Genomic DNA, 55,869 nt, shown 5'->3' with positions numbered 1-55,869 from the left:
CTCCTCCAGCTCCGGGGGGATCGTGTCGATGAAGCCGCGCAGGACGATGAGGGTGAAGGGCAGCGTCATCATGAAGTAGACGAGGGTCAGGGTCGGCAGCCGGTCGAGCATGTCGGTGTCCCGGGAGATGATGTAGACCGGGATGATCAGCGACTCCCAGGGCGCCATCTGGGCGATGAAGACCATGAGCACGAACTGCCGGCGCCCCTTCCACCTCATCCGGGCGACCGCGTAGGCGGCGCCGAGCGCGATGACGAGGGCGAGCACGACGGCGCTCAGCGTGACGAGGACGCTGTTGCGCCAGAACAGACCGAAGCCGTCGGCGCCGACGGCCGTGCGGAAGTGGTCGAGCGTCCAGCTCTCCGGCAGGATCCGGGGGTTGTCGGACTGGATGTCGCGGCTCGGCGTGAACGCGGTGGCGACCATCCAGTAGACCGGGAACAGACACACCACGACCGTGATCACGGCGGCGGCGTTCAGGGGCAGTCGGCGGACGCGGAGCCGGGTGGTGGTGCTCATGAGAGCTCGTCCTCCTGGCGGAACATCTGGCGGAAGTAGAGGACGCGGACGCCCGACATCAGCACGACGGTGACCATGGAGGCCGCCGAACCGAGGTCGTAGCGCTGGCTCGACAGGGCGGTCTGCACCGCGTACACGGGCAGGATCGTGGTCGCGTCGCCGGGCCCGCCGTTGGTCATCACCCAGATCTGGACGAACGCCTTGAAGGTCCAGATCACTTCGAGCGAGAGCACGAGCATGAAGATCGGCCGGACGATCGGAAAGGTGATGGAGCGGAATATCCGCGGCCCCGACGCCCCGTCCAGCCGCGCCGACTCGTACAGCTCGGTGGGCACGGTGGTGAGGGCCGAGTAGAGCGTGATCGCCGCGAACGGCACGGACTGCCACACGATGAGGGCGACCAGGATGGCGAAGGCGGCCGGTCCGTGCGCGAACCAGGGGTAGCGGTCGAAGGACTCGAACCCCAGGTCCGTCAGGACCGCGTTGACGATGCCGAACTCCGAGTGGAACAGCCACTGGAAGACGGTGGTCGCCGCGATGACGGGCATCGCCCAGGTCAGCACCAGCGCGCTGAGGACCGCGATCCGGCCGAACCGGCCCAGCCGCTCGATCATCAGCGCCACCAGCGTGGAGAGCACCATGATCAGTACGACGTTGACCGCCATGAAGAGGAACGTGCGGCGCACGACCTCCCAGAAGCGGCTGTCGCCGAGCAGCGTCTCGTAGTTCTTCAGTCCGATGAAACGCGCGTCGCCCAGGATGAGTTGACGCAGTCCGAAGTCCTGCAGCGAGATCACCACCGCGCGGACCAGGGGATAGACGAGCAGGTAGAGCGTGCCGAGGACGGCGGGTGCGATCAGGACGTACGGCCAGATCCCGCGGCCGCCGTCCCGCGACGGGCGGCGCTGCCCTGAGCCGGTGGTGCGCCGGGGTCGGGAGGTGCTCGGTGGGGGGTGGGGCGCGGTCTGCTCTCGGACGGCCGACACGGCACTCTTCCTCCGGTGCGTTGGCGGTTCCGGTGCGGTTCCGGTGCGTTGGCGGTCAGGAGCCGGAGTTCATCGCCGTGGTGATGGCGTCGGACGCGGTGGCGGCTTCCTTCTTGGCGTCACCTCCGGTGAGAACGGCCGTCATGTAGTCCTTGATCGGGTTCTTGGCCTCGACGGCGGCCCAGCCCGGTGTGTTGGGCGTGGCATGGCCTTCGGCGGCGCCGACCGCCATGGCCGAAGCGCCCGGGTCGGAGGCGACCGCGTCGGCCAGGGTGGTCTTGTTCGGGACGTAGCTCATGGCGACGGCGAGCTTCTTCTGCCAGGCGTCGCCGGTGAGTTCCTTGATGAACGTGTAGGCCGCGTCCTGCTTGGCGGAAGCGGTCGGGATGACGAGGTCGGAGCCGCCGGTGAACACGGCACCCGGTGTCCCGGCGGTCTTGCCCGGGATCGGCAAGAAGCCGAGCTTGCCCTTCAGCGCGGGGTTGTTCTCGACGACGACGTTGGCGCCGCCGGGAGTCGAGATGACCTGGGCGACCTTCCCCTTGGCCATGACGTCCGCCTGCGGAGGGCTGTCCTCGTCGGAGTCCTTGGGGCCCTTGCCGAGTGCCTGGAGCTTCTCGTAGAACTCCATGCCGCGGATCGCCTCGGGGGTGTCGAGGTTGCCCTGCCACTTGCCGCCCGACTCGGTGGCGAGGTCGCCGCCCTCGTCCCAGACGAAGCCCGCGAGGGCGTACCACATCTGACCGGGCAGATAGATGCCCTGCGTGTCACCGGAGTTGAGCTTCTTGGTGGCCGCGATCCACTGGTCGCGGGTCTTGATCGCGGCCGGGTCGACGCCCGCCTCCTTGAAGAGGTCGGTGCGGTAGATGACGACGCGGTTGGCGGCGTAGTACGGGATGCCGTACTGCTTGCCCTCGTAGGCGCCCGGCTCGGCGAGGCCCTTGAGCCAGTCCCTGCCCCCGAGTTCGTCGGTCTTGTCGCTGAGGTCGAGCAGGCCACCGCTCTGCGCGAACTGGGCGACCTGGGTGTTGCCCGTCTCGATCACGTCCGGTGCGTCACTGCTGGCGAGGGCCGCCGTGACCTTCTCGCCGATGCCGTCCCACTCCTGGATCTGCACCTTGACCTCGATGTCCGGGTGAGCGGTCTCGAAGCCCTTGACGAAGTCCTTCTGGAACTCGGCCGAGACGCTGTCGCGCATCAGCCAGACATCGATGGTGGTGCTCCCGCCGGAACTGCCGTCGGAGTCGTCGGAGGAACTGCTGCAGGCACTCAGCCCGGCGGTCATCACAAGCACGGACACACCGGCAAACAAGCGGAGCTTCACGGTTCACCTCTGGAGGACATGACCCAACCACCTGACCAGTGAAGCCCACTGGACAGCTCACCTCTTGATGCGGGGATGAAACTGGCATAGACCAATGAGTGACGTCAACCCCCTGCGCTCACTGGGTTTTTGACGTCTTGGCCGGTCGAGGGCTCGGTGATCACCGTTCGGAAGCGGTTACACTTCCCCCCACCAGGAGGGCGGTTGCGTGCGACCACTGGTCAACTGGTAAACCGGCTGGCGCGCATGAGAGGACACGGCATGAAGGAAGACGCACCTGGTGCGGTGCTCAAGCGGGAGCGGGTTCGCGACTTCATCCTCGATCTCGTCGAGTCGCACAGCCCGGGTGACGCGATCCCCTCCGAGCGTGCCCTCTGTGCCCGCCTGGGCGTGTCCCGCCCGACCCTGCGCGCGGCGGTCGACGAACTCGTCGCCGCGGGTCTCCTCGTACGGGAACACGGCCGCGGCATGTTCGTCGCACCCGAGAAGATCACCCAGGAACTCGTCTCCGGCCAGCAGACCATGACGGCGCCTCTGGCCTCCGGGACCTGGTCGAGCCGCCTGCTGGAGTTCACCACCTTCGCGGCCGGCGCACGCGTGGGCCGCAAGCTGCGTATCTCACCCGCCGCCGAGATCGTGTACGTGGCACGGCTGCGCCTGGTCGACGGCGCCCCGATGGCCATCGAGCACCTGCACATCAGGGCCGATCTGGTCCCCACCCTGTCCGCCGAGGAGCTGGAGGCCGGCGACCTGTACGAGCACCTGCGCGAACAGCACGGCGTACACGTCCAGGAGGCCGTCCAGGCGATCGAGCCGACCGTCGTCACCCGGGCCGAGGCCGAACTGCTCGACGTGCCCGAGCTGTCCCCGGCGCTGCTCTTCGAGCGGCTCACCTCGGACACCACGGGGCAGCCCGTCGAATACGTCCACTCGATCTACCGCGGCGACCGCTACCGCATCGTCTCCCGGCTCACCCTCGACCCCTCGGCCACGGCGCAGCCGGCCGGGCTCGGACACCATCCCGGCATCCCCCCGGGCGACTTCGCACACCGCGACACCATCGCTTCCTCGACGCGGGGGGACATCCAGTCGGCACCGTGAGCGGGCTTCTCGCGGTGGTCCGGGGTTACGGAGCGATCGCCTCGGCCGCCGGCTCCGGTTCGTTCGCCGGTGTGTCCGTGGGCTGCTGTGGCCCCCGGGCGAGTACGTAGACGAAGAGGGCGGTCATGACGGCGACCCCTGCCCACATGGCGTTCTGCCAGCCGTCGACGAACGACTCCCGGGCGGCACGGATCAGGGCCTGCGCCTGGGGGCCGGCCCGGTGCGCGGCGTCGAGGGCGTTGGCGACACCTTCGCGCGCGGTGTCGGCCGGGCCCTCGGGAACGCCGGCGAGCCGGGAGTCGATGGCGCCCCGGTATCCGGCGGACAGGAGTGCTCCGAGCAGGGCGACGCCGAGGGCGGTGCCGAACTCGCGGGTGACGTCGTTGAGCGCGGACGCGACGCCCTGGCGTTCCCGCGGGAGAGCACTCGTGATGGCCTCGGTGGAGGGCGTCATCGACAGGCCCATGCCGACGCCCATGGCGAGCATCCCGGGAAGGACGGACGGATAGCCGCCGTCGACGGAGACGACGGCGGCCATGAGCGCCAGACCGGCACCGGCCAGGAGGATGCCGGTGGCCATGGTCGCCCGGGGACCGATGCGCGAGGCCAGCCGCGGGGCGAGACCGGAGGCCGCCATCATCATGACCGCCATGGGCATCAGCGCCAGCGTGGACAGCAGCCCCGACCAGCCGAGAACGGCCTGGAAGAACGGGAAGAGGACCACGAAGATGCCCGCCTGGACCCCGAAGACCACCAGAAGCGTGATCGAGCCCCCGGCCAGACCGCGCTCACGGAACAGGCGTACGTCCAGAAGCGCGGCATCCCGACGGCGCAGTTCCCAGGTTACGAAGCCGATGGCCGCGATGGCCCCGACGGTCAGGCTGACCAGGGTCGCCGGGGCGGTCCAGCCTCGCTCGGGGCCCTCCTGGAGGACGAAGATGAGCCCGACCACCGCGACGACGGACGTCAGCGCGCCGACGGTGTCGAAGGCGTGCCCGGACCTCTCGCGGGAGTCGGGGACGGACCGCAGCGTCATGGCGAGGGCGACCATGACCAGTGCGATGGGCAGGACGAACAGCCACCGCCAGCTCACCGCGTCGACCAGGGCGGCCGAGAGGAACATGCCCAGGACGCCGCCACCGCCGGCCACACCGGTCCACACACCGATCGCCCGTCCCCGCTCCTCCTTGGGGAAGGTCGAGGTGATGACGGCGAGGGTGATCGGCATGATCATCGCCGCACCCACTCCGCTGAGCAGCCGGGCGGCGAGCATGACCTCGGTCGACTGGGCCAGACCCGCCGCCGCACTCGCGAGGCCGAACACGGTCAGGCCGGTGAGCAGCATGGGCTTGCGGCCGAAGCGGTCGCCGATCGCGCCCAGCGGCAACAGGAGCGCGGCCAGGCTCAGCGTGTAGATGTTGATGATCCACAGGACCGTGCTCTGCGAGGCGTCGAAGGCGACGGCGAGATCGGGCTGGGCGACGTTGAGCCCGGACACCGACGCGATGACGGCCATCAGCGCGACACAGACGGCGATCAGGATCGTCCGACGTTGACGGGCGTCGGGCATGCCTTCGCCCGGGGCGCCCTTGTCCGGGGCGCCGGCGCGGGCGCCGCTTGGGTCGGGGCTCACTTCGGGAGCCTGGTTCGTACTCATGGATTCCTCGGGATTCCTCTCAAGAGGGCATGCGGACATCGGCGCGGGAGCGCCAGGAGTTATGGGTGACAGCGGTGGGCCCAGTCCCGGCTCACTCGGTCGGTGAGCAGCGGCCTGCGGGGCCGGAGCGGCCTGCGGGGCGGAGCGGGCTGCGGGGCCGGACAGGAACGACGCTAAGCGCTTCTTGCCGTGTAGGCATACGATGTTGCCTATGACGCAAGACAATGGCGAGCTGGACAGCCTGGTGCGCAAACGCATCCGTGCCCTCCGCGTGGCCCAGGGCTGGTCCCTGGAAGATCTGGCCACTCGTGCCCAGGTCAGTCAGTCCACGCTCAGCCGCATCGAGACCGGCCGGCGCCGTCTGGCCCTGGACCAGCTCGTCACCCTGGCCCGTGCCCTGGACACCTCCCTCGACCAGCTGGTCGAGACGGCCACGGACGACGTCATCTCCAACCCGATGATCGACGCGTCCCACGGGCTGATGCGCTGGCCCGTCAAGGCGGACCCCGGCATGACCGTCGTACGCCAGCGCATGACCGACCCGCCGCCCGACAATCCCGCGCGGATGCGCGCCCACCCGGGCCGCGAATGGCTCGTCGTCCTCTCCGGCACCGCGATCCTGCTCCTGGGCAACCGGCGCCTGCGGATCGAGACCAACCAGGCGGCGGAGTTCACCACGATGCTTCCGCACGCCATCGGGGCCGACGGCGGACCGTGCGAGATCCTCGGCATCTTCGACCGCGATGCCCGTCGCGGCCACCAGCGAGGCGAGGAAGCGGGGAAGGCGAACCGCCCGTCTCCGTCACTGTGACGGTGATGGTGGCTGTGGCTGTGACCGTTTGCGTGTCCCGCAGTTCAGCCGGTCATCGTCTTGCGCATTCCGGAAGCGCCCAGGTCACACGCGAACGGCCCGCCTAGCTTGGGCGCATGAACCACCCCTCCCCGCACACAGCGCACCATGTCCACGAGCACGAGCACGACGCAGGCGACCACTCGGAGATCCTCGACCTGGATGCGGAAGTACTCGCCGAACACCTCGCGTCCATCACCGCCTGGCTGCCCGTCGCGGCCGGCCCCCGCCGCGTCGTGGATCTGGGCTGCGGGACCGGAGCCGGCACGCTCGCTCTGCTCGGTCGCTTTCCCGAGGCGGAGGTGACGGCCGTCGATTCCTCGGCCGCCCACCTGCACCGCCTCCAGGAGAAAACAGCCGGAGCGGTCGGCCGCCTGCGCATCGTGCAGGCCGACCTCGACGCGAAGGCGTGGCCCGACCTCGGCGCGCCGGAGCTGGTCTGGGCATCGGCCTCCATGCACCACATGTCCGACCCCGACCGCGCCCTGCGCCGGGTCCACGACCTGCTGGCACCGGGTGGACTGTTCGCCGTCGTCGAGCTGGCCGGCTTTCCCAGGTTCCTGCCCGAGGGTGCCCCGGAAGAGGCTCCCGGCCTTGAGGAGCGCTGCCATGCCGCACTCGACCACCACCACGCCGAGCAGGTACCCCACCGCGGCGCCGACTGGGGGACCAAGCTGACGGAAGCCGGCTTCACGGTCGAGGGCGAACGCACCGTCGCGGTCGACATCGGCCCGGCCCACACCGACGCAGTGGGCCACTACGCGCTCAGCAGCCTGCGCCGCATGCGCGGCAACGCCGCATCGGCCCTGACATCCGAGGACCTGACCGCTCTAGACCGACTCCTCGACACCGACAGCCCGCACAGCGTCCTGCGCCGCACCGACCTCGGCGTGCGCACCGAGCGCACGGTGTGGGCAGCGCGCCGCACCTGACGCTCACCGTTCCCGAAGGCCCGTCCCGGAGCCCAGTTCCCGGAGCCCCGTCCCGGAGCCGGCCACGAGTGGAGACGCGAGCGTCCTAGTCGGCCGACCGGCGCACGTGGTCCGGCCGGAGGGCGCCGACGCGGTCGTATCCCTCGACGGCGACGGTCGTCCCCGGCGCGATCTCCGTGAAGCCCGCGTCGCGCACCAGCGGCAGTCCGCTCGTGGTGAGTTCGGTCCAACGGGCGGGGGCGGCGGTGCGGACCGTGAGGGGGAAGCCCGCCTCGCGCCAGGCCGTGCGGTCCTCGTCCGACAGCTTCCACCAGGCCAGTTGGGCACCGTGGCCCGCCTGGGCCATCGACTTGCCGGCCGACATCTCCAGGTCCGGGTTCATCCAGAGGACGGGCGCAGCCGGGTCGGCGTCTCCCGGCGGCTCCGGGTCGTCCAGGTCCGTGCCGGAGACCTGGAGACGTGCCAGGTCCTTGGGCCAGCCGTCGAGCGGGACCGGCGGGAAGACCCGGACCTCGGCCGACTTTCCGGTGACGGTGAGGCCAGGCAGCGCCTCGGCCCGCCGCCACTCGGCGCCGCGCGCCCGCCGGACGACCTTGCGGATCCGGGCGTCCTGCCAGTCCCGCATCGCCTGGGCCCACTCCCCGTCCCCCAGCGACCGCTCGTCGCTGAGCATCACCAGGACGGCACGGGCCGCGGTCTCCAGCGCGTCCGTACGCCCCGGCGGTTCGTTCCGCTCGATGCGGACGACCAGGGGCAGCACGTACTGCGGTGCCTCGTCGCGGGCGGTCCGCTCGTCGCGGAAGGGGCTGTCCTGCGGGGTGCCGTCCGGGGAGTCCTGCGGGGTGTCCCCGGCGTCGGCACCGGAGGCGGTCGTCTGGTCGCTGCTCACGCCCTCCAGTCTGCCAGGCGGAAGATCGGTTCCTTTGACCAGTTCCTCTGGCCGGTTCCTCTGCGCTCGCGCGAACGTCCGCGCGAGGATGGGGCGCATGAATCGCGAGTTGCTGCTGGAGGGCGTCGGCCGCCGGTACGGTCTCGGCGGCGCCCCATGGGTGCTGCGCGGCGTCGACCTCACGCTGGCCCCGGGCACCCTGACGCGGATCGAGGGCGCCAACGGCACCGGCAAGTCGACCCTGTTGCGCCTCCTCGCCGGGATCGACGCCCCCACCGAGGGCCGTATCACGGGCCGCCCCCGCACCGCGTACGTCCCCGAACGCTTCCCGGCCGCCCTGCCTTTCACCTCGGCCGGCTATCTGATCCACCTCGGCAGCGTCCACGGCCTGTCCCGTGGGGAGGCCGCCCGGGCCGCCGTCGAGTGGCTGGAACGCCTGGGCGCCGCCGAGTACGCCCGTACGCCGATGTCGGAACTCTCCAAGGGCAGCAGCCAGAAGGTCGCGGTCGCCCAGGCACTGCTCGCCGAACCGGAACTCCTCGTCCTCGACGAAGCCTGGACCGGCCTCGACACGGCCGCCCGTACGGAACTGGAGCGGGCGGTCCTGGAGCGCAGGGCCGTGGGCGGCACGGTGGTGTTCGTCGACCACGACCCGCGACGGCTGGCGGGGGCACCGGACGTGACGTACGCGGTCGTGGACGGCAACGTCCGTACGGTCAAGGGGAGTTCGGCGCAGAGCGAGGAGGCGTACGTGGTGGTCGAGGTGCAGGGGCCGTCGGGCGCCGAGCCGCCCGCTGAGGCGACCTGCCTGGCCGTCTCCGTCGAGGAGCCCGGCACCGGCACCGGCACCGGCACCGGCACCGGAAGGCTCCGCCTCACTGTCCCCGAGACGCATTCGGACACCCTGCTCAGGACCCTGCTGACGGCCCGCCCACCGTGGCATGTGGTGAGCGTGGGGGAGGGCCCACCCGCGACCCGCGTACCGCCAAGATCCCCTGCAGCAGCGGCTGTTGATGCCGATACAGGTGCCGATACGGGCGCCGGCGCCGGTGCCGGTGCCGAGGTCCGCTCATGACCGCGCTCCTCCGCTATCAGGCCGCGCTCCTGCTGCGCTCTCAGCGCTGGCTGCCGCCGGTCATCCTGTACGCGGCCGTTCTGGGGATCGGCGTCCAGACGGGCCAGCCGGTGCTGGACTCGCTCGGCTACGCGGCCGCCGCGGTGCTCCCCGTCGCCGCCTGGCTCGTACGGATCTGCGCCACCAACGAGCCGCCCGCCGCCCGGAGTTGTGTGGGCGCGGCGGCCGGGCCCGCGCGGGCGCATCTCGCCTGTCTGCTCGTCGCGTTCGGGGCGGCGGCGCTGCTCGGGGTGGTGGCGACGGTCGTCGTGAGCGTGGTCAGCGATCCGGCGAGCACCGACCACCGGACGCCGGTGCCCGTCGTACCGGCGGGCGGCGCCGGGCTGCTCGCCGCGCTCGCCTGCGCCCTGCTCGGCACGGCCGTCGGAGCGCTCACGACCCGGCCGCTGCTGCGGTCGACCGGCCGGGCGGTCCCGGCGATGCTGCTCGCGGCGGTGCTGGCGCTGGTGGTGACGGGGTCACCGGCCCGCGTGGCGGTCACCGACCTGGTGGCGGGGTCGCAGGCAGGGGTCGTACCGGCGCCTGTGTTGCCGTTGTTCGTCGCCGGCGCGATGGCTGCGGCGGCCGTCGCGGTGGCCTGCGCGCTGACCACTCGCCGAGGCTGATCAACCGGAGCAGGCCGTGCGCTGTGCCTCCTGCCATTCGCAGACGGGGCACAGGGTGATGCCCTTGTGGGACTCCGGGTACTCCGTGGGCTTCTGGCAGAGCACGCACTCGGCGGGGCGCTCCGGAGAAAGGCCGGTGGGTGATGTGCCGGTCGTCGTGGGCCGGTCGAGCCCCGCGGCGGAGCCGCGTGATGCCACAGCCCCGCGCCCCTCAGGGGGCGCGGGGCGCTCGGTGTCCGAATGGTCGCTCATGCCTTCAGGGTAGGCGCGCCCCCTCACACCGCGTCGAGGCGTGCCTGCTCCTCCGCGGAGAGCTTCAGCTCCGCCGCGGCGACCGAGTCGCGGATGGTTTCGGGGCGGGAGGAGCCCGGGATCGGGATCACCACCGGTGCCTTCGCGAGCATCCAGGCCAGGCAGACCTGCTGGGGGCTCACGCCGTGGGCCCGGGCCACGTCCGCGAACGCGGCGTACCGCGAACCCAGCGCGCCGGCGTTCGAGATGCCGCCCAGCGGGCTCCACGGCAGGAACGCGATGCCCAGTTCCGCGCAGAGCTCCAACTCCGGCTCGCTGGAACGGAAGGCGGGCGAGAACTGGTTCTGCACGCTCACCAGCCGGCCGCCGAGGATCTCGTTGGCCAGCAGGATCCGGTCGGGACCGGCGTTGGAGATGCCCGCGAAGCGGATCTTGCCCGCGTCCAGCAGATCGCGGATCGCCCCGACCGACTCCTCGTAGGGGACGCGCGGGTCCGGCCGGTGGAACTGGTAGAGCCCGATGGCCTCGACGCCGAGCCGCTCCAGCGACGCGTCGCAGGCCTTCTTCAGGTACTCCGGCGAGCCGTTCAGCGTCCACGAGCCGTCGCCCGGACGCAGATGACCGCCCTTCGTCGCGATCAGCACGTCCGAGGTGTCGCCGTCGTACTCGGCCACCGCGCGGGCGATCAGGGATTCGTTGTGACCGACCTCGTCGGCGTCCCGGTGGTAGGCGTCCGCGGTGTCGATCAGCGTCACGCCGGCCTCCAGCGCGGCGTGCACGGTCGCGACCGAACGCTGCTCGTCGGGGCGCCCCTCGATGGACATCGGCATACCGCCCAGACCGATAGCTCCGACCTGGACGTCACCGACGGTGCGTGTCTGCATGGAGGTTCCTCCTGGGGATTCATTCGGTACGCCCCAGCCTCCACCGTCACCTTTTAGCCGTCCAGCAAGAGAATCCGATCGCTTTCAGCGGTGACGGTGATGAATCCGGTCGGATCAGGTCCGGCACCTGCACGAAGCGGTACCCGCGCCCGACGGTGTGGCGCCGGGGTGGGACCCGTTGTCCGCGTCCCACCCCTCCCGTCGGCCGGGCCGCCTGCTCGGCGGGCGCGGAGCTACCTTCGCCAGGGGCCCGTTACCGCGAACGTCGTCCCGGGCGTGTAGCAGTTCACGTACATCGTCCTGCCGTCCGGCGAGAACGTGACGCCCGCGAACTCACCCCACTCCGGTTCCTCCGGCGTGCCGATGTTCTGCCGGTTGCGGGCCATCGCGTACACCTCGCCGCGCCGTGTCACGCCGTACACGTGCTGGACGCCCCCGCCGTCCTCGCAGACCATCAGGCCGCCGCTGGGCGCGAGGCAGATGTTGTCGGGGGACTCGCCGGGCAGCTGTACGTCGGTGTCGGGACCGAAGACGATCACCAGGGTGAGCCGGCGGGCGTCGGGGTCGTACCGCCAGATCTGGCCGAAGTGGTCCGCGGCCGAACCCTCGCTGCTGTGCGCGAACGACGAGACGAAGTAGACCGACTTGCCGCCCCAGTAGCAGCCCTCCAGCTTCTGGGCGTGGGTGATGCCCTTGGGGCCGAAGTCCTGGAAACGGATGGCGGTTTGGGCGGCGAGCGGGTCCGGGACGTCCACCCACTCGACGCGGTCGAAGCTCGCACCCGTCTCCTGGATCGAGGAGAGATCCGGGACGCCCGGTACGCGCATCGCCTGGAGCCGGCCGCCCGCGCGGAGCGAACCGCGGCCGCCCTCGGGCTTGTTGGGCAGGAAACGGTAGAAGAGACCGAAGGGCCTCTCGAAGGCGTCCTCGGTCTCGTAGACGATGCCGCGCTTCGGGTCGACGGCGATCGCCTCGTGCTGGAAGCGGCCCATCGCGGTGAGGGGCACCGCGCCCGTGCGGTGCGGATGCGCCGGGTCGACCTCGAAGATGAAGCCGTGGTCCTTGGTGTAACCGTTCGTGCCGGCCTTGTCCTCGGTCTCCTCGCAGGTGAGCCACGTGCCCCAAGGCGTGGGCCCGCCCGCGCAGTTGACCGCCGTACCGGCGATCGCGACCCGCTCGTCGAGCACGTTTCCGCGGGAGTCGACCGTCAGCGACGTACAGCCGCCCTTGCCGATCGGGTCGTAGGTGAGGCCCTCGATCGTCGGGACCGGAATACGACCGGTGTTGCGGTTCTCGTGGTTGCGGACCAGGTGGACGACACGGCCGTGTCTGTCGCCGGAGCCGGACCGCCCGGCGAACGCGGCCATGCCGTCGTGGTTGCTCGGCACCCGGCCCTCGCCGGAGCGCAGTTGGTCGCCCTCGCGGGAGAGCACCCGGTAGCGGAAGCCTTCGGGCAGGTCCAGCAGGCCGTCCGGGTCGGGGACCAGGGGGCCGTATCCGGTGTGGCCCAGCGCGGTGGCCGTGCCGGTGAAGAGCTCCGACATGGCTCCCGTGAACGCGATGCCCACTCCCAGGGCACCGGAGCGGGCGAGCACCTCGCGTCGTGTTGCGGACATGGGGCAACCTTCCTGTTGGCGGACAGGAGAACGTGACCCGCATGTGTGTATCACGCACCACCGGACACGTGAACCACGCGCGTAGCGTGGCGTTCTCACGCAGCGTCAGACGACCCGGATGGCGGGGGAGTTGGGCCATGGAGTTCGTTCGGCTGCTGTGCCCGTTCCAGGAACCGCAGCAGCTCCACCGGGAAGGGCAGTACGAGCGTCGAGTTCTTCTCGGCGGCGACCGCCACCACGGTCTGCAGCAGCCGGAGTTGGAGCGCGGCGGGCTGCTCGGACATCACTCCGGCGGCCTCCGCCAGCTTCTTCGAGGCCTGGAGTTCCGCGTCGGCGTTGATGATCCGCGCCCGGCGCTCACGGTCGGCCTCCGCCTGCCGGGCCATCGACCGTTTCATCGTCTCGGGCAGCGAGACGTCCTTGATCTCGACGCGGTCGATGGACACGCCCCAGTCCACGGCAGGGCTGTCGATCATCAGCTCCAGGCCCTGGTTGAGCTTCTCGCGGTTCGACAGCAGGTCGTCGAGGTCGCTCTTGCCGATGATCGAGCGCAGTGACGTCTGCGCCATCTGCGAGACCGCGAAGCGGTAGTCCTCGACCCTGATGATCGCGTGTGCCGCGTCGACCACCTTGAAGTAGACGACCGCGTCCACGCGCACCGTGACGTTGTCCCGGGTGATGCCCTCCTGCGCGGGCACGGGCATCGTCACGATCTGCATGTTCACCTTGTGCAGCCGGTCGACCGCGGGGACCACCATCGTGAACCCCGGAGTGCGCGGCTCTCCGCGCAGCCGCCCGAGCCGGAGGACCACTCCGCGTTCGTACTGCTTCACGATCCGTGCCGCCGCCGCGACGTACACGACCCCGACGGACGCGACCGTCGCCGCCGCGACCAGGAGTTCTTCGACCATGTCGACCCCTGCCCTCCGCACTTTCTGCCGATCGAGTCGCCGCTTATGTGGCTAATTCAACGATACGCCCGGGTTCCGGCAACGGATCGGCCCGGGGCTCTGTCGAGCCCCGGGCCGATCGTGCCTGATCAGGGGGTTACAGGGGACTACAGGAGAGGCTAGGGAGCGGTGACCTTCACCGGCTCCGTGCCCGTCGCGCTGTGCCGCTCGGCCCAGTTCTCCAGGGCCGTCCGGCACGCGTGGTCCAGGTGGTGCAGCCCCGACAGGTCCAGCTCGACCGGCCGGTCCTGGGGCAGCGCCTCCAGGTTGTCGAGGATCTTCGGCAGCCGCAGGAAGGTGGCGTTGCCCGACAGGTACGCCTGCACGGGGCCCGCCCCCTTGTCGATGACCTCCAGCTTGAGGTGCGAGGCCTCCCAGGCCGTCTTGGCGACCGCGAGGGCGAGCCCGATCAGGACACCCTCGAACATGCTGATCGCGACGATCGACACGGCCGTGACGATCAGGATCAGCGCCTCGCCCCGGTGCTCGCGCCACAGCGACACGATCCCGCGCAGCGGAATCAGCTTCCAGCCCGCGTGCACCAGGATGCCCGCGAGGGCCGGCAGCGGAATGTAGGCGAGCACGGCCGGCAGCAGCGCCGCGAACAGCAGCAGCCACATGCCGTGCATGACCCGGGACGCCTTCGTCCGTGCGCCCGCCTGCACGTTCGCCGCGCTGCGCACGATCACCGCGGTCATCGGCAGCGCGCCGAGCAGCCCGCAGACCGTGTTGCCCGCGCCCTGCGCCAACAGTTCCTTGTCGTACTCGGTACGCGGTCCGTCGTGCAGCCGGTCCACGGCGGCGGCGCTGAACAGCGACTCCGCCGAGGCGATCAGCACGAAGGCCACCACTGTGCCGAGCACGCCGACGCTCGCCAGCTCGCCGACGGTCTCGAAGCCCGGCAGCTGGATCGAGTCGAGCAGGCCCTTCACCTCGACGGTCGCCACGGGCAGGCCGAACGCCAGCGTCACGAGCGTGGCCAGCGCGACCGCGCCGAGCGCCCCCGGCACCGTACGTACCTTCTTCGGCAGGTGCTTCCACAGCACCAGCACGGCGATGGTGCCGGCCCCGAGGCCGAACGAGGCCAGTGCCTCGGCGGACCCGGCGGAGTCGGCGACCAGTCCCGGCAGTCCGGCCAGCTTGCCCAGACCCGAGGCGGGTGCCTCCGCGCCCGCCACCGAGTAGAGCTGCCCGGCGATCAGGACGAGCCCGATCCCGGCCAGCATGCCCTCGACGACGGCCACCGAGATGGCCCGGAAGTAGCGCCCCAACTTCAGGGCGCCCATGGCGACTTGGATCAGACCCGTGGCCAGCACGATGACTCCGAGCACGGGTAGTCCGTACTCCTGCACCGCCTCGAAGACCAGCACGGTCAGACCGGCGGCCGGACCCGAGACCTGCAGGCTGCTGCCGGGCAGCAGACCGGTGACGAGGCCGCCCACGATGCCGGTGACCAGGCCGAGTTCGGCGGGCACGCCCGACGCCACCGCCACGCCCACGCACAACGGCAGGGCGACGAGGAAGACGACGAGCGAGGCGGCGACGTCCTGCCGCAGATGGGGGAACTTCATTCGGTTGCTTGTACTCGTTCGGTTGCTTGTGGGGGTGCTCATCGCGTTGCTCACAGCCCCTTGAAGGAGTCGGTGTGCACGTCGTGCTCCAGGACGGAGCCGGTGTGCACCTCGTAGAACCAGCCGCGCAGACGGAGTTGACCACTCGTCAGACGCCGGGCCACGCACGGGTAGGAGCGCAGTCGCAGGAGCTGGGTGAGTATGTGGCTCTGCACGGCCTCGGTGACGGCCGGGTCCCCGACGGCGCCTTCGGGCCGGGGAGTCGAGTGCGCGAGCCAGTCGCGTACGGCGGGTACGGCGGTCAGGTCGTCGCCGCGTACCAGCGCGCCGACGGCACCGCAGTGGGAGTGGCCGCAGACGACGATGTCCGCGACCCCGAGCACCTCCACCGCGTACTCGATGGTGGCGGCCTCGCTGGTGGGCTGTGCGGAGGTGTGCGGGGGGACGATGTTGCCCGCCGTGCGCAGTTCGAAGAGCTCACCGGGCCGGGCTCCGGTGATCAGGGCCGGGACGACCCGGGAGTCGGAGCAGGTGATGAACAGGACCTGCGGGGACTGGCCTTCGGCGAGACGGGCGAACTCCTCCGGGCGGTCCTCGGACTGCTTGCGGAAGGAGCGTGCGTGATCGATGAGGGGCTGCATGTGTCAGTTCCTCCTGGCGCGCCACAGGGCGCGTCGGTGTACAAAACGGAGCGCATGCGGGTACGGCGACATGACCCCACGTCGACGCGCTCGGCGGACGTGGCGTGGTGAGGGTGGGTCAGGTCGGAGTCGCTTCGTGCCCGGTGGGGGTCGGGTCAGCAGCGGAACACTTGAAGTGCCGCCGCGGAGTGGCCTGTCGACGATCTCGTCGTACGGTGGTGCGCCGCGGGAGCGGCGAGGTGCGACGGGTCGTCGTGGTAGGTCGCGGGGTCCTTGCAGAGCAGTGGACGCGCGGGTGACTGGGGGACGTGGTCCGCGACGCGGATCCGGTCACGGGTCCGCAGGGGACCCGTCGGGCTGCCCGGGTGCAGGGCCTCGCCACAGGTGACGAACTCGGCCTTGCTCTTGGGCCCCGTGACAGGTGTCGTGTGCGCGGAAGCGAACGCCGAAGCGGGGGCGGAGAGTTGCAGGGCGAGCAGGACGGCGGCGAGAACGGTGAACAGGGTCCGGGCCGTCGTACCTCGTAGCATGCGCCCCCTCTCGGCCGGCTTCGGGTCAAGTGCTCTCACGTCAACATGAACGTTAACGGGTGAAGTTGTTTGCAGGGTTAACTTAACGTTTCACCCTGAAGAGAGCCTGAAGTGGGCCGAAGAGCATCGGAAGCAGGCCGGAAACCGGCTGGGGAACGGCGGTTCGGTCAGCCCTTCACGAGGTCCGTCACGAGGTCCTTCGCGTTCCGACGAGGTCCTTCGCGTCCCGTGCAAGCGCCGTGAGCCGGGAGATCGCGCGGAAGTACTTCTTGCGGTAGCCGCCGTTCAGCATCTCCTCGCTGAACAGCCGGTCGAAGGGCATCCCCGAGGCGAGTACCGGCACCTCGCGGTCGTACAGACGGTCGGCGAGCACGACGAGCCGCAGCGCGGTCGACTGGTCCGGGACCGGCCGGACGTCCGTGAGGCAGACCGCCGTGATCCCGTCGGTCAGCGCGCCGTACCGGCTGGGGTGGACCCGGGCCAGGTGGTCGAGCAGATGCGGGAAGTCGTCGAGCGAGGCCCCCGGCGTCGCGTACGCGGCCTTGGTGACCTGCTCGTCGGAGTACGGGTCCGGGGCCTCGGGCAGCCCGCGGTGGCGGTAGTCCTCGCCGTCGATGCGCAGCGACCGGAAGTGCGCGGACAGACCCTGGATCTCGCGCAGGAAGTCGACCGAGGCGAACCGGCCCTCGCCGAGCTTGCCCGGCAGCGTGTTGGAGGTCGCGGCGAGCGCCACGCCCGCCTCGACCAGCCGGCCGAGCAGGCTGGACACGAGGACGGTGTCACCGGGATCGTCGAGCTCGAACTCGTCGATGCAGAGCAGCCGGTGGCCGCTCAGCGTCTGCACGGTCTGCTGGAAGCCGAGGGCGCCGACCAGGTTCGTCAGCTCCACGAACGTGCCGAAGGCCTTGAGGGAGGGCTCGGCGGGGGTCGCGTGCCAGAGGGAGGCGAGCAGGTGTGTCTTGCCGACGCCGTAGCCGCCGTCGAGGTACACGCCGCGGGGGCCGGCCGGTGCCTTCGCGGCCTTCTTCCCGAAGCCGAGGAAGCCGCGCTTGCCGGAGCCGGCGGCCTGCGCACCGCCGAGACCCGCCGCGAAGGCGTCCAGCACGTGGACGGCCTCGGTCTGGCTGGGCTGGTTCGGGTCCGGAATGTACGTATCGAAGCGGACCGAGTCGAACCGGGGCGGCGGCACCATCTCGGCGACCAGCCGATCCGCCGGGACGTGCGGCTCGCGAGCGCACAGGGACGACGGGGCCGCGTCGGCTATGGAACCGAGACCGGGGGCAGAGGGGGAGGTCGACACGGTTCCCCACTCTACGGGCCGTGCCAGACTGCACGACATGCGACGCCTGTTCCCTGTGACCGACGAGACAGCAGCCCGGGACTCGGGTGGGGGCCCTGGTACGGCCGGGCAGGCCGGTGCGGCGGGGGCCGACCGAGCCCATCGGGCCGACCGGGCCGACCGGGCCGACCGGGAGTGGGGACTGGAGGAGCTGGCGGAGGCGTACGCCTATCCATCGGGTCTGCCGGGTTCGCCGGACGCCTCGGACGCCTCGGACGCCTCGGGGGGTGCGGGGGCCTCTGGCCCGCAGCCCTGGCTGCGGGCCAACATGGTGTCCACGCTCGACGGGGCCGCCCAGCACGACGGGCGTTCACAGCCCATTTCCAGCGCCGCCGACATGCGGATCTTCGGCACGTTGCGGGCGCTCGCGGACGCTGTGGTGGTCGGTGCGGAAACGGTACGCCAGGAGGGTTACCGCCCGGCACGCGCGCGGGCGGACTTCGCCGCGCTCCGCGAAGCGGCGGGGCAGGGCCCGGCCCCGGCGATCGCGGTGGTCAGCGCGAGCCTGGCCCTGGACTTCTCGCTGCCGCTCTTCACCTCGCCCCTGGTCCCGACGCTCGTGCTCACGGGCGCCGCGGCGGCCCCCGACCGGATCGCCGCCGCCGAGAAGGCCGGCGCAGAGGTCGTGATCGCCGGGGACGGCATGGGTGTGGACCCCGCCCGGGCCGTACGCGCGCTCGCCGACCGGGGCCTGTACCGGCTCCTGACCGAGGGCGGGCCCCGGCTGCTCGGCCAGCTGGTCGCGGCCGGCGTACTCGACGAGCTCTGTCTGACGGTGTCCCCGATGCTCACCGCGGGCGACGCCCAACGCATCGCCGGCGGCCCTCCGGTGGCCGTGCCGAGGCGCTTCGAACTGACCTCTCTGCTGGAGGAGGCCGGGTTCCTGTTCAGCCGTTACCGTCGGACCTGACCAAATAGACGGAATCATCCGTTCCGTTTGGCTTTCGCTGGGCACACTAAATCTCGCAGTCCCCGTGCGGTTACGGGGCAGGATGGTTTCCGCAGGGGCCTACGGACGGCCCACGGATGAGAAGGGCGCCTGTCGTGTTCACAAGCGTACTGATGATCGAGAAGGCCCTGACGTCCGCGGACGTGGAGTTCGTCACCAGCTTGCACGGTGACGAGGACGTCGCCTTCCATGTGCTGCTCCAGCCCCGCGGCGACCAGGCCGACCGGTTGCTGCGGGCCATCGACGACGTGGCGCTCGGCGAGCTGGACGAAGCGGCGCGCGAGAACGAGACGCCCGAGGGCGAGGAGGCCGTCGGCCAGGGGCAGAAGGCCCTGGAGGTGTCGCTGGTGGCGTTGCGGGTGGCGGGGAGCGGGGCGGAGGGGCGGTTGATCGAGGATCATCCGCTGGACGCGCTCAAGGGGCTCGTGGACGAGATCGACGCGGACGAGGTCATCGTGCTGACCGATCCTCATTACGTGGAGGAGTTCTTCCACCGGGACTGGGCCTCGCGGGCTCGGCACAAGGTGGGGGTGCCGGTGTTGAAGCTGTTCTCGCACAGCAAGTCGTGACGGTTCGTTGCCGCTGTGGCTTGGCCATGGGCGCCGTGATGGTGCTCGGCTTCGTCGGGTGCGGCGGGCATGTGGCTGGTCGCGCCCACGCGGCGGAGCCGCACAATGTCACAGCCCCGCGCCCCTGAGGGGCGCGGGTCGCCGCAGCCAATAGGCTGGGTGCGCTCACCGTCGTACCCGAGTCCTGGGAGAAACACGTATGGCACCCGGTCTTCCCACCGCCATGGACCGACCGCACTTCATCGGCATCGGCGGTGCCGGGATGTCGGGGATCGCGAAGATTCTCGCGCAGCGCGGGGCGGCGGTCGCGGGCAGTGACGCGAAGGAGTCCGCGACCGCCGAGGCGCTGCGTGCGCTGGGGGCGGCGGTGCACATCGGCCACGCGGCCGGGCATCTCGCCGACGACGCGACCTGCGTGGTCGTGTCGTCCGCGATCCGCGCCGACAACCCGGAGCTGGCCCGCGCCGCCGAGCTGGGCATCCCGGTCGTCCACCGCTCGGACGCCCTCGCCCGCCTGATGGACGGCCTGCGGCCGATCGCGGTCGCGGGCACCCACGGCAAGACGACCACGACGTCGATGCTGGCCGTCTCCCTGTCGACCCTGGGCCTGAACCCCTCGTACGCGATCGGCGGCGACCTCGACGCCCCCGGATCCAACGCCCTGCACGGCGAGGGCGAGATCTTCGTCGCCGAGGCCGACGAGTCGGACCGCAGCTTCCACAAGTACGCGCCCGAGGTGGCGATCGTGCTGAACGTGGAGCTGGACCACCACGCCAACTACGCCTCCATGGACGAGATCTACGAGTCCTTCGAGACGTTCGCGGACAAGATCGTGCCGGGCGGCACCCTGGTGATCACCGCGGACCACGAGGGCGCGCGCGAACTGACCCGGCGGCTGTCGGACGACGTCCGGGTGGTGACGTACGGAGAGTCCGAGGACGCGGACGTACGTGTCCTGTCCGTCGTCGCCCAGGGGCTGAAGAGCGAGGTGACGGTCGAGCTGGACGGCTCGCCGCTGACCTTCACGGTCTCGGTCCCGGGTCGCCACTACGCGCACAACGCGGTGGCGGCGCTGGCGGCGGGCGCGGCGCTCGGCATCCCGGCGGCGGAGCTGGCCCCGGCCATCGCCTCGTACACGGGCGTGAAGCGGCGGCTCCAGCTGAAGGGCGAGGCCGCGGGCGTGCAGGTCATCGACTCGTACGCGCACCACCCGACGGAGATGACCGCGGACCTGGAGGCGATGCGGGCGGCCGCCGGTGACGGCCGCATCCTGGTCGTCTTCCAGCCCCACCTGTTCTCCCGCACCCAGGAGCTGGGCAAGGAGATGGGCGAGTCCCTGGCCCTGGCGGACGCCTCGGTCGTGCTGGACATCTACCCGGCCCGCGAGGACCCGATCCCGGGCGTCACCAGCGAGCTGATCATCGAAGCGGCCCGGGCCGCGGGCGCGGACGTGACGCCGGTGAAGGACAAGGCGGACGTGCCCGCGGTGGTGGCGGGAATGGCGAAGCCCGGTGATCTCGTTCTCACCATGGGCGCGGGTGACGTGACGGACCTCGGACCCGAGATCCTGACCCGCCTGTCGAAGTAGCCGTACCTGTAGTGAGGGGTTGAGCTTCATGTCGTACGACATCGAAAAGCCGGACGAGCAGTGGCGCGCGGAGCTGAACCCGGCCGAGTACGCGGTCCTGCGCAAGGCGGGCACCGAGCCGGCGTTCACCGGCGAGTACACCGACACCAAGACGAAGGGCGTGTACTCCTGCCGCGCCTGCGGCGCCGAGCTCTTCACCTCCACCGAGAAGTTCGAGTCGCACTGCGGCTGGCCCTCCTTCTACGACCCCAAGGAGTCCGACGCGGTCGAGCTGATCGCCGACCGGTCCCACGGGATGGTGCGGACGGAGGTGCGGTGCGCCCGCTGCGGTTCACATCTCGGGCACGTGTTCGAGGGTGAGGGGTACCCCACCCCGACCGACCAGCGCTACTGCATCAACAGCGTCTCGCTGCGGCTGACGCCGGACGAGGGCTGATCCGGGGCACCGGCGACCACTTCGTCGGGCTCGCGGCCGGCGGAGAACACCAGAACACGCGCTGCCACGTCACCGTCCCTGAGGTCGCTGCACAGTTGTGCGCCCGACCTGTCCGGCAGATGCATCGAGGTGACCACCACGTGGGGCGTCCTCGCGCGAGCTTCGCGAAGTGCCTGTGCCGCGGTGTTGACTGTGGCGACGACGTCGAATCCCGCGGTCTCGATCGAGCTGGGTGGTGACCTCTCGACGCCAGAGGGGGTGAGGGTCGGCGACCAGGACCCGCGTCACGCCCTGTGCGTCGATGGCGGGTGGCGCCGCGGTGGCCGGTGCGTCCTGGGCACAGGCCGTTCTCACGGGGGCGGGTGCCTTCCTGACCCTCGTGGCGTTCCTCAACACGGTCATCGGCCAGGCGGTGATCTCCATGGACGGGAGGGGTCACCGGTGCTGCGTCGGGCTCGTCCGCTGAGTAGGCTCCGGGACATGCGGATCTCCGTCTCCTCCGACATGGACGAACCCGTCGCCCGTGCCCTGCTCGAAGAGTTGCGCGGGCGTGGTCACGAGGTGCTGGCGTACGGGGCGTTGAGTCCCGGGGAGGATCCGCAGTGGGCGGTGTGTTCGGAGACGGCGGCTCGTCGGGTCGCCGCCGGGGACGCCGACCAGGCGGTCGTGTGCTGCTGGACCGGCACCGGTGCGTCGATCGCCGCGAACAAGGTGCCCGGCGTGCGGGCCGCGCTGTGCACGGACGCGTACACCGCCCAGGGCGCACGGCGGTGGAACGACGCCAATGTGCTGGCGCTCAGTCTGCGGCTGACGTCCGAGCCGCTGCTCAAGGAGATCCTCGACGCGTGGTTCGCCGCGGAGGCCAGTGAGGACGCCGAGGACCGGGGGAACGTGGCCCACGTCGGGCGGCTCGATCTCGGAAGAGGCGAGTCGTAACCTCCTGCGGTCCAGTGGCCCGTGGTCGGGTCCCGTCGTCCGGTGCGGCTCACAGCACCTTGCGGTGTACGAGGATCGACAGGACCAGCGCGCCCGGCAGCAGGGGTACCCAGACCGTCAGGACGCGGTAGCCGATGACGGTCGCCGTGGCGATGCCGATCGGGGCGCCGAAGGCGACCATGGTGAACACCAGGGCCGCGTCGACCGGCCCGATGCCGCCGGGCGCGGGCACGGCTCCGACCGCCGTACTGGCGAGGAGCAGCGCGAGGATCACCTGCGCCCAGGACAGCGGCAGCCCGAGAGAGAACCCGACCGTGGCGATCACGCTCCCCTGGAGCAGCGGGGTCGCGGCCGAACCGCCCCACAGCGCGAGGATCCGGGCCGGCCTGGTGTGCAGCACCCGGACGTCGGTCAGGGCGGTGCGTACGCAGTCGAGGGCCGGGCGGCGCAGCGGACGCACGGTGGTCACGAGAAGGGCGGTCGAGCCGAACCCGAGGGTCACGGCACCGGCGACCAGGAGCATGGTCCGTTCGTCCGGGACGAGTTCACCGAGGTGCAGCAACTCCGGGAAGGCCACCATGAAGACCAGCAGCACCAGCGTCTTCGCGATCGGCTTGACCAGTGAGTACAGGGCGAGCGAGGCGGTGGCCCTGGCCAGGGGGATGCCGCGGCCCTGCAGGAAGCGCAGGGTGACGGCGTGGGCGCCGATGCTCGCCGGGAGTACGTGGTTCGCGGTACCCGCGGCGACCTGGGAGGCCAGCAGCAGTCCCGGCGGCAGCCGGTCCGGTATGGCGCCCTGCCGCACACACGCGGCGGCCACCCAGCCCAGACAGGTGAACAGGGCCGCGGCCAGCAGCCACCAGGGGTCGGCGGAGGCCAGCCGGGCGGCGCCGTCACGGACGGCACGCCAGTCGAGCACCGCCCACGCGCCGATCAGCAGGAGCGGGAGCAGGCTCAGCGTCCAGCGGGTCAGGCGCGCGGCGGCGGAGAAGCGGGGGCGGGAGGGTGAAGGGGACGGGGCGGGCGTGGGGAGCGCCCGGGGGACGGTGGTGTCGAGCGGCAGCAGGGACACGGCGCACGTCGTCCTTCCGCGTCACGCCCGCGCGGGGAGCGGGGCGGACGGATACAAGGCGAGGCAGGAGGGGACGACCGAAACGTGCCCGCTCGGTGTGACGTCATGGTGTCCGGGAGCCGAAGGAGCGTGGGCGGGCGGGCGACGCGGGCCACCGTGCACGGAGTGCGGGCTGTGCGGAGTGCGTGTCGGGGCGACCTGTGGGGGTGCGGTCCGGTCACCGGTCACCTGTCACTGGTCCCGGCGCTCGTCCGTTCCCGCCATGATGGCCTGGTGGCTGCGGCGGACGTGTTCGCGCATCACGCGCTCCGCGCCAGCGTGGCGGGGCATCCTGAGGGGGCATCAGGCCGGGCGGGGCGGCGACTGGTTCCGGTGCCGCCACGGTGCGGCGCCGTTCAGTCCACTGCAGCCCGGTCGCCCCAGCCGGCCCAGTCGCCCCAGCCGGCCCAGTCGCTCTAGCTGGCCCAGCCGGACCGGCTATCTTCGCCATTCCTGCCGGACCGGCTGTTCCCGCCGGACCGGCCATTCCTGCCGGACCGGCTGTTCCCGCCGGACCGGCCATTCCTGCCGGACCGGCCATCCCAGCCGGACCAGCCATCCCGGCAATCCCCGCCGGACCAGCCAGTCCCGCCAAGCCAGGTCCGGCCCCGGCCGGTCCCTTCGAGGGCGCTCACACCCGCCCGCTCGGCCGTCCGCTTCCGTTGCTCTGGGCCGAGGTTGCTATCAACTGGTCTATCAGCGCGATCAGTACGTCCCGGCACGACTCCCGGTCCCGGGCGTCGCAGAGCAGTACGTGGGTGTGCTCGGGCAGGGCCAGGGCGTCCCGGATCTCCTCCGCGGCGTACGGATGCTCGCCGTGGAAGCCGTTGACGCCGACGACGAACGGGATGTCCCGCCGCTCGAAGAAGTCGATGGCGGCGAAGCTGGACTCCGGGCGGCGGACGTCGACGAGGACGACGGCGCCCAGGGCACCGATGGCCAGGTCGTTCCACATGAACCAGAACCGCTGCTGCCCCGGCGTGCCGAAGAGATACAGCACGAGTTCCTGGCTGAGCGTGATCCGGCCGAAGTCCAGCGCCACCGTCGTGGCGTGCTTCTCCGGGATGCCGTTGAGGTCGTCGACGCCCAGGCCGGCCGAGGTCAGCGGTTCCTCGGTGCGCAGCGGCACGATCTCGCTGACCGCGCCGACCATGGTGGTCTTGCCGACGCCGAATCCCCCGGCGATCAGGATCTTGACCGTGTCGGGTGCTGAGGTCCCCTGGATGACGGGGTCAGAGCCGGCCAAGGCCGTCCCTCACTTTCTGCAGCAGGTCCATGTCCGAGGTTCGGGAGATCTGGCGTGGGGCGTGGGCGACGATCCGGCCCGCCTCCAGCAGGTCGCAGAGCATGATGCAGACCACGCTGACCGGCAGGTCGAGCTGGGCGGCGAGCTCCGCGACCACGACCGGCTTCGTACACAGCCGCAGGATCCGCGCGTGCTCGGGCTGCGGCCGCGCGGCCCGGTCGGGCGGCGGGTCCACCGTGGTGACCGACGTGATGAGGGTGAAGTCGGTGCGGCTGGGCCGGGTGCGGCCGCCGGTCAGCGTGAACGGCCGCACCAGTCGGCCGCTCGCGTCGCCTCCGTTCACCTCACTCGCCGTTGTCGGTGACGGCGACGCCCGCCCGCGGTGCCGCGCTGAGGTGTTCGCCGATCTTCTTCACCAGCATGTTCATCTGGTACGCGACCACTCCGACGTCCGCACCCTGGCTGGTGAGCACGGCCAGATGGGCGCCCGGCCCGGCCGTGCTGAGTATCAGATAACTGTTGGCCATCTCGATGAGCGCCTGCCGCACGGGGCCGCCGCGGAAGTCCATGCTGACGCCCTTGCTGAGGCTCATCAGACCGGACGCGGTCGCCGCAAGCCGCTCGGCGTCGTCGCGCAGGAAGCCCGTGGACCTGCTGACGACCAGTCCGTCCTCGGAGAGCACGACGGCGTGGTTCACCTCGGCGACCCGGTCCACCAGTCCGGTGAGCAGCTGGTCGAGCTGGCTGTGCGTGGCAGGGATGGGGCGTGTCATTTCTCTGTCCTTCATGAGCGGTCTGCGGGCGGAGTCGAGGTGACGGATGCGCCTTCGGGTGCGGTTTCTTCCCCTTGGTCGTACGCCGTATCCGTGTCGTTGTCACGCGCCTGGAGCGTTCCGCGCTGGAAACCCGAGAGGGAGGAGGCCGCGCGCTCCGCGGTGAAGTCCGCGAAGGAGTCGTCGGCCTCGGCGGACGCGACGGGCGGCGCGTCCTCCCGCAGCTCGGCGGCCAGGCTGGTCTGTGGCACCCGGCGCGGCAGCGGGGCGATACCGCCGTGCCCCGCCGAGGCCGGACCGGAGCGGGCCGCACCGGCGGCGACCCGTGTCCCGGCCGCCTGGGGCGTCCGCGCCCGGGCGACGGGCTGCGCCTCCCGCGAACGCTCGTGGGTCTGCCGGTCCGTGCCCGGGATCCGGTCCGCCGAACTCTTCGCGGCGGCGGCGACGACGCCGACCGGCTCCGCGACCGGATCACCGGCCGGTTCCCCGCCCTGCTCGCGGGCGGCCGGCAGGGCCCCGTCGGCGTTCTCCACGTCCGCGGAGGGGGATTCGAGGGGCTCGCGCACCACGATCTCGTGCGGGATCAGCACGATCGCGGTGGTGCCCCCGTACGGCGAGGACCGCAGTGTGACGGCGATGCCGTGCCGGGTGGCGAGCCGGGCGATCACGAACATGCCGAGCCGCAGGTCGTCGGCGAGCGCCACCACGTCGAACTGCGGGGGCACCGCCAACTGGCCGTTGAACGACGCGTAGTCCTCGTCGGACATGCCGAGACCGCGGTCCTCGATCTCGACGGCCAGCCCCTTGGCGACCATCCCGGCCCGCACCCCGACCGGGCTGGGCGCGGGCGAGTACGCGGTCGCGTTGTCGATGAGTTCGGCCAGCAGGTGGATGACGTCCGCCACGGCCGGCGGGGTGAGGAACACCTCCTCGTCGGTGTTCACCTCCACCCGCTGGTACTCGGCGACCTCACCGACGGCGCTGCGCAGGATGTCGATCAGCGCGACCGGTTCGGTCCAGCTGCGGCGCGGCTGCTCGCCGCTGATGATGACGAGGTTCTCCTCGTAGCGGCGCAACTGGCTCGCGGTGGAGTCCAGTTCGTACAGGCCCTTGAGGATCTCCGGGTCCTGGTGCTGGCGCTCCAGCGCGTCCAGCTTGGTGAGCTGGAGGTTGACCAGGTTCTGGCTCTGCCGGGCGATGCCCAGGATGACCTTCTGGAAGCCGCGCCTGGTGTCGGCGAGTTCCACCGCCGTGTGGACCGCCGTGCGCTGCGCGGCGTTGAACGCCTGGGCCACCTGCCCGAGTTCGTCACGGCCGTAGTCCAGCGGGGGCGTGGCCGACTCCACGTCGACCTTCTCGCCGCGGTTGAGCCGTGCCACCACGTCGGGCAGCCGCTCCTCGGCCAGGCTGAGGGTGGCGATACGCAGTCCGCGCAGCCGCCGGGAGAGGGAGCGGGTGATGCGCCAGGACATCAGGACGCACACCAGCAGGGCGACGAAGCCGCCGGTGCTCAGTGCGGCCGCCTTGATCAGCAGGTCCTCCGCCCTGTCGTCACTGCGTTCGAGCAGTGCCGCCGTCTCCTGGCGGATGAGGGCGGTGTACTGGTCTCCGAGCTTGTCGAACGCGGGGCTCCACCGCTTCTGCGCGTCCGGCAGGGTGATCTTCCGGCCGTCGGTGAGGCCCTTCGCCCGGGCCGCGACGACCTGGTCCTCGACGCCCTCCAGGGCCTTCCACTCCGGGCCCTGGAGGATCCGCTCGGTCTGCGCCTTCACCGAGCCGCGCAGCGAGGGCACCAACTGGTCCTCGACGAGCCAGCGCTTCGTGTTGACCAGCTGGACGTAGTGGTTCCACGCGTTCTCGTCGAGCTTCCCGGACGGCCAGGCCAGGTGCAGCTGGGCGTCCTCCTGGGAGACCAGTTCGGCCGAGTGCTCCAGGGCCACGAGCGGGCCGGCCTGCGAGGTGAGGTCCCCGTCGTCGACCTGGGAGAGCTCCTGGAAGGCGTGGATCTGGTCGTCGATGATCGAGGTGTACTGGTCCAGTGCCTGGTCGGGGGTGATGTCGGTGGGGTTGTCCACCTGGCTCCGGTAGTACTCCAGGCTGCCCACCGACGCGATGACCGAGTACATCCGGTCGCTGATCCGCTCGGGTGCCCGCTGGATCGCGTCGGACTGGCTGACGAGTGTCGCGACCGCCTTGTCGGTACGCGCCCGCTGCTCGTCCAGGGCGGTACGGGAACTGCCGGGCGAGGCCAGCAGCACCGCCGACAGGCTCCGCTCCCGCTGCAACGCGAGCGTCGCGTCGGTGCCCATGGCCCCGGTCGACTTGCTGAGCTCCGTCTGGTCCCGCAGCCGCAGACCCTCCGAGAACATCTGGATCGTCGTCACGCCCCACATGGCGGCGAGGGTGACGCTGGGCACCAGAGCCAGCAGGATCAGTGAGAGACGTATGGAGCCGAGACGGCGGCGGGAGCCTGTCCGTGGAGACATCGTCGTCCTAGGGCGATCAGCGGTGAGCGGAAGGGGGCTTGACGGAAGTCGGGTGGTCAGCAGGGGTGGGAGACGGGACGAGGGCGGCGGGTGGCCGCGTGTCCGCAACAGCACAGGGGATGCGCAGGATGCTATCCGTACAAGTGACCGTACGCACCGTGAGTACCCCAAACCTTGGCGACGCTGTTACCTGACGGCGCCGGATCGGCCGGTCCGGCACGGCGGTTCAGCCGGTCCTGCACGGCGGTTGGACCGGCCCGGTGCTGCCGTTCCGCCGGTCCGGCTCTGCACTTTCCGCCGGCGGGTCGGCCACGGGGCGGGGCGGGGTCACCGCGTTCCGTTGGCCGCGAACTTCGAGACCGCGGCGACGTTCTGCTTGGTGACGAAGGCCGGTCCGGTGAGCACGGGCTCCTCTCCGCCGCCGCTGACGTTGCCGTTGGTCTTGTACAGCCAGAACGCGTCCACGGCCAGGTAGCCCTGCAGATAGGGCTGTTGGTCCACGGCGAACTGCACGTCCCCGCTCTGCACGGCCTTCACCAGGTCCTTGTTGAGATCAAAGGTGGCGACCTCGGCCTTGCTGCCCGCCTCCTTCACCGACTTCACCGCCGCGAGCGCGAACGCCGCGCCGTTCATGACGACTTCGTCGATGGTCCGGTCCTGTCGCAGGGCGGCCGCGACGGAGTCGGTCACCGCGTCCATGTCGGTGCCGTCCACGTAGTGCATCTCGGTGCGGCCGGCGAACGTCTTCTTCACCCCGGCGCAGCGGGCCTCCACGGCGACGTTGCCCCGTTCGTGGATGACGCACAGGGCGTGCTTGGCGCGCAGGGAGTCCAGTTTGTCGCCGACCGCCTGGCCCGCGACGCTCTCGTTCTGGCCGAAGTACTGCAACAGGCCACCGGACTTCCAGGCGTCGATACCGGAGTTGAGGCCGACCACGGGGATGCCGGCCGCCCTGGCCGCGGCGACCGCGCTCTTCATGGCCTCCGGCTTGGCCAGGGTCAGCGCTATGCCGTCGACCCGGTCGGCGATCGCGTCGCGCACCAGGTCGGCCTGGCCCTTGGGGTCGGGGTTGCTCTCGTACGTCAGGGCGATGCCGTCCTTGGCGGCGGCCGCCTGCGCGCCCTTCTTCACCAGCTCCCAGAAGGCGTCGTCGGGGGCGCCGTGGGTGATCAGGGCGACCTTGATCCCGCCGGCGCTCGCCTTGCCCGCCGTGTCGGCGTCCGAGCCCGTGTCCGATCCGCCGGAACCGGTACAGCCGGACGCGAGCAGACAGACGGCCGCGACGGCGGCGGCCACAGCGGCCCCGCGTGCGGATCCTGCGGGGACGGGACCTGAGGGAGTCGTGTTCATGGGGGTATGGCACCTCGCTGTGCGGCCGGGCAAGCGGATGGGGAGCGTGAAGTCGGTGTGACCGTCGGCGGATCATGTGTGCCGACTGTCGGACTTTTGCTGGCCGGAGCCAATCGTGTGTGACGCCTGGTAGTCAAGTGAGCGCCCAGATGGCCGGAGTTGTCTTTTTTTGATCTTGAGGTGGAGTGAGAAGCGGTCAACCACTCTTGAAAGTCGCCGTGTTGGCGCCTCCGGGGTGGGGCCGGAGCGGAGCGAGGGGCTCCCGGGATTCCGTACGGGCACGGGAGGCCGCCCCGACCGCGACGGCCGCGCCGCCGAGCCCGGCCCGCACGACCCGCACCGGGTGGCCGCTGACGGGGGGCTCGGCGGTGAGCGCGGCGCGGATCGAGGGCTCCAGAAGGGTCCAGGCGCCGCTGACGCCGCCGCCGATCACGAAGGTCGTGACGTCCAGCATGCCCGCGGTGATCAGGATCGCGCGGGCGACCGCGGCGCCGGCGGCCTCGTACACGGCGAGCGCGTCCGGGTCTCCGCGCTCCGCCGCCTCGGCGACGGCGCGGGCGCTGCGGTCGAGCCCGGTCCGTTCGGCGTACCGGGCGGCGATGGACCGGCCGGAGGCCAGGGTCTCCAGATGGCCGCGGCCGCCGCAGGTGCACGGGAGGTCCCCGAAGCCCGGGATGTGGCCCGCCTCGCCCGCCGCGCCCCGCGGCCCCTCGTACAGCGCCCCGTCCAGCCACAGCGCGCCGCCGACCCCCGTGCCGAGCGTCATGCCGAGGACGTGCCGCTCGCCGGCGACGGCGCCCCTGGCCACCTCGCCGCGCAGGAACGCGTTGACGTCGTTGTCCAGGAAGACCGGAACGCCGAGCGCGCCCTCCATGGTCGCCGTCACCTCGAACCCGGCCCAGGCGTGGAAGGAGTCGCTGGCCACGAGGATGCGCCCGGTGCGGACGTCGACCACACCCGCCGCGCCCACGCCGACCGCGCGCAGCCGGGCCGGTACGCGGGCCAGGAGCAGGCCCAGGGCGTCGAGCGCGGCGCCGACCATCGCCGTGCCGCCCTCCGCCGCCGGGGTGGGCACCTCCTGGCTGTCCACGACGGCGAGTTCGGGCGTGCAGAGCACGACCTGCGTGGTCGTGCCGCCGATGTCGACACCGGCGAACACCTCGGGGGCGGAGGCGAGGGAGGGAGCGGATTCGGGGGAAGCGGCGGACTCGAGGGAGGGAGCGGATTCGGGGGAAGCGGCGGACTCGAGGGCGGGGGTGGAGTCGGGGGAAGCGGCGGATTCGAGGGCGGGGGTGGAGTCGGAGGCGGGCGGACGCGGCTGGGGTACGGTCACGCCCCGCCCTCCGTTCCGGCGGCGGCGAGCGCGGCCTGTCGTTCGGTACGGCGCACCCGTTGGAGCACCGGGTCGGGTACGGGCACGGCGGCGATGAGTCGGCGGGTGTAGTCCGTCTCCGGGTGGGTGAGGGTGGTCGCGGTGGCGCCCTCCTCCTCGACCCGGCCCGCCCGCATGACGACGACCCGCCGCGCGAACTGCTGGACGACCGCGAGGTCGTGGGAGACGAAGAGGCAGGCGAAGCCGAGCTCGTCCTGGAGCTCGGCGATCACGTCGAGGACGGTCCGCTGCACGCTGACGTCGAGCGCGCTCGTCGGCTCGTCGGCGACCAGCAGGCGGGGGCCGAGGACCAGCGCCCGGGCGAGACTCACCCGCTGCCGTTGCCCGCCGGACAGCTCGCGCGGCCCGCGGCCCGCCAACTCCCGGGGCAGCCGCACGCGTTCGAGCACCTCCGCGACCCGCTCCCGGCGCTCGGCCGCCGACATCCCGCGGCGGTGCACCCGCAACGGTTCGGCGACGCACTCCGCCACGCTCATCCGCGCGTCCAGCGAGGCCACCGGGTCCTGCAACACCACGCCGACGCCGGAGAGCAGGGCCCGGCGCGCGTGTCCCCGGGCCCGCCGGAGATCGGCACCGAACAGCGACACCGAGCCGGCGGAGGGAGCCACCAGCCCGAGCGCGACCCTGGCCGCCGTCGACTTACCGGATCCGGACTCCCCGACGAGCCCCAGGGTTTCCCCGGGCCGCACGGTCAGCGACACGTCCTGGAGCGCCTGCACGGCCCGCACCCCACGCCCGAACCGCACGGAGACGCCACGCAGTTCGACGACCGGGGCCACCGCGCCACCGCCCGCTTTGCCACCGACCACGGCGCTGCCGCCCGTCTTGCCACCGACTACGGCGCCACCGCCCGTCTTGCCACCGACTACGGCGCCACCGCCCGTCTTGCCACCGACTACGGCGCCACCGCCCGTCTTGCCACCGACTACGGCGCCACCGGCCGCCTTGCCACCGACTACGGCGCCACCGCCCGCTTTGCTGCCGACCGTGCCGACCGTGCCGACCGTGCCGCCCCCGACCGCGGCGACGCCTTGGGCGTCGGTGAGTGGCGGCTCGGCCTCGCCGCCGCGTATCGCGGTGGCCGGCTCGCGCGCCGCGCCGGTTCCCGGTTCGGCGGAAGCCGGTTGTGGTGCGGCCGCGGTGCCCGCCGCTCGGCCGTCCGCCGCCACGCCGCCGGGCGGCCGCGGCCGCGGTACGCTCGCGCCGCCCGCCCCCGCCACAGCCAACCGCGGCACAGCCGCCAGCAACCGTTTCGTGTACTCGTGCGTGGGCCGCAGCAGGACGTCCTCCACCGGCCCGGTCTCCACGATCTCCCCGTTCAGCATCACCGCGACCCGGTCCGCGAAGTCCGCGACGACGCCCATGTTGTGGGTGACGAGGAGGACGCCGGTGCCGGAGTCGGCCGCGAGTCCCCGGAGCAGGTCGAGGATCTCGGCCTGGACGGTGACGTCGAGCGCGGTGGTCGGCTCGTCGGCGATCAGGAGGCTCGGGGAGTTCGCGATCGCCATGGCGATGACCACGCGCTGCCGCTGTCCGCCGGAGAGCTGGAAGGGGTACGCGGACGCCCGCTTGGTCGGTTCCGGGATGCCCACCCGGCGCAGCAGCCCGACCGCCTCCGCGGCGGCTTCGCGCGCGGAGACCGGCCGGTGGTTGCGTACGACCTCCGCGATCTGCGCCCCGATCCGGGTCAGCGGATCGAGGGCGGTCGCGGGCTCCTGGAAGACCATCGACACCGTGCGCCCCCGCAAACCCACGAGGTCGGTCTCGGCGGCGCCGACGACGTCCGTGCCGTCGACCGATGCCCGGCCGGACGCCCGCGCGTTCCCCGGCAGCAGCCCCATCGCGGCGAGCGCGACCGTCGACTTCCCGGACCCGGACTCGCCGACCAGCGCCAGCGTCTCCCCGGGCCGTACGTAGAGCGACACCCCGCGCACGGCGGGCACGTCGCCCGTCTCCGTGGAGAACGTCACCCCGAGGTCCTCGACCTCCAGGATGCCGCCCGTACCGCCCACATCGCTCGTCCCCGTCGTCGTCCTCATGCCCGCCCCTTCACGTCGAACGCGTCCCGCAACCCGTCCCCGACCGCGTTGAACGCGCACACGACGAGGATGATCGCGAGGCCCGGCGGCACGATCAGCCACCAGCGCCCGGAGTACGCGGCGGTCAGCCCGGCCGACAGCATTCCGCCCCAGTCGGTCGACGGCGGCTGGACACCGAGTCCGAGATACGAGACGTACGCGACGAGCAGGATCGCGTCGGCGACCTGGAACGTCGCCGCGACCACGATGGTCGAGACCGAGTTCGGCAGGATGTGCCGGAAGATCGCCCGGCCGTGCGTCCCGCCGATCGCGCGGAGCGTCAGCACGTAGTCGCGGCTCTTCAGGGTGAGCGTCTCCGCCCGTACGAGCCGGGACGGGACGAGCCAGGACACGAACCCCAGGATGAGGATCAGCCCGAGCGAGTCCGGGGTCGTGATCGCCGAGACGACGAGCAGGATGAACAGCGCCGGGATGGCGATACCGGCGTCCACGACCCGCATCATGACCGCGTCGATCCAGCCGCCCGCGTACCCGGCGACCGCGCCCCACAGCGTCCCGATGACCGTCGCGAGGAGACCGGCCGCGAGCCCGACGAGCAGCGACACCTTCCCGCCGAACATCAGCCGCCCCAGCTCGTCGTGCCCGACCGCGTCGGTGCCGAGCCAGTGCGCACCGCTCGGCGCGAGGTTCACCTGGGTGAGGTCGGTGTGGGTCTGGTCGGTCGAGTACACCAACGGGCCCACGAAGCAGAAGAGCAGGAAGAGGACGACCACCAACAGCCCTGCCACCGCGAGCCTGTTGCGTGCGAACCGCCGCACGGAAAGGCGGTATCCGGTGGCCAACTCCCGCGTGGCCGCCTCGGTCTGGAGTACGGCACTCATGTCCGGCCCGCCTTCACACGAGGGTCGATGATCCGCTGGACGACATCGGCGAGCAGCGTGCCGACGACGGTCGCGACGGAGATGACGAGCACACAGCCGAGCAGCACCGGATAGTCGGAGGACTGTGCCGCGCTCCAGAACAGCAGCCCCATCCCCGGGTAGTTGAAGAGCTGCTCGACGACGAGCGCACCGCCGAAGAGCACGGGCACGTAGTAGCCGAGCATCGCGACGACGGGCGTGAGGGAGTTGCGGAAGACATGCCGCCACAGGATCGCGCGCGGCCGCGAACCGCCGGCCCGCGCGGTCCGTACGTAGTCCTCCTGGAGGTTCTCCAGCGTCGCCGCTCGCATGTACCGGCTGAACACCGCGACCATCGACGCGGCCCCCGCGACCACGGGCAGCACCAGGGCGCCCGGCTGCGCGAACACGTCCGCGAGCGTCTCGCCCTGGGGTGCCTGTGAGGGGAACCAGTTCAGCCACTGCGTGAACACGAGCACCAGCACAAGTCCCAGGAAGTACACGGGAGTCGCGTACGCCACGAAGCTCAGCGTGGTGACGACGTAGTCCACCGGCCTGTTGCGCCGCACGGCCTGCCACATGCCGAGCGGGATCGCCAGCAGCAGCCCGACGAGTGCGGACAGCACGGTCAGGACGAGCGTCTTGGGCAGTCGCTGCTCGATGAGCTGGAAGACCCCCTCGTTGAGCGTGTACGAGGTGCCGAGGTCGCCCTGGACGAGCGTGCGCAGGTAGTAGAGGTACTGGACGGGGAGCGAACGGTCCAGGCCCTGCTCGTGGTTGAAGGCGGCGATCTGCTGGGCCGTCGCCTGCGGGCCGAGGATCCCGCGTGCGGGACCCCCGGGCAGCGCGTGCAGCAGGCAGAAGACCACGACCGTGACGATGAGGATCACCACGAGGGCCTGCAGGACCCGCCGGGTCAAGTAGAGGAAGGTGTCCATGAGTTGGCTCTCAGCCGGTCCTCACTTGGTCCACTTCCACTGCGCAGGGTGGAAGTTGGCGAGCGAGTCCTGCGAGAAGCCGCCGAGGCCGTTCTTGACGACGGAGATCTGGTAGTCCGGCGCAGGGAGCCAGATGACCGGCAGGTCCTTCGCGAGGGCCGCGCTGTAGTCCTGGACCGCCTGCGACGAGCTCGCCGTCGTGGACGCGGTGATCAGCTTGTCGACGTCGGGGTTCGAGTAGTTGCCGAAGTTCGAGCCGCCCTTGGTCTGGAACAGCGAGTCGCCGGTCGGGAAGGCGTTGAAGTACCAGCTGCCCGCGGTGCCGAAGAACGACAGCTGCCACTTGCAGATCGGCTGGCCCGAGGTGCACTGCGGGGTCTGCGAGAGCACCGAGTTGACGGGCGCGGTCTTGATGGAGAACTTGATGCCGGTCTTCTCCAGCGAGGACTGGATCGAGCTCATCATGTTGTCGGTCACGGCCGAGCCGGACTGCGACAGCACCTGCATCTCGAACTTCGTTCCCTCGGCGACGCCTTCACCGCACTGCGCGTCCCCGGTACCCGGGTCCGTACAGACCATGACCCCGCCCTTCTCCTCCCAACCATGGCCGGTCAGCAGGGACTTGGCCGCCGACGTCGAGAACGGGTACGGGTTGTCCTTCTGCACCTGCGAGACGAAGTCGGACGCCTGCGCCTGCGGGACCGGGCCGTAGCCGGGCACGGCCGTTCCGTTGAAGATGACCTTCGCCAGGCTCGTCTGGTCGATCGACCGCTGGACCGCCTGACGCGCGTACAGCTGCTTGAACACCGCGCCCATGGCCGGGTTGTTGAAGTTGTACGGCATGTAGGTGATCGCCCAGCCGGACCACGGCTTGACCGTGTAACCCTGCGCCGTGAACCGGTCCTTCTGGTCGAGGTCGGTCGCCTCGATGTAGCCGTAGTCGACGCTCCCGGAGCGCAGCGCGTTCTTCTCGGCGTCCGCCGTCGTGAAGGGGAGCAGGTTCACCGTCGCGATGTTCGCCTTCTCACCGCCGTCGTACTTCTTGTTGGCGGCGAGCACGACCTTGCCGGACGTGGCGAACGACTTGACCGCATACGGGCCGCTGAGGGTCTTCCACAGCGGGTCCTTGTCGTAGCGGGAGATGTTCTTCGCGGCCGAGTTCAGATACGTCCAGACTTTTTTCGCGCCGGCCGCGGTCCGGTCGGCGTCGGACACCTGCGCGGAGGCGTCGGTCTTGTCCCACACGTGCTGCGGCAGCGGAGTGATCTCGCTGAACTCGTTGGCCAGCATCCACTGGGAGTTGTAGGCCTTGTCGAAGGTGATCGTGAAGTGACGGTCGTCGACGGTCTTGAAGGAGGTCCAGTTGTCCGGCGCCTTGCCCGGGTTGTAGCCCGCCCACTCCGCCTTGTTCGCCTTGATGAGGTTGAACCAGAACTCGACGTCCCGCGAGGTGATCGGCTTGCCGTCGCTCCAACTGCGGTCGCCCAGCGTGATCTTGACGCTCTTGCCGTCGGACGCGAAGTCGGCGGCCGTGGCGATGGACGCCTTCTTGTTCCAGGCGATCTTGCCGGTGGAACCGTCGTACGCGACGAGCCGTTCCCACAGACTGTCGGCGATGGACCTGTTGTTGGTGTTGAGGTGCGCGGCCGTACCGATCGGCAGGATCCAGTTCGGCGTGAAGTTCGCGGGCAGCGCGTAGTCGATGGAGTCGGGGGACGCGGACGACGTGTCGTTCGTCCCGGAGCAGCCCGCGAGCAGCAGTGTGCCCGCCGAGACGACGGCACAGGCGACGAGCGTCGTGCGAGCAGGGGACATGGCTCTCCTCAGGTGAACAAGGCTCAGGGTGCGCGAGGCCGGACGCGAGGCCGGAGATGAACGGCGGCGCTCGGCGGAGCCAGTCAACGACCGGAAGGTTCGAAGAAACAGGCGGCCCGCTGTAAAAAGTCTGTTACTGCTGTTCTGGAAAAAGTCGCGCGAGGGACATACGGGCATACGCTCGTCGCCTCGACCTCCGGATTTCCCCGGCTTTCCCCAATCCTGGGAGTTACTTCGTCCATGTCTGAAAAAAGTGCGGGACACCGGAGGGGCGTCACGGGCGTCTCCTCGCTGGCCGAGAGCGTCCTCGAACTCCTCGCCTCCGGGCAGGCGTCGACCCGCACGGAACTCGCCGGTCTGCTCGGTGCCGCACCCTCGACGATCTCGCTCACGGTCGGCCAGCTCCTGGCGCACGGGCTGGTCGCCGAGCAGGGCACGCGGTCCTCGACCGGCGGGCGCCCGCGCAAGGTGCTGCGCCTCGGCGGGAGCGAGGGGTTCGCCGTCGCGGCCGACCTCGGCGGACGGCACGCGCGCGTCGGGGTCGTCCTGCCCGGCGGCGGCTTCACCGAGGTCTCCACCGTGCCGTTCGCGACGGCCGAGGGGCCCGAGACCGCGCTGCCCGCACTCGCCGAGACCCTGGAGACCCTCGCGGGGCGGCGCGGCCGGGAACTGCTGCGCGGCGTCGGCCTCTGCCTCCCGGGTCCGGTCGACGTCGTGCCGGGCGTGGTCACCCTCCCCTCCCGCATGCCCGGCTGGAACCGTTTCCCCGTCCGGGACTGGCTGGAGGAGCGGTTCGGCGTACCGGCCGCGATCGAGAACGACGCCAACTGCATGGCCGTCGGAGAGCACAGCGTCCAGCCCACCGAGCGCCGCCAGTCGATCATGGTGAAGATGGGCTCGGCGATCGGCGCGGGCGTCATCGCCGACGGGAAGCTCTACCGCGGAGCGACCGGCGCCGCCGGCGAGATCACCCATGTACGGGTCGAGGCGGGCCACGACATCCCCTGCTCCTGCGGCAACACCGGCTGCCTGGAGACCGTCGCCTCGGGCGCCGCGCTCGTCCGGATCCTGCGCGAGCGCGGCCTGGACGTCGCGTCCATCGAGGACGTCGTACGCCTCGCCTCCGACGCCGACCCGGAGGCCACCCGCGCCGTCCGCCAGGCCGGCCGCTACCTCGGCATGGTCCTGTCCGCGAACGTCAACTTCTTCAACCCCGACGCCGTGTACCTCGGCGGCCTCCTCTCGACGCTCGAACCGTTCGTCGCCGCCGTCCGCAGCCAGCTGTACGAGGGCTGCCATCCGCTGGTGACCAAGCACCTGGTGATCGAGCGGGCCAGCCTCGGCGCGGACGCGGGACTCGTCGGCGCGGGCCAGTTCGCGCTCCAACGGGCCCTGGCGAACGCCCTCCAGGCCGTCACCGGCGCCGTCGCCCCCGCCCATCACTGACCACCGACACCCACCGCCGTGCGAGTCCGCTCACACCCGTCCACCGTTCGAGTCACCGACACCCGCCACACCGCGCGAGCCACTGACGACATCCACCACCGTGCGAGCCACTCACGACAACCACCGTGCGAGGAGCCATGCCACAACCGCGTACCCCCGGCGCCCGTCCCGTCATCGCGATCGCCGGGCTCGGCATCGAGTCGTCGACGTTCTCGCCGGCGCGGACCGAGGCCCCGGCCTTCCACCCGCAGCGCGGCACGGACGTCCTCGCGCGCTACCCGTTCCTGGCCCCCGGAACGCCGTTGAGGGACGCCGCCGAGTGGCGCGGCGCGCTGGTCGGCAAGGCCCTGCCCGGCGGTACGGTGACGGCGGCCGCGTACGCCGAACTCTCCGACGAACTCATCGCCAGACTCGGGGAGTCGGGCGATCTCGACGGCCTCTGGTTCGACATCCACGGCGCCATGACGGTGGAGGGCGTCGACGACGCCGAGGCGGTCCTGCTCGCCCGCGTCCGGGAGACGGTCGGCCCGGACGTCATCGTGTCCACCTCCATGGACCTGCACGGCAACGTCTCGCGCGAACTCGCCCACCTGAGCGACCTGATCACCTGCTACCGCATGGCCCCGCACGAGGACGCCATGGAGACGAAGGAGCGGGCGGCCCGCAACCTCGTGGACCTCCTGACGACCGGCGCGCCCCGCCCGGTCAAGGCCTGGATCCCGGTCCCCGTCCTCCTGGCCGGCGAACAGACCTCCACCCGTATCGAACCCGCGAAGAGCGTGTACGCGGCCGTCGACGAGGTCGAGGCCACGGAGGGCGTCACGGACGCCGCGATCTGGGTCGGCTACGCCTGGGCGGACGAGCCGCGCAACCGGGCGGCGGTCGTCGTCACGGGCCCGTCGCAGGACGCCGTCACGGCGGGCGCCGAACGCCTGGCGCGCGGCTTCTGGGAGGCACGCCACGACTTCGCCTTCGTCGCACCGACCGGCACGCTCGACGACTGCCTGGACGAGGCACTGGCCGCCACCGAGGAGAACCGGCCCTACTTCATCAGCGACACCGGCGACAACCCGACGGCGGGCGGCGCGGGCGACGTCACCTGGGGGCTCGAACGGGTGCTGTCCCGGCCCGAGTTCAAGGACCCGTCGGGACCGACGGTCATCTACGCCTCGCTCCCGGCTCCCGCCGCCGTGGAGACGGCGGTACGGGCGGGCGCCGGAGCGACCGTCACCGTCACGGCGGGCGCGGCGGTCGACGACCGCCACGCGGGCCCGCTCACCATGACCGGAGTGGTCCACGCGATCCGCCACGGCGACCCGCACGCCCAGGCGGAGGTGGTGCTACGCGTCGGCAGTGTGCACGTGATCCTCACCGCCCTGCGCAAGCCCTACCACCACGAACACGACTTCACCGACCTGGAGTTGTCGCCCCGTACGGCCGACATCGTCCTCGTCAAGATCGGCTACCTGGAACCCGAACTCTTCACCATGGCCGCCGACTGGAAGATGGCCCTCACCCCGGGCGGCGTGGACCAGAACCTCCTACGCCTGGGCCACCACCGCATCCACCGCCCGATGTTCCCGTTCGACGGGGAGATGCCCGACCCTGATCTGACGGCCCGGATCGTCGCACCTTCGAACGAAGCGCTCATGTCGGCCGACGGGTGAGGCCCCGGACCGGCCGAGTGTGGTGCTTCGGTTGGCTCACGCAGTCTCAACGAGAATCGTGACGACGTATCCGGCGAGGGAGATGAGGAAGACCACCGCCGCCCAGCGGAGCACCTGGGCGGCGGCGCGGAGCCGCTGGTACCGATGGCGATGCTGCCGGATGCCTATCCAGAGCTCGACCTGCGCGGCTTCCAGCATCGCGGGATAGTCCTGGGCGCGCACAACGGCCTTGAAGTCGTCGAACGTCCTCAGCTCGCGCACCGTGTCGGAGTCGTTGAAGACAAGACCGGGCGGCAGATCGCGGGCGTCCGTGAATGTCTCCCTGCTTGCTCTGGGGGTGACGAGGACACCGGTGGCCCGGATCAGTGACAGCACGACGAGCCCGATGCTGGTCAGCAGACCGGCTCCGAAGAGCACGGTCGGCCAGGTCTCGATCCGGTCATCGGGTCCCGCGAGCAGCCTTGCCAGGACGACCGCGTTTCCCGCCGACAAGATTGCTCCGGCACTGAGCACGACTGACGCGCGTGACGCCGTCGAGGCGCGGAGCCGGTCGTACCGGTCGAGGTGCCACCGGAGGAGCGTCAACCTCTCAATGCTGTCGGGCCCCTGATCCCCGGACCCCGAACCACGCTGAGCGGACTGCGTCACGGGATCCTCCTGCAGGGAGACCACCAGAAATCGACCATAGGCCACACTTGGCTGATTGTCAGGAGGCCGTTGTCGTCGCGATACTCGATGCCCTCAACTGACGGTCTCCGACGCCGAGGGGCGAGTCCATGGTCGACCAGAGCGGGATCGGCAGGCTCCTCAAGGGCGAACGCTGGCGCTCGGAGCGTCGGGGCGGTGACGAACAGTTCGAGCGCGTCACCGGTCAACTCCAGCGGTGGCTTCGCGACAAGCCGTTCGACCTGGAGTACGTCAGGTCGCTGGACGAAGGAGGCAGCGGATCCTACGCAGCGGTCGTGGCCCGTATTCCGCATGACAGGGAGACGCACTGGCGGCAACTGGTGCTCAAACTGGTTCCGGCGAAAATCGGGCCGGAGGAAACCAGGAACTTCCGAAAAGCTCTCCTAGAGGATCCCAACGCATTCCGCTCAGCCCATCTCGTCGACCTGGAAGAGCCGTCAGGGGCTCTTTCGACGGACGACGACAAGCCTTGGTGGATCCATCTCCAAAAGGTAGCCCTCAATGACCTCACCCCCGAGCGAGCTCCTCGGCTGGTGGATCTGCTGGACGGGGAGGACCTGCACAAATACTGCGGAACCATTACTCGTTCGCTCCTGAGTGAATGGAACTCGGGCTCGGGTCCCGAGGACCTGGTACCTGAGAAATTCTTGAAAGATTTTCTTGATGTCCGACTTGGAGGCAACGAAGTCGTCGACTTCCTGGCCGCGGAACGTCTGGATACCGAGAGACCCGAACCGACCATCAGGATTCCGGGGCGAAAGACGCCCCTCCCGAATCCGTTCGGTCTCCTGCAGGACGGACCGTCGGACCTGCGTCGAACCGTCCGGGTCTTCCGCGGCAACAGCCACGGTGACCTGCACGTGCGCAACGTACTGCTGCCCAGGTCGGACCGCGGCAAGGTGATGGCAAGCAAATTCCGGCTCATCGATTTGGGGCGCTTCTCGGATGCGGGTCCGCTCTCACACGATCCCATGAGGCTTCTGCTGTCCGCAGCCTCGGAATGGCTGACCGCTCTCGTACCGCACTCGGCGATCCGGAGCGGCCTCGCCGAACTGATGGTGGCCCCGGGAGCCCACCCGAGTTCCCCGCCTCTCGCCGGATATCGCGCCGTTGCCGGAGAGATCCACCGAACGGCGGAGAGCTGGGCGGCGGAACGTCACTCGGCCGTTGCCCAGTGGAAAAGGCAGAACCATCTCGTCCTCGTCGGCACCGCGTTGCGCTACTTCGCCAGGGAGGACTCGCGCGCCCACGACCGTTGGTGGTTTCTGGAGGTGGCCGCTCTGGCGACGCGTGCTTTCCTGCACGGTGACGGCCCACAACCGGACAACTGGATCACCAAACCGACCGAGGTGTGTGCGACAGACCGTGAACCACTGGTTAAGGAAGCGGCTCGGCAATCGGACGGTCCGGTCGCCAAGGTCATCCCGTTGTTTCCTCCGCAGGACACACGAGCGGCGGTGGAGTTGGCCGCGCTCGTTCAGGCCATCGAGCATCTCCCGATCGGAGTGAGCAGTGAACGGCTGGCGCTCGTCGTAGGCCGTCTGAGAGGGAGACCCACAGCGCTCGCGGCTGCCCTCACGGACGAGGAGACGACTCTGCTACGCAATGAACTCATCGATACCGATGCCCTGCTGTCGCGTTTCCACGACTCTCCTCAGCCAGGGAACGTGCTGAGTCTCGTGCAGCAGGCCGGAGAACGACTGCGTAGGTATGGCAGTCGCCTCTGGCCCAGTGAGGTCGGCTGACACACGTCAGCGAGGGCCGCACAGTGACCGGCGACAGTGAGCTGTCCGATTTCCTCCTGGGGTGGCACACGCGTGCGGAGAAGCAACGGAACGAGTGCCGGCTCGCCATGCAGGAACCGAGGTACCTCGATCAGCTCAAAAGACTGCTGGCCGCGGCCGAGAACCTTGAACAGCAGCGGGCGCAACTGGAGGAGACGCTGAAGAAGGCGACGAGGTCGGGAAGGCTGACCCCGTCTGGGAGCAAGGAGGCAGGCGCGCTGCTCCGGCTGTGCAAGGGCAGCGCCAGGAAAGAGATCCGCAGCCTGCTAGCAGCGGTTGCGCAGGCGCTGGAGGGTCGCGAAGGAGTCACGGGTGAGCGACTCGCCAGTTCGAACCTGAGGCAGATCCGGGACGAGATAGTCATCGCGGGGAGCAACGTCGAGGACCGGGTGGAGGAACTTCTCGACAGCGTCGAGGAGGCCGAGACGGTGCTCCGTGACCGCGGACGCAGTCAGCCGTCCTCCACTGGGCGAGCAGAGGTCCGGCTTCAGATTCCTTGGAACGAGCGCGACGAGACCGCCTGACCTTGCTCGCGCCGGGCGCCCGGCGCGAGCAAGGTCAATGGGCTGCCAGGGCCTACGGCTTGCGGGCCACCGCTCCGTACATCGCGATGTCCTCGTCCCGAATGCCCTCGCCACTCGTGGCGTCCGGGTGCCACTTGTGCACCTGGACGATGCCGGGCTCGACGAGTTCGAGGCCCTCGAAGAACTCGTCGGCCTCGTCGATCGTGCGCAGCCGCATGGGCATGTTGCGGGCCGCGTACTCGCGGGCGACCCGGCCCACGTCCTCGGGCGCGAACTCGGCGGTGCCGATGGACATCGCGAGGTAGCTGCCGGAGGGGAGGGGCTCCAGGAGGCGGCGCACGATGCCGACCGCGTCGTCCTCGTCCAGGACGAAGTGGACGATCGCGATCACGGTCAGCGCGACCGGCTTGTCCAGGTCGAGCGTCTCGCGGAACTCGGGGGAGTCGAGCACGGCCTCCGGATGCTGGAAGTCGGCCTCGATGTACGCCGTCTTGCCCTCGGGCGTGCTGGCCAGCAGCCCCTGGGAGAGGGTGAGGACGATCGGGTCGTTGTCGACGTAGACGACCCGTGACTCGGGGGCCACCGACTGGGCGATCTCGTGGAGGTTCGGCGAGGTGGGAATGCCGGTGCCGATGTCCAGGAACTGGCGTATCCCCGCCTCCTTCGCCAGCCAGGCCACCGCGCGGTTCATCCAGTCGCGGTTGGCCTTCATGTGGATCGGCAGGGCGGGCCACTCCCGCGACATGGCGTCGCCCGCCTCCTTGTCGGACGGGTAGTAGTCCTTACCGCCGAGGATGTAGTCGTAGATGCGCGCCGAGTGGGCGTTCTCGGTGTCGATGCGGTCGGCCGGCCATCCGTTTTCGGGCAAAGCCGCCCCTCCTGTCAAGTCGTCGGGTTCGAAGTCAACGCTCAGGAAAATCAAGGGTGTTGATCAAAGCAGAAGTGTTCAGGAAACCAGGGAAGTCTGTGCGCGGGAACAAGGGGGTGCCTCAGAGCAGGAAGTCGGCGACACCCGCCTTCACACCCGCCAGGAAACTCGTCATCTCGCGGGGCGTGAAAACCAGCGCGGGGCCGTCGGGATCGGTCGACTGGCGCAGCGCGACCCGGCCGTCGCCGAGCTTCTTCGCCTCTACGCAGGCGCCGCCCGCGTCGTCGCTCCACGGCTTGAACCAGCCGCGTGTGCCGAGGTCGCGGGACGGCATGCCGTTGCGTATGTGTCCGTCGCGTATGGGGTGGTGCACGTCAGAGCTCCTTGCGAATCGCACCGAGGAGGGCCTCGGTCTTTCTGGCGGGCGTTGCCTGCGCGCCCAGCCGGTCCAGGGCCTCGCGATAGACCACGACGTCGTCGTCCTTGTCCAGATAGACAGCGCCCACCAGACCGTTGAGGTAGACGATGTCCGGGAGTTCGCGTGCCCGGAACCGGAAGAGATGGAAAGCTCCGGCCCGCATCGCCGGATGCGGGCCGTTCTTGAACGGCATGATCTGCAATGTCACTTGGGGTAGCGAGTTGACGGCGATCAGATGGTCGATCTGGGCACGCATCACCTCGGGTCCGCCGACCGGCCAGCGCAGCACGGTCTCGTCCATCACGATCCACACGCGGGGTGGCGAGGGACGGGACAGCAGTTCCTGGCGCCGCATACGGAGCGCGACCCTGCGCTCCGTGGCCTCGGTCGCGGCGTGCGGGTTCCCGGCGCCCAGCAGGGCGCGGGCGTACTCCTCCGTCTGCAGCAGACCGTGCACGAACTGGGCCTCGTACGCGCGGATCTGCAGTGCCGCCTGCTCCAGGCTCAGATAGGCCGCGAACCAGTCCGGCAGCACGTCACGGTAGGTGTGCCACCAGCCGCGCTTGTTCGCCTCGCGGACCGATTTCAGGAAGGTGTCGATCTCCTGCTGGTCCGTCACGCCGTAGACCTGGAGCAGTTTCTCGGCGTCCGGGAGCCTGAGCCGGGCCACCTTGGCGGCTTCCATCCGGCGGATCGTGGAGTGGCTGACCCCGATCGCCGCACCCGCCTGCTCGAACGTCAGTCCGGCACGGGTGCGCAACTCCTCCAGTTGCCTGCCGAGGATCATGCGCAGGACGGAGGGCGCGCCGCCCCAGTCGGTTTCCGCGGTCACGCCTTACCCCCTCACAGCGGGTTCGAGGTCGCAGTCTGTCACGATCATCCGTTCGACGGGGGAAGCATGCACCTCTCGAATTGCAATTTTCAACTTGTCGGTTGCGGGCTGTTGTTGGCAGGTGTCACAGTGGGGCGTACCGTCCCGGTCCGGTGAACGGCGAGACGACGCGGCCAAGTTGGGGGAGAACGGGCCGTGATTCGTCACCGTGCGCAACGGGTTGTACGCGCCTCGCGGCGGAACCGGATCAAGCGGTACCGGCACTGGTCCGACCCCCGGTGCGAAGGCAGACGAAAGGCGAACGGCGATGGCTCCGCCCTCCCTCCCCAAGCCATTGGGCCGACTGCCCGCGAGCGAACACCCCCACAGAGCGGGCGTGTTCGGACTCTCCCCGACGCCCGCCTCGGTGGGTGTGGCCCGCAGGAACGTGCGCGAACTGCTGAGCGAATGGGGCGCGAGCCCCGAAACTTGCGACAACGCTGTCCTGGTGACCTCCGAGCTGGTCACCAACGCGCTGACGCACACGGCGAGCGAGTGGATCGTCTGCAGACTGCGCACCGCGGGCGGACGGCTCCACATCGAGGTCGAGGACCAGAACCGCGGCCTGACACTCCCCGCGCAGCGCAGTGCGGGACCCGACGACCAGGGCGGCCGCGGACTGATGCTCGTCGGCATGGTCAGCACCGACTGGGGCGTCAGGGACAGCGCGAACGGTTCCGGACGTGTCGTCTGGGCCGTTCTGCCGTCCCAGCCGGTGCCGTCACCGCCGGCGTCCTCGCCGCCGGTGTCGCTGCGGTCGGTGCCGCCGCAGCCGACGTCGTCGGAGTCAAGAGAACCCGTTTCCACCGGGCGTGCACCCACCACGCACGAACCCGCCTCGACCGGGCGCGCACCCACCACGCACGAACCCGTCTCCACCGGGCGCGCGCCCACCACGCACCTCACCCGGCCCAACCCCCACTCGGCCGAAGGACACCTGCCTCATGGAACTGCAGCACGCCCCTGAACCGCGGCCTCGCACGTACGGCTCGCGGCTGCGCCCCTCCGCGACCTTCCCGTCCGAGAACCCCGGTCGCCTGGTCATCCCCGCCCAACTGCGCGCGGGACTCGGCTGCGACGCCGTGACCACGTCCCGGGAGCACGGCGAACGCATCATGGACTCCCTGCCCCGCGTGGGCTGTGTCTTCGCCGACGACTTCGACGGCGAGGAGCGCTGGTGGTGGATCGTCCCCTCCGGGTCCCACATCGGCGTCACCTGGCCGCCCTCCACGACGTACACCGTCGGCGCGCACCTGGCCGACCCGTCCTGGACACGGGCCCGCCGCGGCCCCTGGGCCGACCGGCCCCGGCTGATCCACAGCCCCGCGGGAGGCTCGCCCTACACCCCGCCGATACCCCTGTACTTCCTCACCTGCCGCCTCGCGGGCAGCGTCCCGCGGTGGTCCCTGGGCGCGGCGGACTGAACCACCGTCGCCCCGTCCGAGCGTCGGTGTGTTCCTCCTTGTGCCACCCCGGGTGAACGGCCCCATCACCTGTGACGTAGACGTATGCGACAAGGTGAACGCGGTGGAGGACGAGGGGCGACCGTGCCAGGTGACCATGTGACGCAGCGCGACGGCCGGGGCCAGGGCTCCCGGCCGAGCCGCGCGGGCGCCCGGGTCCGGGCCGTGACGTTCGCCCTCGTCGGCAGTGTGCTCGCCGCCGTCGGCCATCACGCGGTCGAGGGCGGGCAGGTGCCGTGGCGGCTCGTGACCGCCTTCGCCGTCGCGCAGTTCGTCGCCGTACGCCCCTTCGCCCGCCGCCGCCCGGGACTGCTCGCGGTCGGCGGCTGCACCCTGGCGGCACAGGCCGCGATGCATCTCGCGCTCACCACGGCCGGTGGCCACCGCGCCGATACGGGACACATGGCCCACGCCGGGCACGACGCGATGACGACGGGCGCCGGCGGACACCCCTGGCAGCACGCCTCCGAGGCGGCCATGACGACCGCGCACGTCGTCGCCGCCCTCGTCGTCGCCTGGCTCCTCCACCAGGCCGACACGGCGGTCACGGCCGCACTGGCCACCGGCCGTACGCTGCGCGCGGTCGCGGCGGCGGTCATGGCCCGGCTCCTGCCGGGTCCGGCCGTCGCCACCGCCCACCGGCCGCCGCCCGTACCGCTCGCCGGTTCCTTCGAACTCCCGGCAGGGGCACAGGCCCAGACCCTGGAACACGCGCTGGTGCGCAGGGGACCCCCGGGACGGACACCCGTCCCCGTCGCCCCCTTCACCCGGGCCCGGCCTCGGCCCGCCCGGTTCCACAGCCAAGGAGTTCCACCGTGTCCCTGTCCATCAACGGGCGTCGTGTCGCACTGACCGGCGCTGCCGCACTCACGGCCGTCCTCGCGCTGGCCGGTCCCGCCTCGGCGCACACGGAGGTCGAGGCCGACAAGGCGCAGGCCCTCGCGGAGAACGTCACCCTCACCGTCGTCTGCGAGGCGGAGTCCGCCACCGCGGGCTTCCGCGAGGTGCGCGTCGTGCTGCCCGAGGGGATCGCACCGGCCGACGTCACGCTTGTCGAGGCCCCCAAGGGCTGGCAGTTGAAGGCCACCGACGACGGGTACGTCGTGGGCGGCACCCCTCTCAAGACCGGCGTCGACGCCGAGTACAAGGTGAGGATCCGCCAGCTTCCGGACGTCGAGGAAGTGGCGTTCAAGACCATCGACACCTACAGCGACGGGAAGGTCTCGCGCTGGATCGAGCTGCCCAAGGGCGGTGAGGAGCCCGAACAGCCCGCCCCGCTCCTGAAGTTGAAGGCGGCGGCACCGGGCGCGAAGCCGGTCGGTCCCAGCCCGACCGCGAGCCCGACGCCCAGCCCGACCCCGTCGGTCACCGCGACGCCCTCCGAGTCCGGGGCCACGGCGGCAGCGGCCGACACGAAGAAGGACGACGACGGAACACCCATGAGCCTCGTCGTCGGCGGGGTGGTCGCGGCGGTGCTGGTCCTCGGCGCCGGAGCGTGGTGGCTGACGAAGCGCCGCGCCTCCGCCGGAAGCTGACCCTCACCCGGCCCCGTGGGACCGCACGGTCCCACGGGCCGGATCAGGACGCGGGCGGCGGGGCCTGTACGAGCCCGGACTGGTAGGCGATGACGACCAGTTGGGCCCGGTCGCGGGCGCCCAGCTTCGTCATCGCGCGATGCACGTGCGTACGTACGGTCAGGGGGCTCACGAAGAGGCTCTCGGCGATCTCGTCGTTGGACTTGCCCTCGGCGGCCAGTGCCATGACCTGCCGTTCGCGGGCCGTCAGGGTGGCGAGGAGTTCGGGCGTCGCCAGCCGGTCGGCGGGTGTCGGGGCTGCGAGGAAGCGGGTGATGAGGGAGCGCGTGGCGAGCGTGGAGAGCAGGGACTCGCCGACGGACACCGTCCGGATGCCGTCGAGGAGCACGTCGGCCGTGACGTCCTTGCCGAGGAAGCCGCTCGCGCCGGCGCGCAGGGCCCGGGCCACGTACTCGTCGGTCTCGAAGGTCGTGAGGATGAGGACCCGCGTGCCCGAGAGGTCCGGGTCGGCGCAGATCGCGGTGGTGGCGCCCAGACCGTCGGAGCCGGGCATCCGGATGTCCATGAGGACGACGTCCGGACGGTGTGCGTGGGTGAGTTCGACGGCCTCCTTGCCGTCCGTCGCCTCGCCGATCACCTCCATGTCGTCGCAGGAGTCGATCAGGATCCGGAAGGTCGCTCTCAGCAGGGCTTGGTCGTCGGCGAGCAGGACACGGATGGTCATCTGATTCGGTTCGCTTCCGGAGTCGGAGTCGGAGTCGGTCGGGGTCGGGTCGGGGGCAGGGGTCAGAGATGGATCGGCAGTTCGCCGGTGACGCTGAAGCCGCCCTCGGGGCGGGGTCCGGTCCGGACGTGGCCGCCGACGGAGTGGGCACGTTCCCGCATGCCGATGAGACCGAAGCCGCCGCTCGGGGAGGGCACCACGGGAGTGTCCCCGGATCCGTCGTCGGTGACCGTGATGGTCAGCCGGTCGTGCGTGTACGCCAGTGTCACCCGCGCGGCCCGCGCGGACGCGTGCTTGGTGACGTTGGTGAGCGCTTCCTGCACGATCCGGAACGCCGTCAGATCCACGCCCGGTGAGAGCGGCCGCCGTTCGCCCTCGGTGACGATGTCGACCCTCAGTCCGGCGGAGGCGAACGCGGTGGCCAGTTCGGTCAGCCGCCCGAGTCCGGGGGCGGGTTCCAGGGGTGCCTCCGAGTCGTCGGGCCGGCGCAACAGGCCGACGGTGGCCTTCAGTTCGCGCAGCGCGGTGGAGGTGGTGCCGACCAGGTCGGCGAGGATCCGCTCCGTCTGCTCGGGGCGGCTGGCCGCGAGGTGTGCGGCGGTGCCGGCCAGGGCGTTGGCCAGCGCCATGTGGTGGGCGACCACGTCGTGCAGTTCGCGGGCGATGCGCATGCGCTCCTCGGCGACCCGGTGGCGCGCCTCCTCCTCACGGGTGCGCTCCGCGTGTTCGGCGCGGGCCTGCACGGCCTCCAGATAGGCGCTCCGCAGCCGGGAGGCCGTACCCCAGGCGATCGGCAGCACCACCCAGGCGGCGGGGCCGATCGTCTTGAGGGCCAGCGGATGACCGTACGGGTCGAAGAGCATCGCCGTGGCCACCAGCAGGGCGGTGACGGCGAGGCAGTGGACGCGTGTGGTCCTGCGGTCGGTGTGGACGGCCAGCCAGTACAGCGCGGCCATGACCGGTGCCAGCAGCAGAGGGGTGAGCAGACAGCCTGCCGCCCCGGCGGTGTTGCCGCAGACCGCGGTGACCGCGACGACGGTACGGGGGTGGCTCCGGTGCCACAGCAGGGCGACGCAGGCGATGCCGCCCAGCAGCACGCCGAGACCGAACGACCCGTTCGTACGGGAGTTCCCGGCCGTGGTGAACGCGCTTCCCAGGGTGACGGCGGCGTGGAGCTGCACGATCACCACCACGTCGACGACGCGGGGATGGTCCTTGGCGTACCGCTGCCAGCTGGTGATCATCGGACTCTCCGGTGGGAAGTGAGCTGGGGCCATGGTGGGTGACGGCCCGTGCGTACGGCCGACGAGGGCCGTCCGTGACAAGCACGGGCGGCCCTCGGGCGCGTACGGGATGCGGGTCAGACGTGGGCCGACTCCCGGTCGTGCGTGCCGGCCACGGTGAGGGGCACGGCGGGCTTCCGGTGGAGGGCCGTGCCCTCCACGTCGATGTCGGGCAGCAGCCGGTCCAGCCAACGGGGCATCCACCAGGCAGCCTTGCCCAGCAGGGCGAGGACCGCCGGAACGAACGCCATACGGACGACGAACGCGTCGAACAGTACGGCCACGGCCAGCCCGAAGCCGATCATCTTGATCATGGATTCACCGGCCCCGATGAATCCGGAGAACACCGCCATCATGATCAGTGCGGCGGCGACCACGACCCGGGCGCTGTACCGGAAGCCGGTGACCACGGCCTGGCCGGGCCGGTCGCCGTGCACGTACGCCTCCCGCATGCGGGTCACGAGGAAGACCTGGTAGTCCATGGCGAGCCCGAAGACGATACCGATCAGGAAGATCGGCGTCATGCTCATGATCGGGCCGGTCGTCTCCAGGCCGAGCAGGTCCGCGCCCCAGCCCCACTGGAAGACGGCGACGACGGTACCGAGGGCCGCGAGCACCGACAGCAGGAACCCGAGCGCCGCCTTGATCGGCACCAGGACGGAGCGGAACACGAGCAGCAGGAGCAGGATCGCCAGTCCCACCACGACGATCAGGTACGGGATCAGCGCGTCCTGCATCTTCTGGGCGACATCGATGTTCAGTGCGGTGGTGCCGGTGACCTCGAACTCCGCGCCGGTCGAGGCCTCGGTCGCGGGCCGCTCGTCACGGATGGTGTGGACGAGGCCCTTCGTACGCTCGCTGGTGGGCGAGTCGGCCGGGACCGCGGAGAAGACCGCGGTGTCCCCGGCCGGGTTGAACCGGGCCGGCGAGACGGACACGACTCCCTCCGTGGCGCCGATCTCCTTGGAGATCTTGGCCACGGCGGTCTTCGCGTCCCGGGCGCCCTTGGCGTCCACGACGATGGTCAGCGGCCCGTTGAAGCCGGGGCCGAATCCGTCGGCGAGGTCGTCGTAGGCACGGCGTTCGGTGGTGGAGGTCGGTTTGGCCTCGTCCCCGGACATGCCCAGCTGCAGGTCCATCACGGGTATGGCGAGTGCGCCGAGTCCGGCGACGGAGGCCAGCAGGACGGGCACGGGTCGGCGCAGGACGAAGCGGGCCCAGCGGCTGCCGCCGTTGTTCTCGCCGCCCTCCTTGACACGTCCGCTCCTGCGGGCCCTGCGCGAGAGAACGGCGTTGGGCCAGAAACCGAGCACGGCCGGGACGAGTGTCAGCGCGATCAGCACACCGACGACGACCGCGCCCGCGGCGGCAAGACCCATCTTGGTCAGCATCGGGACACCGACCACCGAGAGCCCGGCCAGCGCGATGACGACGGTGAGCCCGGCGAAGACGACGGCGGATCCGGCAGTGCCGGCGGCCAGGCCCGCCGCCTCCTGGGGGTGGTGTCCGTTGGCCCGCTCCTCGCGGTAGCGGGAGACGACGAACATCGCGTAGTCGATGCCCACCGCGAGGCCGAGCATCGTGGCCAGCGTCCCGGTCGACGAGGACAGTCCGAACGCGTCGGACAGCGCCATGATCGACGCCATGCTGACGCCGACGCCGAGGACGGCGGTGAGCAGCGGAAGACCGGCGGCAGCCAGCGATCCGAAGGTCATCATCAGCACGACGGCCGCGATCGAGACGCCGATGATCTCCGCCGTAGCGCCTGCCGACGGCTGGGTGGCCAGCGCGGTGCCGCCCACCTCGACGGTCAGCCCCGCGTCACGGGCCTGTTCGACGGCTTTCTCGAGGTGGTTCTTGCCGGCGTCGGTGAGGTCCTCGGCCTTCACCTTGTAGGTGACGGTGGTGTACGCGGTCGTCGCGTCCTTGCTGACCGCCTCGGCCTGGAAGGGGTTCACGGCACTGGCGACCTGCGAACCGTCGCCGGCCCGCTCGACGAACGCGTCGATGGTCTTCCGGTTGTCGGCGGCCGTGATCTTCTGCCCGCCGTCCGCGATGAAGACGACCCGCGCGTTCGCCCCGTCGGCCGTGGCCCCGGGGAAGCGCTGGTCCATCAGGTCGAACGCCTTCTGGGACTCGATACCGGGCATGGACAACCCCGTGTCGGGTGCCTCGGGCGCCTTGACGGCGGCGAAGCCGACCGCGGCCAGCACCGCCACCCACAGGAACGTCACGAGCCAACGCCGTCGGAAGGTCAGACGGCCCAGTCGATAGAGAAAAGTAGCCACGGGACGAAGGTCTCCACATCTGGTCTCGGGTACCTCACAAGGCTCCCGGCCGGCGGCGGTCACGTCGTCGTGCGGCTGCCGACACTCTCCCGTACTGAGAACGCAGTACGCCGGTGCCCGGCACGTCATCCGAGGGCACGACGGGGTACACGCCCGTCAGCATCAGGGCGTACGGGGAGAGGGGCCCCGCGGTCAGGGGCGGGGCCAGGGCCGCTCGTCGAGGTTCTCGAGGTCTGTGTTGAACCGCTTGAGGTACCCGGCGAAGGTGGCGACCTCCTCGGGGTCCCAGTCGGCCATCACCTTCTCCAGCCCCTGGACGGCCTCCGCGCGATGCGTGTCGAGGCGGTGCTCGCCCTCGTCGGTGATGCGGAACTTGCGGGCCATGCCCCCGTCGGGGTCCGGGATGCGCTCGACGAGACCGCCGCGCAGCATCGCGGCGGTCTGCCGGTTGAGCGTGGAGGCGTCAAGACCGAAGGCGTCGCTGAGCTGCCCGATGGACATCGGGCCCTCCATGCGGATGCGGCTCAGCAGGATGTAGGCGCTGCGCTCCAGCCTGCCGCCGGTCCGGGCCCGGGGTGAGTTCAGATAGAGGTGCCGCCCGAGCAGCATCGCCTCGAACTCGATCAAGTGCGTGGGCTTGTCCATGCGGCCGGTCCTTCCCCAGATCTCGACTCATGCCCCGAAACCTGAGCCTGGGCCTGAGGTCAGGGCAGGAGCCATGACATCAAATATGCACCACGCACCTAATGTGTACGATGCATGCCCCCGGGTCCGCCGCTCAGACCTGGTCGTCGAAGGCGTCCTGGCCGTCGAAGGTGACGACGATCTTCTCGGCGGCGCCGGGGGTGAGGGCCAGCCCGAAGGCGTGCTCGACGTCGGTGAAGGGCACGCGGTGGCTGATGAGCTTCGCGAAGCGCTCGTGGTGCTCGACCAGCTCCGGGGTGACCTCGAAGATCTCGGTGGGGTAGCCCTGCGAGGCGATGAGGGTGAGTTCGCTGCGGAGCATGCCGCCGAGGTCGATGGCGTCGGACTTCTTCTGGACGGCGACCATGACGAGCCTGGCGCCCCATCTGGCGTTGTCGACGGTGGCCTGGAAGACGGCGGGGGCGCCGGCCGCGTCGATGTAGATGTCGGTGCCCGGGCGGAGCTGGCCCAGGGCGTTGGCGGCCTGGCCGTGCAGATCGGTGAGGACGGCGGTGAGGTCGTCGGTGGCGGAGTTGACGACCGCGTCGGCGCCGACGGCCAGGGCGGTCTCCAGTCGTTCGGGGAGTACGTCGGCGACCACGACGTGCTGGACGCCGCGGAGCTTGAGCCAGATGGTGGCGCCCAGACCGATGGGCCCGGCACCGAAGACGACGACCTTGTCGGTGGGACCGGCCCCGGAACGGTTGACGCAGTGCCGGGCGACGGCCATCGGCTCGTTCAGGGCGGCGACGTCGAAGGGCACGGTGTCGGGGAAGACGCTGAGGTTGGTGCCGGGCTCGGCGTTCTCGATGAGCAGGTACTCGCTCATGGCGCCGTGCGCTCCACCGCAGCCGATGATGCCGGAGGGCACGCCCTGCGGGTTGACGACGACCCGGTCGCCCACCTTCAGTCCGGTGACCTCGGCGCCGGTCTCCGCGATCTCACCTGCGGGTTCGTGGCCCAGGGGGAGCGGCACCATGGAACCGCCGGGACCCATGGGGGTGCCGCCGAGGTGCAGGAAGAACGTGTCGGTGCCGCAGATGCCGCAGGCGCGGATCCTGAGCAGGGCGTCCTTGGGGCCGGGAACGGGGCGTTCGACGTCGACGACCTCGATCTCGCCGACGGGGCCGGTGCGGACGGACTTCATGGTGGCCATGGCGCTGCTCTCTTCCTCGAATTACTTGAGTTAGTCAAGCGTATGTGGCTTACTTGAGTAAAGCAATCTATTTCTGAATTTACTTGAGTTAGGCAAGTAGCTGCTAGGGTGGACCCATGTCCACGCCATCACCCGCACACACCCCTGACCCTCTGTCCGGAGCCGCGTCCGCCCCCGTCTCCGATGAGGTGATCGAGATCGAGCGAGCCCTCAACCGCATCGTCTATCTGACAGGCCGGGTCAGGCAGCACGACCGCCTGATGGCCCTGGCCGGGGTGTCGCTGGACCGGGCCGCGGTGGCGCTGCTGCGGCAGATCGCCGACTCGGAGCCCCTGCGCCCCGGCGAGCTGGCGGCCCGGCTGGCCGTGGAGGCGTCGCACGTCACCCGGCAGGTGCAGCAGCTGGAGAAGGGCGGCTACGTGACCCGGGTCCCGGATCCGGACGACCGCCGCGCCCAGCGCATCCAGCTCACCCCCATGGGCCAGGACTCGATCGACCGTATCCGCATCGCGAGTTGCCGTGGCATGGAGCTCGCGCTGTCCCACTGGTCGCCGGAGGAACTGCGGCAACTCTCCACGCTGTTCCACCGGATGGTCGACGACTTCCTGCACACCGAGGTCACGCTGGAGGGCGAGGACGCCTCGCCGCGCCGGGCCTGACCGGAGGCGGCCGGGTCCGGTCGACGGCGTGACGCGTGAGCCCCGCCCGAGGGTGTCGCCCCCGCCCGCCTCCCACTCATGAACGAGGTGCATGCGATGGACGGGACGGACGAGGTGGACCGGGTGCACGGAATGGACGGCGTCGGTGTCGGCGTCGGCGGGGTGCGCGGGAGTGGCGCGGACGTGCCGGCGCCCGCCCGTGGGAACGGGCAGTGCGTCCTGGTCATCGTCCATGACCCGGCGATCGCCGAACTGCTCACGACCACGCTGGAGTTGGCGGACTACCGGGTGACTGCGGCACGCACCGGCGCCCAGGGGCTGGCGCGGCTCGCCGAGCACCGTTTCGACCTCGTGGTCATGGACGTGTCGGTCCCGGACATCGAGGAGCTGGGTGAGGGGCGCCGCTTCCGGCCGGCCGACCGGCCTCCGGTGCTCTTCCTCGCCGAGTACGAGAAGTTGGGCCTTCTCGTCCCCGAACTCGGCCTGGGCGAGTCGGACTACGTCACCGTGCCGTTCCGGATCTCCGAAGTCCTCACCAGGGCCCACGTGTTACTCCGCGGCCGCGGTGCGGTGCGCCAGGGGCCGTGCTACGGCGACCTCGTCCTCGACGACGCCGCCTGTCAGGCCCGGCGCGGCCGACGGGCCCTCGACCTCACCCCGGCGGAGTACCGGCTGCTGCGTCATCTGCTCGTCAACGCGGACCGGGTGCTGTCGAAGGAACAGATCTGCCGGCACGTCTGGGGCGAGACCCGGGCGGGCAACGCGATCGAGAAACTCGTCTCCCGCCTCCGCCACAAGGTGGACCAGGAGCAGCCCCCGCTGATCCACACGCGCCGGGGCTTCGGCTACCGGCTCGGCCGCTGAACCTGACATCGCCCGCGCCCCCGACTCTCCACGCCCGGCGCCCTTCAAGTCCCGACGCCCGGCGTCTCCCGAATCCCGCGAGCCTCGACTCCCCACACCTCCAACTCCCTTACCCCCACACCCTTTTAGCCCTCCAACTCGGCGGCCGTGCGTCTCTCGCACCGGCCGCCTCGTCGTGTCCGCAGGGCAGGGGCGCGGGGCGAAGTGGCGCGAAAGTGTGTCCAGGTGGCCGACCTCCTACGGGTCGCAGATGTGATCCGGGTCACGTCAGCTTTATGTCAGGCAACTGACCGGACTCCGTCAGTCCGCTCCGCTTGCATGTGGTCCCAGAGGTCTCCAACCCTTCCCCGTTCTCCGCCCCGGCGGAGCCCCCACCGAGGAGTCAGATGGCCGAGACACTGGCCGGAGCCGCGTCCGACGCAGCCGAGGCGATGCCCGAGTTCCCGATGCCGAGGGCGGCGGGCTGTCCGTTCGCCCCGCCGCCGGCCGCGGAGGAGATGCGCGAGCAGAACCCGATCGGCAAGGTCCGGATCTGGGACGGCAGTACGCCCTGGATGATCACCGGGCACGCCCTGCAGAGGGCCCTGCTGACCGACCCCCGCGTCAGCGCCAACGACAAGAGCCCCGGCAACTTCCCGT

56 protein-coding genes (2 of these 56 only partly in view) are annotated in these 55,869 nt (G+C 70.6%); 22 read left to right on the top strand and 34 right to left on the bottom strand.

What is annotated here, in order from left to right:
* The 3 genes in view from ACZ5VQ_RS41755 to ACZ5VQ_RS41745 are tightly spaced (at most 55 nt apart) and all read right to left on the bottom strand, a layout consistent with a single transcriptional unit that may run on beyond the window.
* Positions 1–519: the 5' portion of a carbohydrate ABC transporter permease gene (locus tag ACZ5VQ_RS41755; RefSeq protein WP_469109571.1), read on the bottom strand. The gene continues 324 nt to the left of window position 1, outside the view; the window shows 519 of its 843 coding nt (coding positions 1–519); its start codon is at positions 517–519; its stop codon lies off the left edge, out of view.
* The gene (locus ACZ5VQ_RS41750) at positions 516–1,505 is read right to left on the bottom strand and encodes a carbohydrate ABC transporter permease (protein WP_469109570.1); all 990 of its coding nucleotides are present in this window, start codon (positions 1,503–1,505) and stop codon (positions 516–518) included. The genes ACZ5VQ_RS41755 and ACZ5VQ_RS41750 overlap by 4 nt, the downstream gene beginning before the upstream one ends.
* Before the next feature lie 55 nt (positions 1,506–1,560).
* Positions 1,561–2,829: an extracellular solute-binding protein gene (locus tag ACZ5VQ_RS41745; protein WP_469109569.1), complete on the bottom strand. Its 1,269-nt coding sequence runs from the start codon at positions 2,827–2,829 to the stop codon at positions 1,561–1,563.
* A gap of 261 nt (positions 2,830–3,090) precedes the next feature.
* Between ACZ5VQ_RS41745 and ACZ5VQ_RS41740 the strand changes: the two genes are divergently transcribed.
* The gene (locus ACZ5VQ_RS41740) at positions 3,091–3,930 is read left to right on the top strand and encodes a GntR family transcriptional regulator (RefSeq protein WP_469109568.1); all 840 of its coding nucleotides are present in this window, start codon (positions 3,091–3,093) and stop codon (positions 3,928–3,930) included.
* A 25-nt stretch (positions 3,931–3,955) separates the two neighbouring features.
* On the opposite strand, the gene ACZ5VQ_RS41735 is transcribed toward ACZ5VQ_RS41740, so the two are convergent.
* Entirely contained in the window at positions 3,956–5,587 is a 1,632-nt protein-coding gene (locus ACZ5VQ_RS41735) for an MFS transporter (RefSeq protein ID WP_469109567.1), read from the bottom strand.
* Positions 5,588–5,798: 211 nt separating this feature from the next.
* On the opposite strand from ACZ5VQ_RS41735, the gene ACZ5VQ_RS41730 reads away from it, so the two are divergent.
* Positions 5,799–6,398: a helix-turn-helix domain-containing protein gene (locus ACZ5VQ_RS41730; RefSeq protein WP_469109566.1), complete on the top strand. Its 600-nt coding sequence runs from the start codon at positions 5,799–5,801 to the stop codon at positions 6,396–6,398.
* A 116-nt stretch (positions 6,399–6,514) separates the two neighbouring features.
* Entirely contained in the window at positions 6,515–7,369 is an 855-nt protein-coding gene (locus tag ACZ5VQ_RS41725; RefSeq protein ID WP_469109565.1) for a class I SAM-dependent methyltransferase, read from the top strand.
* Positions 7,370–7,454: 85 nt separating this feature from the next.
* Here the strand turns inward: ACZ5VQ_RS41725 and ACZ5VQ_RS41720 are convergent, their stop codons facing one another.
* A complete protein-coding gene (locus tag ACZ5VQ_RS41720; RefSeq protein ID WP_469109564.1) occupies positions 7,455–8,258 on the bottom strand; it encodes a peptidyl-tRNA hydrolase in 804 nt (267 codons plus the stop codon).
* A gap of 97 nt (positions 8,259–8,355) precedes the next feature.
* Here ACZ5VQ_RS41720 and ACZ5VQ_RS41715 point away from each other — a divergent pair, with 97 nt between their 5' ends.
* Together ACZ5VQ_RS41715 and ACZ5VQ_RS41710 are read left to right on the top strand one after the other, a co-directional pair.
* Positions 8,356–9,333 (top strand): ATP-binding cassette domain-containing protein, encoded by a 978-nt coding sequence (locus tag ACZ5VQ_RS41715; protein WP_469109563.1) that lies wholly within the window; start codon positions 8,356–8,358, stop codon positions 9,331–9,333.
* Complete coding sequence (locus ACZ5VQ_RS41710; protein WP_469109562.1) at positions 9,330–9,998, top strand: ABC transporter; 669 nt, start codon at positions 9,330–9,332, stop codon at positions 9,996–9,998. Before ACZ5VQ_RS41715 ends, ACZ5VQ_RS41710 begins: the two co-directional genes overlap by 4 nt.
* On the opposite strand, the gene ACZ5VQ_RS41705 is transcribed toward ACZ5VQ_RS41710, so the two are convergent.
* The 8 genes from ACZ5VQ_RS41705 to zapE form a co-directional block, all read right to left on the bottom strand.
* Positions 9,999–10,250, bottom strand: a complete 252-nt coding sequence (locus ACZ5VQ_RS41705; RefSeq protein WP_469109561.1) for a hypothetical protein — start codon at positions 10,248–10,250, stop codon at positions 9,999–10,001. It abuts the gene before it with no gap.
* A 23-nt stretch (positions 10,251–10,273) separates the two neighbouring features.
* Positions 10,274–11,134 carry an aldo/keto reductase gene (locus ACZ5VQ_RS41700; RefSeq protein ID WP_469109560.1) on the bottom strand — a complete coding sequence of 287 codons (861 nt, stop codon included), beginning with the start codon at positions 11,132–11,134 and terminating at the stop codon, positions 10,274–10,276.
* A gap of 233 nt (positions 11,135–11,367) precedes the next feature.
* A complete protein-coding gene (locus ACZ5VQ_RS41695; protein ID WP_469109559.1) occupies positions 11,368–12,750 on the bottom strand; it encodes a PhoX family protein in 1,383 nt (460 codons plus the stop codon).
* A 95-nt stretch (positions 12,751–12,845) separates the two neighbouring features.
* Entirely contained in the window at positions 12,846–13,661 is an 816-nt protein-coding gene (locus tag ACZ5VQ_RS41690; RefSeq protein WP_359716098.1) for a slipin family protein, read from the bottom strand.
* Between the two features lie 158 nt (positions 13,662–13,819).
* Positions 13,820–15,271, bottom strand: a complete 1,452-nt coding sequence (locus tag ACZ5VQ_RS41685) for a SulP family inorganic anion transporter (protein ID WP_469109558.1) — start codon at positions 15,269–15,271, stop codon at positions 13,820–13,822.
* 50 nt (positions 15,272–15,321) lie between these two features.
* Positions 15,322–15,912 carry a carbonic anhydrase gene (locus tag ACZ5VQ_RS41680; RefSeq protein ID WP_469109557.1) on the bottom strand — a complete coding sequence of 197 codons (591 nt, stop codon included), beginning with the start codon at positions 15,910–15,912 and terminating at the stop codon, positions 15,322–15,324.
* A 155-nt stretch (positions 15,913–16,067) separates the two neighbouring features.
* Positions 16,068–16,442: a hypothetical protein gene (locus ACZ5VQ_RS41675; protein ID WP_362078292.1), complete on the bottom strand. Its 375-nt coding sequence runs from the start codon at positions 16,440–16,442 to the stop codon at positions 16,068–16,070.
* 187 nt (positions 16,443–16,629) lie between these two features.
* The gene (gene zapE / locus ACZ5VQ_RS41670; protein WP_469109556.1) at positions 16,630–17,742 is read right to left on the bottom strand and encodes a cell division protein ZapE; all 1,113 of its coding nucleotides are present in this window, start codon (positions 17,740–17,742) and stop codon (positions 16,630–16,632) included.
* 37 nt (positions 17,743–17,779) lie between these two features.
* Here zapE and ACZ5VQ_RS41665 point away from each other — a divergent pair, with 37 nt between their 5' ends.
* From ACZ5VQ_RS41665 to msrB, 4 genes are all read left to right on the top strand, one after another.
* On the top strand, positions 17,780–18,691 hold the full coding sequence (locus ACZ5VQ_RS41665; RefSeq protein WP_469109555.1) for a pyrimidine reductase family protein: 912 nt from the start codon (positions 17,780–17,782) through the stop codon (positions 18,689–18,691).
* Between the two features lie 134 nt (positions 18,692–18,825).
* Entirely contained in the window at positions 18,826–19,299 is a 474-nt protein-coding gene (locus ACZ5VQ_RS41660) for an indole-3-glycerol phosphate synthase (protein ID WP_469109554.1), read from the top strand.
* Positions 19,300–19,498: 199 nt separating this feature from the next.
* Positions 19,499–20,887, top strand: a complete 1,389-nt coding sequence (murC, locus tag ACZ5VQ_RS41655) for a UDP-N-acetylmuramate--L-alanine ligase (RefSeq protein WP_469109553.1) — start codon at positions 19,499–19,501, stop codon at positions 20,885–20,887.
* A 28-nt stretch (positions 20,888–20,915) separates the two neighbouring features.
* Complete coding sequence (gene msrB / locus ACZ5VQ_RS41650) at positions 20,916–21,323, top strand: peptide-methionine (R)-S-oxide reductase MsrB (RefSeq protein ID WP_307520751.1); 408 nt, start codon at positions 20,916–20,918, stop codon at positions 21,321–21,323.
* Here the strand turns inward: msrB and ACZ5VQ_RS41645 are convergent.
* Positions 21,275–21,547, bottom strand: coding sequence for a response regulator (locus tag ACZ5VQ_RS41645; RefSeq protein ID WP_469109606.1), 273 nt, complete (start codon positions 21,545–21,547; stop codon positions 21,275–21,277). The two genes, msrB and ACZ5VQ_RS41645, sit on opposite strands and share 49 nt — an antisense overlap.
* Positions 21,548–21,624: 77 nt before the next feature.
* On the opposite strand from ACZ5VQ_RS41645, the gene ACZ5VQ_RS41640 reads away from it, so the two are divergent.
* A complete protein-coding gene (locus tag ACZ5VQ_RS41640) occupies positions 21,625–21,789 on the top strand; it encodes a hypothetical protein (protein ID WP_469109552.1) in 165 nt (54 codons plus the stop codon).
* A gap of 14 nt (positions 21,790–21,803) precedes the next feature.
* The gene (locus tag ACZ5VQ_RS41635; protein WP_469109551.1) at positions 21,804–22,259 is read left to right on the top strand and encodes an RpiB/LacA/LacB family sugar-phosphate isomerase; all 456 of its coding nucleotides are present in this window, start codon (positions 21,804–21,806) and stop codon (positions 22,257–22,259) included.
* A gap of 49 nt (positions 22,260–22,308) precedes the next feature.
* On the opposite strand, the gene ACZ5VQ_RS41630 is transcribed toward ACZ5VQ_RS41635, so the two are convergent.
* The 11 genes from ACZ5VQ_RS41630 to ACZ5VQ_RS41580 all read right to left on the bottom strand — a co-directional run bounded on the left by ACZ5VQ_RS41630 (position 22,309) and on the right by ACZ5VQ_RS41580 (position 36,309).
* The gene (locus tag ACZ5VQ_RS41630; RefSeq protein ID WP_469109550.1) at positions 22,309–23,331 is read right to left on the bottom strand and encodes a lysylphosphatidylglycerol synthase transmembrane domain-containing protein; all 1,023 of its coding nucleotides are present in this window, start codon (positions 23,329–23,331) and stop codon (positions 22,309–22,311) included.
* Positions 23,332–24,001: 670 nt separating this feature from the next.
* Positions 24,002–24,616, bottom strand: coding sequence for a GTP-binding protein (locus ACZ5VQ_RS41625; RefSeq protein ID WP_269651802.1), 615 nt, complete (start codon positions 24,614–24,616; stop codon positions 24,002–24,004).
* Complete coding sequence (locus tag ACZ5VQ_RS41620; protein ID WP_055617929.1) at positions 24,603–24,959, bottom strand: DUF742 domain-containing protein; 357 nt, start codon at positions 24,957–24,959, stop codon at positions 24,603–24,605. The genes ACZ5VQ_RS41625 and ACZ5VQ_RS41620 overlap by 14 nt, the downstream gene beginning before the upstream one ends.
* Position 24,960: 1 nt before the next feature.
* Positions 24,961–25,389 carry a roadblock/LC7 domain-containing protein gene (locus tag ACZ5VQ_RS41615; RefSeq protein ID WP_055617928.1) on the bottom strand — a complete coding sequence of 143 codons (429 nt, stop codon included), beginning with the start codon at positions 25,387–25,389 and terminating at the stop codon, positions 24,961–24,963.
* Positions 25,390–25,400: 11 nt separating this feature from the next.
* Positions 25,401–27,875: a sensor histidine kinase gene (locus ACZ5VQ_RS41610; protein ID WP_469109549.1), complete on the bottom strand. Its 2,475-nt coding sequence runs from the start codon at positions 27,873–27,875 to the stop codon at positions 25,401–25,403.
* 327 nt (positions 27,876–28,202) lie between these two features.
* The gene (locus tag ACZ5VQ_RS41605; RefSeq protein ID WP_469109548.1) at positions 28,203–29,225 is read right to left on the bottom strand and encodes a substrate-binding domain-containing protein; all 1,023 of its coding nucleotides are present in this window, start codon (positions 29,223–29,225) and stop codon (positions 28,203–28,205) included.
* Positions 29,226–29,421: 196 nt separating this feature from the next.
* A complete protein-coding gene (locus tag ACZ5VQ_RS41600; RefSeq protein ID WP_469109605.1) occupies positions 29,422–30,384 on the bottom strand; it encodes an ROK family protein in 963 nt (320 codons plus the stop codon).
* Between the two features lie 170 nt (positions 30,385–30,554).
* Positions 30,555–32,657 carry a dipeptide ABC transporter ATP-binding protein gene (locus tag ACZ5VQ_RS41595; protein ID WP_469109547.1) on the bottom strand — a complete coding sequence of 701 codons (2,103 nt, stop codon included), beginning with the start codon at positions 32,655–32,657 and terminating at the stop codon, positions 30,555–30,557.
* Complete coding sequence (locus tag ACZ5VQ_RS41590) at positions 32,654–33,538, bottom strand: ABC transporter permease (RefSeq protein ID WP_469109546.1); 885 nt, start codon at positions 33,536–33,538, stop codon at positions 32,654–32,656. Before ACZ5VQ_RS41590 ends, ACZ5VQ_RS41595 begins: the two co-directional genes overlap by 4 nt.
* The gene (locus tag ACZ5VQ_RS41585; RefSeq protein WP_469109545.1) at positions 33,535–34,494 is read right to left on the bottom strand and encodes an ABC transporter permease; all 960 of its coding nucleotides are present in this window, start codon (positions 34,492–34,494) and stop codon (positions 33,535–33,537) included. The genes ACZ5VQ_RS41590 and ACZ5VQ_RS41585 overlap by 4 nt, the downstream gene beginning before the upstream one ends.
* Positions 34,495–34,515: 21 nt before the next feature.
* Positions 34,516–36,309, bottom strand: coding sequence for a peptide ABC transporter substrate-binding protein (locus tag ACZ5VQ_RS41580; protein WP_469109544.1), 1,794 nt, complete (start codon positions 36,307–36,309; stop codon positions 34,516–34,518).
* A 240-nt stretch (positions 36,310–36,549) separates the two neighbouring features.
* Here ACZ5VQ_RS41580 and ACZ5VQ_RS41575 point away from each other — a divergent pair, with 240 nt between their 5' ends.
* Together ACZ5VQ_RS41575 and ACZ5VQ_RS41570 are read left to right on the top strand one after the other, a co-directional pair.
* On the top strand, positions 36,550–37,755 hold the full coding sequence (locus tag ACZ5VQ_RS41575) for an ROK family transcriptional regulator (protein ID WP_469109543.1): 1,206 nt from the start codon (positions 36,550–36,552) through the stop codon (positions 37,753–37,755).
* 137 nt (positions 37,756–37,892) lie between these two features.
* The gene (locus ACZ5VQ_RS41570; RefSeq protein ID WP_469109542.1) at positions 37,893–39,422 is read left to right on the top strand and encodes a M81 family metallopeptidase; all 1,530 of its coding nucleotides are present in this window, start codon (positions 37,893–37,895) and stop codon (positions 39,420–39,422) included.
* Between the two features lie 36 nt (positions 39,423–39,458).
* On the opposite strand, the gene ACZ5VQ_RS41565 is transcribed toward ACZ5VQ_RS41570, so the two are convergent.
* Entirely contained in the window at positions 39,459–39,914 is a 456-nt protein-coding gene (locus tag ACZ5VQ_RS41565; protein ID WP_469109541.1) for a hypothetical protein, read from the bottom strand.
* A 284-nt stretch (positions 39,915–40,198) separates the two neighbouring features.
* On the opposite strand from ACZ5VQ_RS41565, the gene ACZ5VQ_RS41560 reads away from it, so the two are divergent.
* Positions 40,199–41,854, top strand: a complete 1,656-nt coding sequence (locus tag ACZ5VQ_RS41560; RefSeq protein ID WP_469109540.1) for a hypothetical protein — start codon at positions 40,199–40,201, stop codon at positions 41,852–41,854.
* A 23-nt stretch (positions 41,855–41,877) separates the two neighbouring features.
* Entirely contained in the window at positions 41,878–42,417 is a 540-nt protein-coding gene (locus tag ACZ5VQ_RS41555; protein WP_469109539.1) for a hypothetical protein, read from the top strand.
* A gap of 52 nt (positions 42,418–42,469) precedes the next feature.
* Here the strand turns inward: ACZ5VQ_RS41555 and ACZ5VQ_RS41550 are convergent, their stop codons facing one another.
* From ACZ5VQ_RS41550 to ACZ5VQ_RS41540, 3 genes are all read right to left on the bottom strand, one after another.
* Entirely contained in the window at positions 42,470–43,285 is an 816-nt protein-coding gene (locus ACZ5VQ_RS41550; protein ID WP_200395291.1) for an SAM-dependent methyltransferase, read from the bottom strand.
* Positions 43,286–43,406: 121 nt separating this feature from the next.
* On the bottom strand, positions 43,407–43,619 hold the full coding sequence (locus tag ACZ5VQ_RS41545; protein ID WP_200401453.1) for a DUF397 domain-containing protein: 213 nt from the start codon (positions 43,617–43,619) through the stop codon (positions 43,407–43,409).
* Positions 43,620–43,659: 40 nt separating this feature from the next.
* Positions 43,660–44,535: a helix-turn-helix domain-containing protein gene (locus ACZ5VQ_RS41540; protein ID WP_200395290.1), complete on the bottom strand. Its 876-nt coding sequence runs from the start codon at positions 44,533–44,535 to the stop codon at positions 43,660–43,662.
* Between the two features lie 376 nt (positions 44,536–44,911).
* Between ACZ5VQ_RS41540 and ACZ5VQ_RS41535 the strand changes: the two genes are divergently transcribed.
* The 4 genes from ACZ5VQ_RS41535 to ACZ5VQ_RS41520 all read left to right on the top strand — a co-directional run bounded on the left by ACZ5VQ_RS41535 (position 44,912) and on the right by ACZ5VQ_RS41520 (position 47,572).
* A complete protein-coding gene (locus ACZ5VQ_RS41535) occupies positions 44,912–45,541 on the top strand; it encodes an ATP-binding protein (RefSeq protein WP_469109538.1) in 630 nt (209 codons plus the stop codon).
* Positions 45,519–45,998, top strand: coding sequence for a hypothetical protein (locus ACZ5VQ_RS41530; RefSeq protein WP_383937752.1), 480 nt, complete (start codon positions 45,519–45,521; stop codon positions 45,996–45,998). The genes ACZ5VQ_RS41535 and ACZ5VQ_RS41530 overlap by 23 nt, the downstream gene beginning before the upstream one ends.
* Before the next feature lie 138 nt (positions 45,999–46,136).
* On the top strand, positions 46,137–46,889 hold the full coding sequence (locus tag ACZ5VQ_RS41525; protein ID WP_469109537.1) for a hypothetical protein: 753 nt from the start codon (positions 46,137–46,139) through the stop codon (positions 46,887–46,889).
* Positions 46,853–47,572 (top strand): DUF1775 domain-containing protein, encoded by a 720-nt coding sequence (locus ACZ5VQ_RS41520; protein WP_469109536.1) that lies wholly within the window; start codon positions 46,853–46,855, stop codon positions 47,570–47,572. The genes ACZ5VQ_RS41525 and ACZ5VQ_RS41520 overlap by 37 nt, the downstream gene beginning before the upstream one ends.
* Positions 47,573–47,615: 43 nt before the next feature.
* On the opposite strand, the gene ACZ5VQ_RS41515 is transcribed toward ACZ5VQ_RS41520, so the two are convergent.
* From ACZ5VQ_RS41515 to ACZ5VQ_RS41495, 5 genes are all read right to left on the bottom strand, one after another.
* Complete coding sequence (locus tag ACZ5VQ_RS41515) at positions 47,616–48,296, bottom strand: response regulator transcription factor (RefSeq protein ID WP_469109535.1); 681 nt, start codon at positions 48,294–48,296, stop codon at positions 47,616–47,618.
* Positions 48,297–48,358: 62 nt separating this feature from the next.
* On the bottom strand, positions 48,359–49,540 hold the full coding sequence (locus tag ACZ5VQ_RS41510) for a sensor histidine kinase (RefSeq protein ID WP_469109534.1): 1,182 nt from the start codon (positions 49,538–49,540) through the stop codon (positions 48,359–48,361).
* 116 nt (positions 49,541–49,656) lie between these two features.
* Positions 49,657–51,867, bottom strand: a complete 2,211-nt coding sequence (locus ACZ5VQ_RS41505; protein ID WP_469109533.1) for an MMPL family transporter — start codon at positions 51,865–51,867, stop codon at positions 49,657–49,659.
* 192 nt (positions 51,868–52,059) lie between these two features.
* On the bottom strand, positions 52,060–52,512 hold the full coding sequence (locus ACZ5VQ_RS41500) for a MarR family winged helix-turn-helix transcriptional regulator (protein WP_469109532.1): 453 nt from the start codon (positions 52,510–52,512) through the stop codon (positions 52,060–52,062).
* Positions 52,513–52,645: 133 nt separating this feature from the next.
* Positions 52,646–53,707 carry a zinc-dependent alcohol dehydrogenase gene (locus ACZ5VQ_RS41495; protein WP_469109531.1) on the bottom strand — a complete coding sequence of 354 codons (1,062 nt, stop codon included), beginning with the start codon at positions 53,705–53,707 and terminating at the stop codon, positions 52,646–52,648.
* Between the two features lie 116 nt (positions 53,708–53,823).
* Here ACZ5VQ_RS41495 and ACZ5VQ_RS41490 point away from each other — a divergent pair, with 116 nt between their 5' ends.
* The 3 genes from ACZ5VQ_RS41490 to ACZ5VQ_RS41480 form a co-directional block, all read left to right on the top strand.
* A complete protein-coding gene (locus ACZ5VQ_RS41490; RefSeq protein WP_469109530.1) occupies positions 53,824–54,366 on the top strand; it encodes a MarR family winged helix-turn-helix transcriptional regulator in 543 nt (180 codons plus the stop codon).
* 162 nt (positions 54,367–54,528) lie between these two features.
* Entirely contained in the window at positions 54,529–55,230 is a 702-nt protein-coding gene (locus ACZ5VQ_RS41485) for a response regulator transcription factor (RefSeq protein WP_469109604.1), read from the top strand.
* A 386-nt stretch (positions 55,231–55,616) separates the two neighbouring features.
* Positions 55,617–55,869, top strand: partial view of a cytochrome P450 gene (locus ACZ5VQ_RS41480; protein ID WP_469109529.1) — the 5' end (the start) only. 992 nt of this gene lie beyond the right edge of the window; 253 of the gene's 1,245 nt are visible here — the first part of the coding sequence; the start codon lies at positions 55,617–55,619; its stop codon lies beyond the right edge, outside the window.

This window comes from Streptomyces sp. NPDC033178 (genome assembly GCF_055577685.1).
The sequence above is the reverse complement of the archived record's forward strand: the minus strand, read 5'-3'. Positions and strand labels throughout refer to the sequence as shown.

Excerpts from the sequence above, each read along its gene's own strand:
- ACZ5VQ_RS41725 (WP_469109565.1), top strand. The coding sequence starts at position 6,515 with ATGAACCACCCCTCCCCGCACACAGCGCACCATGTCCACGAGCACGAG.
- ACZ5VQ_RS41575 (WP_469109543.1), top strand. The coding sequence starts at position 36,550 with ATGTCTGAAAAAAGTGCGGGACACCGGAGGGGCGTCACGGGCGTCTCC.
- ACZ5VQ_RS41730 (WP_469109566.1), top strand. The coding sequence starts at position 5,799 with ATGACGCAAGACAATGGCGAGCTGGACAGCCTGGTGCGCAAACGCATC.
- ACZ5VQ_RS41695 (WP_469109559.1), bottom strand. The coding sequence starts at position 12,750 with ATGTCCGCAACACGACGCGAGGTGCTCGCCCGCTCCGGTGCCCTGGGA.
- ACZ5VQ_RS41545 (WP_200401453.1), bottom strand. The coding sequence starts at position 43,619 with ATGCCGTCCCGCGACCTCGGCACACGCGGCTGGTTCAAGCCGTGGAGC.
- ACZ5VQ_RS41740 (WP_469109568.1), top strand. The coding sequence starts at position 3,091 with ATGAAGGAAGACGCACCTGGTGCGGTGCTCAAGCGGGAGCGGGTTCGC.
- ACZ5VQ_RS41635 (WP_469109551.1), top strand. The coding sequence starts at position 21,804 with ATGCGGATCTCCGTCTCCTCCGACATGGACGAACCCGTCGCCCGTGCC.
- ACZ5VQ_RS41530 (WP_383937752.1), top strand. The coding sequence starts at position 45,519 with ATGGAACTGCAGCACGCCCCTGAACCGCGGCCTCGCACGTACGGCTCG.
- ACZ5VQ_RS41735 (WP_469109567.1), bottom strand. The coding sequence starts at position 5,587 with ATGAGTACGAACCAGGCTCCCGAAGTGAGCCCCGACCCAAGCGGCGCC.
- ACZ5VQ_RS41580 (WP_469109544.1), bottom strand. The coding sequence starts at position 36,309 with ATGTCCCCTGCTCGCACGACGCTCGTCGCCTGTGCCGTCGTCTCGGCG.
- murC (WP_469109553.1), top strand. The coding sequence starts at position 19,499 with ATGGCACCCGGTCTTCCCACCGCCATGGACCGACCGCACTTCATCGGC.
- ACZ5VQ_RS41500 (WP_469109532.1), bottom strand. The coding sequence starts at position 52,512 with ATGGACAAGCCCACGCACTTGATCGAGTTCGAGGCGATGCTGCTCGGG.
- ACZ5VQ_RS41585 (WP_469109545.1), bottom strand. The coding sequence starts at position 34,494 with ATGGACACCTTCCTCTACTTGACCCGGCGGGTCCTGCAGGCCCTCGTG.
- ACZ5VQ_RS41675 (WP_362078292.1), bottom strand. The coding sequence starts at position 16,442 with ATGCTACGAGGTACGACGGCCCGGACCCTGTTCACCGTTCTCGCCGCC.
- ACZ5VQ_RS41560 (WP_469109540.1), top strand. The coding sequence starts at position 40,199 with ATGGTCGACCAGAGCGGGATCGGCAGGCTCCTCAAGGGCGAACGCTGG.
- ACZ5VQ_RS41490 (WP_469109530.1), top strand. The coding sequence starts at position 53,824 with ATGTCCACGCCATCACCCGCACACACCCCTGACCCTCTGTCCGGAGCC.
- ACZ5VQ_RS41700 (WP_469109560.1), bottom strand. The coding sequence starts at position 11,134 with ATGCAGACACGCACCGTCGGTGACGTCCAGGTCGGAGCTATCGGTCTG.
- ACZ5VQ_RS41640 (WP_469109552.1), top strand. The coding sequence starts at position 21,625 with ATGGCGGGTGGCGCCGCGGTGGCCGGTGCGTCCTGGGCACAGGCCGTT.
- msrB (WP_307520751.1), top strand. The coding sequence starts at position 20,916 with ATGTCGTACGACATCGAAAAGCCGGACGAGCAGTGGCGCGCGGAGCTG.
- ACZ5VQ_RS41510 (WP_469109534.1), bottom strand. The coding sequence starts at position 49,540 with ATGATCACCAGCTGGCAGCGGTACGCCAAGGACCATCCCCGCGTCGTC.
- ACZ5VQ_RS41705 (WP_469109561.1), bottom strand. The coding sequence starts at position 10,250 with ATGAGCGACCATTCGGACACCGAGCGCCCCGCGCCCCCTGAGGGGCGC.
- ACZ5VQ_RS41515 (WP_469109535.1), bottom strand. The coding sequence starts at position 48,296 with ATGACCATCCGTGTCCTGCTCGCCGACGACCAAGCCCTGCTGAGAGCG.
- ACZ5VQ_RS41690 (WP_359716098.1), bottom strand. The coding sequence starts at position 13,661 with ATGGTCGAAGAACTCCTGGTCGCGGCGGCGACGGTCGCGTCCGTCGGG.
- ACZ5VQ_RS41570 (WP_469109542.1), top strand. The coding sequence starts at position 37,893 with ATGCCACAACCGCGTACCCCCGGCGCCCGTCCCGTCATCGCGATCGCC.
- ACZ5VQ_RS41710 (WP_469109562.1), top strand. The coding sequence starts at position 9,330 with ATGACCGCGCTCCTCCGCTATCAGGCCGCGCTCCTGCTGCGCTCTCAG.
- ACZ5VQ_RS41595 (WP_469109547.1), bottom strand. The coding sequence starts at position 32,657 with ATGAGGACGACGACGGGGACGAGCGATGTGGGCGGTACGGGCGGCATC.
- ACZ5VQ_RS41685 (WP_469109558.1), bottom strand. The coding sequence starts at position 15,271 with ATGAAGTTCCCCCATCTGCGGCAGGACGTCGCCGCCTCGCTCGTCGTC.
- ACZ5VQ_RS41610 (WP_469109549.1), bottom strand. The coding sequence starts at position 27,875 with ATGTCTCCACGGACAGGCTCCCGCCGCCGTCTCGGCTCCATACGTCTC.
- ACZ5VQ_RS41715 (WP_469109563.1), top strand. The coding sequence starts at position 8,356 with ATGAATCGCGAGTTGCTGCTGGAGGGCGTCGGCCGCCGGTACGGTCTC.
- ACZ5VQ_RS41665 (WP_469109555.1), top strand. The coding sequence starts at position 17,780 with ATGCGACGCCTGTTCCCTGTGACCGACGAGACAGCAGCCCGGGACTCG.
- ACZ5VQ_RS41495 (WP_469109531.1), bottom strand. The coding sequence starts at position 53,707 with ATGGCCACCATGAAGTCCGTCCGCACCGGCCCCGTCGGCGAGATCGAG.
- ACZ5VQ_RS41680 (WP_469109557.1), bottom strand. The coding sequence starts at position 15,912 with ATGCAGCCCCTCATCGATCACGCACGCTCCTTCCGCAAGCAGTCCGAG.
- ACZ5VQ_RS41590 (WP_469109546.1), bottom strand. The coding sequence starts at position 33,538 with ATGAGTGCCGTACTCCAGACCGAGGCGGCCACGCGGGAGTTGGCCACC.
- ACZ5VQ_RS41615 (WP_055617928.1), bottom strand. The coding sequence starts at position 25,389 with ATGACACGCCCCATCCCTGCCACGCACAGCCAGCTCGACCAGCTGCTC.
- ACZ5VQ_RS41605 (WP_469109548.1), bottom strand. The coding sequence starts at position 29,225 with ATGAACACGACTCCCTCAGGTCCCGTCCCCGCAGGATCCGCACGCGGG.